Source organism: Aneurinibacillus terranovensis DSM 18919 (assembly GCF_000430625.1).
In the GTDB taxonomy this organism is placed as follows: domain Bacteria; phylum Bacillota; class Bacilli; order Aneurinibacillales; family Aneurinibacillaceae; genus Aneurinibacillus_B; species Aneurinibacillus_B terranovensis.
On the sequence record NZ_KE387171.1, the window covers coordinates 2,562 to 58,582 of the forward strand.

The 56,021-nt window shown below is 46.7% G+C and carries 66 protein-coding genes, 2 riboswitches and 1 other annotated feature (1 of these 69 only partly in view); of the genes, 16 read left to right on the top strand and 50 right to left on the bottom strand.

What is annotated here, in order from left to right; all coding sequences use genetic code 11:
- Positions 1-84 precede the first annotated feature (84 nt).
- The 12 genes from H525_RS0115510 to H525_RS0115565 all read right to left on the bottom strand — a co-directional run bounded on the left by H525_RS0115510 (position 85) and on the right by H525_RS0115565 (position 9,500).
- On the bottom strand, positions 85-318 hold the full coding sequence (locus tag H525_RS0115510) for a DUF2553 family protein (RefSeq protein ID WP_027416921.1): 234 nt from the start codon (positions 316-318) through the stop codon (positions 85-87).
- A gap of 33 nt (positions 319-351) precedes the next feature.
- On the bottom strand, positions 352-735 hold the full coding sequence (gene gcvH, locus H525_RS0115515; RefSeq protein WP_027416922.1) for a glycine cleavage system protein GcvH: 384 nt from the start codon (positions 733-735) through the stop codon (positions 352-354).
- Between the two features lie 37 nt (positions 736-772).
- Positions 773-1,225 carry a redoxin domain-containing protein gene (locus H525_RS0115520; RefSeq protein WP_027416923.1) on the bottom strand — a complete coding sequence of 151 codons (453 nt, stop codon included), beginning with the start codon at positions 1,223-1,225 and terminating at the stop codon, positions 773-775.
- Positions 1,226-1,354: 129 nt separating this feature from the next.
- Positions 1,355-1,900, bottom strand: coding sequence for a peroxiredoxin (locus H525_RS0115525; protein WP_027416924.1), 546 nt, complete (start codon positions 1,898-1,900; stop codon positions 1,355-1,357).
- A 176-nt stretch (positions 1,901-2,076) separates the two neighbouring features.
- Entirely contained in the window at positions 2,077-3,261 is a 1,185-nt protein-coding gene (locus H525_RS0115530; protein WP_035101639.1) for an LL-diaminopimelate aminotransferase, read from the bottom strand.
- A 23-nt stretch (positions 3,262-3,284) separates the two neighbouring features.
- Positions 3,285-3,644: an arsenate reductase family protein gene (locus tag H525_RS0115535; RefSeq protein ID WP_027416926.1), complete on the bottom strand. Its 360-nt coding sequence runs from the start codon at positions 3,642-3,644 to the stop codon at positions 3,285-3,287.
- Positions 3,645-3,676: 32 nt separating this feature from the next.
- Positions 3,677-4,459 (bottom strand): ABC transporter ATP-binding protein, encoded by a 783-nt coding sequence (locus H525_RS0115540; RefSeq protein ID WP_027416927.1) that lies wholly within the window; start codon positions 4,457-4,459, stop codon positions 3,677-3,679.
- A 54-nt stretch (positions 4,460-4,513) separates the two neighbouring features.
- Entirely contained in the window at positions 4,514-5,587 is a 1,074-nt protein-coding gene (locus H525_RS0115545; RefSeq protein WP_051331084.1) for a FecCD family ABC transporter permease, read from the bottom strand.
- Complete coding sequence (locus H525_RS0115550; protein WP_051331085.1) at positions 5,588-6,541, bottom strand: ABC transporter substrate-binding protein; 954 nt, start codon at positions 6,539-6,541, stop codon at positions 5,588-5,590.
- Positions 6,542-6,609: 68 nt separating this feature from the next.
- Entirely contained in the window at positions 6,610-7,413 is an 804-nt protein-coding gene (locus tag H525_RS0115555; protein WP_027416930.1) for a DUF2797 domain-containing protein, read from the bottom strand.
- A 115-nt stretch (positions 7,414-7,528) separates the two neighbouring features.
- Positions 7,529-8,260 carry an amino acid ABC transporter ATP-binding protein gene (locus tag H525_RS0115560; RefSeq protein WP_027416931.1) on the bottom strand — a complete coding sequence of 244 codons (732 nt, stop codon included), beginning with the start codon at positions 8,258-8,260 and terminating at the stop codon, positions 7,529-7,531.
- Positions 8,261-8,333: 73 nt separating this feature from the next.
- On the bottom strand, positions 8,334-9,500 hold the full coding sequence (locus H525_RS0115565; protein WP_245590498.1) for an MFS transporter: 1,167 nt from the start codon (positions 9,498-9,500) through the stop codon (positions 8,334-8,336).
- A 152-nt stretch (positions 9,501-9,652) separates the two neighbouring features.
- Positions 9,653-9,874 (top strand) — a binding site (T-box leader).
- Positions 9,875-9,906: 32 nt separating this feature from the next.
- On the opposite strand from H525_RS0115565, the gene proB reads away from it, so the two are divergent.
- The 7 genes from proB to H525_RS24380 all read left to right on the top strand — a co-directional run bounded on the left by proB (position 9,907) and on the right by H525_RS24380 (position 15,968).
- Complete coding sequence (proB, locus tag H525_RS0115570; protein ID WP_035101573.1) at positions 9,907-11,073, top strand: glutamate 5-kinase; 1,167 nt, start codon at positions 9,907-9,909, stop codon at positions 11,071-11,073.
- Complete coding sequence (locus tag H525_RS0115575) at positions 11,070-12,317, top strand: glutamate-5-semialdehyde dehydrogenase (RefSeq protein ID WP_027416934.1); 1,248 nt, start codon at positions 11,070-11,072, stop codon at positions 12,315-12,317. Before proB ends, H525_RS0115575 begins: the two co-directional genes overlap by 4 nt.
- 14 nt (positions 12,318-12,331) lie before the next feature.
- Entirely contained in the window at positions 12,332-13,168 is an 837-nt protein-coding gene (gene proC, locus H525_RS0115580) for a pyrroline-5-carboxylate reductase (protein ID WP_027416935.1), read from the top strand.
- Between the two features lie 32 nt (positions 13,169-13,200).
- Positions 13,201-14,010, top strand: coding sequence for a P-loop NTPase family protein (locus tag H525_RS0115585; RefSeq protein WP_027416936.1), 810 nt, complete (start codon positions 13,201-13,203; stop codon positions 14,008-14,010).
- 64 nt (positions 14,011-14,074) lie between these two features.
- The gene (locus H525_RS0115590) at positions 14,075-14,362 is read left to right on the top strand and encodes a hypothetical protein (protein WP_027416937.1); all 288 of its coding nucleotides are present in this window, start codon (positions 14,075-14,077) and stop codon (positions 14,360-14,362) included.
- 14 nt (positions 14,363-14,376) lie between these two features.
- Positions 14,377-14,721: a spore coat protein gene (locus H525_RS0115595; RefSeq protein WP_027416938.1), complete on the top strand. Its 345-nt coding sequence runs from the start codon at positions 14,377-14,379 to the stop codon at positions 14,719-14,721.
- Positions 14,722-14,825: 104 nt separating this feature from the next.
- Entirely contained in the window at positions 14,826-15,968 is a 1,143-nt protein-coding gene (locus H525_RS24380; RefSeq protein WP_342664293.1) for an AbrB family transcriptional regulator, read from the top strand.
- Here the strand turns inward: H525_RS24380 and H525_RS24385 are convergent.
- Positions 15,965-16,270 (bottom strand): DUF2573 family protein, encoded by a 306-nt coding sequence (locus H525_RS24385; RefSeq protein ID WP_051331087.1) that lies wholly within the window; start codon positions 16,268-16,270, stop codon positions 15,965-15,967. The two genes, H525_RS24380 and H525_RS24385, sit on opposite strands and share 4 nt — an antisense overlap.
- 138 nt (positions 16,271-16,408) lie before the next feature.
- Between H525_RS24385 and H525_RS24390 the strand changes: the two genes are divergently transcribed.
- Complete coding sequence (locus H525_RS24390) at positions 16,409-16,759, top strand: DUF1811 family protein (protein WP_051331088.1); 351 nt, start codon at positions 16,409-16,411, stop codon at positions 16,757-16,759.
- Here the strand turns inward: H525_RS24390 and H525_RS0115615 are convergent.
- Complete coding sequence (locus tag H525_RS0115615; RefSeq protein ID WP_027416939.1) at positions 16,756-17,295, bottom strand: GNAT family N-acetyltransferase; 540 nt, start codon at positions 17,293-17,295, stop codon at positions 16,756-16,758. The genes H525_RS24390 and H525_RS0115615 overlap by 4 nt on opposite strands.
- A gap of 137 nt (positions 17,296-17,432) precedes the next feature.
- Between H525_RS0115615 and H525_RS0115620 the strand changes: the two genes are divergently transcribed.
- From H525_RS0115620 to H525_RS25745, 3 genes are read left to right on the top strand one after another with little or no spacing between them, the layout of a single operon-like run.
- Positions 17,433-18,074, top strand: a complete 642-nt coding sequence (locus H525_RS0115620; protein WP_027416940.1) for a SpoIID/LytB domain-containing protein — start codon at positions 17,433-17,435, stop codon at positions 18,072-18,074.
- Complete coding sequence (locus tag H525_RS24395; RefSeq protein ID WP_051331089.1) at positions 18,071-18,709, top strand: hypothetical protein; 639 nt, start codon at positions 18,071-18,073, stop codon at positions 18,707-18,709. The genes H525_RS0115620 and H525_RS24395 overlap by 4 nt, the downstream gene beginning before the upstream one ends.
- Positions 18,710-18,715: 6 nt before the next feature.
- Entirely contained in the window at positions 18,716-19,084 is a 369-nt protein-coding gene (locus tag H525_RS25745) for a cupredoxin domain-containing protein (protein ID WP_051331090.1), read from the top strand.
- 524 nt (positions 19,085-19,608) lie between these two features.
- Here H525_RS25745 and H525_RS0115635 read toward each other — a convergent pair.
- The 7 genes from H525_RS0115635 to H525_RS0115665 form a co-directional block, all read right to left on the bottom strand.
- Positions 19,609-19,968: a hypothetical protein gene (locus H525_RS0115635; RefSeq protein WP_245590499.1), complete on the bottom strand. Its 360-nt coding sequence runs from the start codon at positions 19,966-19,968 to the stop codon at positions 19,609-19,611.
- A 92-nt stretch (positions 19,969-20,060) separates the two neighbouring features.
- Positions 20,061-20,261 carry a hypothetical protein gene (locus H525_RS0115640; protein WP_027416942.1) on the bottom strand — a complete coding sequence of 67 codons (201 nt, stop codon included), beginning with the start codon at positions 20,259-20,261 and terminating at the stop codon, positions 20,061-20,063.
- An 83-nt stretch (positions 20,262-20,344) separates the two neighbouring features.
- Positions 20,345-20,812, bottom strand: a complete 468-nt coding sequence (locus H525_RS0115645; RefSeq protein ID WP_027416943.1) for a hypothetical protein — start codon at positions 20,810-20,812, stop codon at positions 20,345-20,347.
- A gap of 27 nt (positions 20,813-20,839) precedes the next feature.
- Positions 20,840-21,778 carry a 4-hydroxy-3-methylbut-2-enyl diphosphate reductase gene (locus H525_RS0115650; RefSeq protein ID WP_027416944.1) on the bottom strand — a complete coding sequence of 313 codons (939 nt, stop codon included), beginning with the start codon at positions 21,776-21,778 and terminating at the stop codon, positions 20,840-20,842.
- 42 nt (positions 21,779-21,820) lie between these two features.
- Positions 21,821-22,090 (bottom strand): YciI family protein, encoded by a 270-nt coding sequence (locus H525_RS0115655; RefSeq protein WP_027416945.1) that lies wholly within the window; start codon positions 22,088-22,090, stop codon positions 21,821-21,823.
- A gap of 85 nt (positions 22,091-22,175) precedes the next feature.
- Positions 22,176-22,346 carry a hypothetical protein gene (locus H525_RS27455; protein ID WP_155837344.1) on the bottom strand — a complete coding sequence of 57 codons (171 nt, stop codon included), beginning with the start codon at positions 22,344-22,346 and terminating at the stop codon, positions 22,176-22,178.
- A 106-nt stretch (positions 22,347-22,452) separates the two neighbouring features.
- The gene (locus tag H525_RS0115665) at positions 22,453-23,127 is read right to left on the bottom strand and encodes a YigZ family protein (protein ID WP_027416946.1); all 675 of its coding nucleotides are present in this window, start codon (positions 23,125-23,127) and stop codon (positions 22,453-22,455) included.
- A gap of 155 nt (positions 23,128-23,282) precedes the next feature.
- On the opposite strand from H525_RS0115665, the gene cls reads away from it, so the two are divergent.
- Entirely contained in the window at positions 23,283-24,815 is a 1,533-nt protein-coding gene (cls, locus tag H525_RS0115670) for a cardiolipin synthase (RefSeq protein WP_155837346.1), read from the top strand.
- Between the two features lie 46 nt (positions 24,816-24,861).
- Here cls and H525_RS0115675 read toward each other — a convergent pair whose 3' ends face one another.
- The 25 genes from H525_RS0115675 to H525_RS0115800 form a co-directional block, all read right to left on the bottom strand.
- Positions 24,862-25,608 carry a DUF4230 domain-containing protein gene (locus tag H525_RS0115675; RefSeq protein WP_027416948.1) on the bottom strand — a complete coding sequence of 249 codons (747 nt, stop codon included), beginning with the start codon at positions 25,606-25,608 and terminating at the stop codon, positions 24,862-24,864.
- Positions 25,609-25,735: 127 nt separating this feature from the next.
- A complete protein-coding gene (locus H525_RS0115680) occupies positions 25,736-26,308 on the bottom strand; it encodes a hydrolase (protein WP_027416949.1) in 573 nt (190 codons plus the stop codon).
- A gap of 101 nt (positions 26,309-26,409) precedes the next feature.
- On the bottom strand, positions 26,410-27,378 hold the full coding sequence (cbiB, locus tag H525_RS0115685; RefSeq protein WP_027416950.1) for an adenosylcobinamide-phosphate synthase CbiB: 969 nt from the start codon (positions 27,376-27,378) through the stop codon (positions 26,410-26,412).
- Between the two features lie 2 nt (positions 27,379-27,380).
- Positions 27,381-28,064, bottom strand: a complete 684-nt coding sequence (locus tag H525_RS0115690) for an adenosylcobinamide amidohydrolase (RefSeq protein WP_425387713.1) — start codon at positions 28,062-28,064, stop codon at positions 27,381-27,383.
- The gene (locus H525_RS24405; RefSeq protein WP_051331091.1) at positions 28,015-28,953 is read right to left on the bottom strand and encodes a GHMP family kinase ATP-binding protein; all 939 of its coding nucleotides are present in this window, start codon (positions 28,951-28,953) and stop codon (positions 28,015-28,017) included. Before H525_RS24405 ends, H525_RS0115690 begins: the two co-directional genes overlap by 50 nt.
- Before the next feature lie 31 nt (positions 28,954-28,984).
- Positions 28,985-29,569, bottom strand: a complete 585-nt coding sequence (locus H525_RS0115700) for a histidine phosphatase family protein (protein ID WP_027416952.1) — start codon at positions 29,567-29,569, stop codon at positions 28,985-28,987.
- On the bottom strand, positions 29,566-30,309 hold the full coding sequence (gene cobS, locus H525_RS0115705) for an adenosylcobinamide-GDP ribazoletransferase (RefSeq protein WP_027416953.1): 744 nt from the start codon (positions 30,307-30,309) through the stop codon (positions 29,566-29,568). The genes H525_RS0115700 and cobS overlap by 4 nt, the downstream gene beginning before the upstream one ends.
- Positions 30,306-30,851 (bottom strand): bifunctional adenosylcobinamide kinase/adenosylcobinamide-phosphate guanylyltransferase, encoded by a 546-nt coding sequence (cobU, locus tag H525_RS0115710; RefSeq protein ID WP_027416954.1) that lies wholly within the window; start codon positions 30,849-30,851, stop codon positions 30,306-30,308. Before cobU ends, cobS begins: the two co-directional genes overlap by 4 nt.
- Positions 30,848-31,960, bottom strand: a complete 1,113-nt coding sequence (gene cobD / locus H525_RS0115715) for a threonine-phosphate decarboxylase CobD (protein WP_027416955.1) — start codon at positions 31,958-31,960, stop codon at positions 30,848-30,850. Before cobD ends, cobU begins: the two co-directional genes overlap by 4 nt.
- Positions 31,960-32,625, bottom strand: coding sequence for a cob(I)yrinic acid a,c-diamide adenosyltransferase (gene cobO / locus H525_RS0115720; protein WP_425387714.1), 666 nt, complete (start codon positions 32,623-32,625; stop codon positions 31,960-31,962). Before cobO ends, cobD begins: the two co-directional genes overlap by 1 nt.
- Positions 32,594-33,253, bottom strand: coding sequence for a precorrin-2 dehydrogenase/sirohydrochlorin ferrochelatase family protein (locus H525_RS0115725; RefSeq protein ID WP_035101578.1), 660 nt, complete (start codon positions 33,251-33,253; stop codon positions 32,594-32,596). Before H525_RS0115725 ends, cobO begins: the two co-directional genes overlap by 32 nt.
- Before the next feature lie 131 nt (positions 33,254-33,384).
- Positions 33,385-33,527: riboswitch (cobalamin riboswitch) on the bottom strand.
- Between the two features lie 64 nt (positions 33,528-33,591).
- On the bottom strand, positions 33,592-34,665 hold the full coding sequence (cobT, locus tag H525_RS0115730; protein WP_027416958.1) for a nicotinate-nucleotide--dimethylbenzimidazole phosphoribosyltransferase: 1,074 nt from the start codon (positions 34,663-34,665) through the stop codon (positions 33,592-33,594).
- Between the two features lie 128 nt (positions 34,666-34,793).
- A riboswitch (cobalamin riboswitch) is annotated at positions 34,794-34,966 on the bottom strand.
- A gap of 32 nt (positions 34,967-34,998) precedes the next feature.
- Positions 34,999-36,210, bottom strand: coding sequence for an ornithine--oxo-acid transaminase (locus H525_RS0115735; protein WP_027416959.1), 1,212 nt, complete (start codon positions 36,208-36,210; stop codon positions 34,999-35,001).
- Positions 36,211-36,426: 216 nt separating this feature from the next.
- Positions 36,427-36,846 (bottom strand): hypothetical protein, encoded by a 420-nt coding sequence (locus tag H525_RS0115740; protein WP_027416960.1) that lies wholly within the window; start codon positions 36,844-36,846, stop codon positions 36,427-36,429.
- Positions 36,847-36,916: 70 nt separating this feature from the next.
- A complete protein-coding gene (locus H525_RS0115745) occupies positions 36,917-37,264 on the bottom strand; it encodes a carboxymuconolactone decarboxylase family protein (RefSeq protein WP_027416961.1) in 348 nt (115 codons plus the stop codon).
- Between the two features lie 131 nt (positions 37,265-37,395).
- Positions 37,396-38,064: a 5,6-dimethylbenzimidazole synthase gene (gene bluB, locus H525_RS0115750; protein ID WP_027416962.1), complete on the bottom strand. Its 669-nt coding sequence runs from the start codon at positions 38,062-38,064 to the stop codon at positions 37,396-37,398.
- A 590-nt stretch (positions 38,065-38,654) separates the two neighbouring features.
- A complete protein-coding gene (locus H525_RS0115755; protein ID WP_027416963.1) occupies positions 38,655-39,377 on the bottom strand; it encodes a LutC/YkgG family protein in 723 nt (240 codons plus the stop codon).
- A complete protein-coding gene (locus H525_RS0115760; RefSeq protein WP_027416964.1) occupies positions 39,370-40,875 on the bottom strand; it encodes a LutB/LldF family L-lactate oxidation iron-sulfur protein in 1,506 nt (501 codons plus the stop codon). Before H525_RS0115760 ends, H525_RS0115755 begins: the two co-directional genes overlap by 8 nt.
- 1 nt (position 40,876) lies before the next feature.
- Positions 40,877-41,602, bottom strand: coding sequence for a (Fe-S)-binding protein (locus tag H525_RS0115765; RefSeq protein ID WP_027416965.1), 726 nt, complete (start codon positions 41,600-41,602; stop codon positions 40,877-40,879).
- A 197-nt stretch (positions 41,603-41,799) separates the two neighbouring features.
- Complete coding sequence (locus H525_RS0115770) at positions 41,800-43,467, bottom strand: lactate permease LctP family transporter (protein WP_027416966.1); 1,668 nt, start codon at positions 43,465-43,467, stop codon at positions 41,800-41,802.
- Positions 43,468-43,682: 215 nt separating this feature from the next.
- The gene (locus H525_RS0115775) at positions 43,683-44,384 is read right to left on the bottom strand and encodes a FadR/GntR family transcriptional regulator (protein ID WP_027416967.1); all 702 of its coding nucleotides are present in this window, start codon (positions 44,382-44,384) and stop codon (positions 43,683-43,685) included.
- Between the two features lie 200 nt (positions 44,385-44,584).
- On the bottom strand, positions 44,585-45,184 hold the full coding sequence (pduL, locus tag H525_RS0115780) for a phosphate propanoyltransferase (protein WP_027416968.1): 600 nt from the start codon (positions 45,182-45,184) through the stop codon (positions 44,585-44,587).
- Positions 45,181-46,395 carry an acetate kinase gene (locus H525_RS0115785; RefSeq protein WP_027416969.1) on the bottom strand — a complete coding sequence of 405 codons (1,215 nt, stop codon included), beginning with the start codon at positions 46,393-46,395 and terminating at the stop codon, positions 45,181-45,183. The genes pduL and H525_RS0115785 overlap by 4 nt, the downstream gene beginning before the upstream one ends.
- Positions 46,396-46,973: 578 nt before the next feature.
- On the bottom strand, positions 46,974-47,450 hold the full coding sequence (locus tag H525_RS0115795; RefSeq protein ID WP_027416971.1) for a CcdC family protein: 477 nt from the start codon (positions 47,448-47,450) through the stop codon (positions 46,974-46,976).
- A gap of 192 nt (positions 47,451-47,642) precedes the next feature.
- The gene (locus tag H525_RS0115800; protein ID WP_027416972.1) at positions 47,643-47,828 is read right to left on the bottom strand and encodes a hypothetical protein; all 186 of its coding nucleotides are present in this window, start codon (positions 47,826-47,828) and stop codon (positions 47,643-47,645) included.
- 125 nt (positions 47,829-47,953) lie between these two features.
- On the opposite strand from H525_RS0115800, the gene acnA reads away from it, so the two are divergent.
- Both acnA and H525_RS0115810 read left to right on the top strand, forming a co-directional pair.
- On the top strand, positions 47,954-50,704 hold the full coding sequence (acnA, locus tag H525_RS0115805) for an aconitate hydratase AcnA (RefSeq protein WP_035101582.1): 2,751 nt from the start codon (positions 47,954-47,956) through the stop codon (positions 50,702-50,704).
- Between the two features lie 161 nt (positions 50,705-50,865).
- Positions 50,866-51,189 (top strand): hypothetical protein, encoded by a 324-nt coding sequence (locus H525_RS0115810; protein ID WP_027416974.1) that lies wholly within the window; start codon positions 50,866-50,868, stop codon positions 51,187-51,189.
- 150 nt (positions 51,190-51,339) lie between these two features.
- On the opposite strand, the gene H525_RS29650 is transcribed toward H525_RS0115810, so the two are convergent.
- On the bottom strand, positions 51,340-51,516 hold the full coding sequence (locus H525_RS29650; protein ID WP_155837348.1) for a hypothetical protein: 177 nt from the start codon (positions 51,514-51,516) through the stop codon (positions 51,340-51,342).
- Complete coding sequence (gene mnmA, locus H525_RS0115820; RefSeq protein WP_027416975.1) at positions 51,513-52,616, bottom strand: tRNA 2-thiouridine(34) synthase MnmA; 1,104 nt, start codon at positions 52,614-52,616, stop codon at positions 51,513-51,515. Before mnmA ends, H525_RS29650 begins: the two co-directional genes overlap by 4 nt.
- A gap of 288 nt (positions 52,617-52,904) precedes the next feature.
- Between mnmA and H525_RS25750 the strand changes: the two genes are divergently transcribed.
- The gene (locus tag H525_RS25750; protein ID WP_051331092.1) at positions 52,905-53,528 is read left to right on the top strand and encodes a 3D domain-containing protein; all 624 of its coding nucleotides are present in this window, start codon (positions 52,905-52,907) and stop codon (positions 53,526-53,528) included.
- Between the two features lie 100 nt (positions 53,529-53,628).
- Here H525_RS25750 and H525_RS0115830 read toward each other — a convergent pair whose 3' ends face one another.
- The gene (locus H525_RS0115830) at positions 53,629-54,579 is read right to left on the bottom strand and encodes a polysaccharide deacetylase family protein (protein ID WP_081413449.1); all 951 of its coding nucleotides are present in this window, start codon (positions 54,577-54,579) and stop codon (positions 53,629-53,631) included.
- Between the two features lie 186 nt (positions 54,580-54,765).
- Here H525_RS0115830 and H525_RS0115835 point away from each other — a divergent pair, with 186 nt between their 5' ends.
- Complete coding sequence (locus tag H525_RS0115835; protein WP_162142511.1) at positions 54,766-55,482, top strand: hypothetical protein; 717 nt, start codon at positions 54,766-54,768, stop codon at positions 55,480-55,482.
- Between the two features lie 183 nt (positions 55,483-55,665).
- On the opposite strand, the gene H525_RS24415 is transcribed toward H525_RS0115835, so the two are convergent.
- A protein-coding gene (locus tag H525_RS24415; RefSeq protein WP_035101584.1) for a DUF1343 domain-containing protein crosses the window boundary here: on the bottom strand, positions 55,666-56,021 show its 3' end. It continues 856 nt past the right edge of the window; 356 of the gene's 1,212 nt are visible here — the last part of the coding sequence; its start codon lies beyond the right edge, outside the window; its stop codon occupies positions 55,666-55,668.

Sequence of the window (56,021 nt, forward strand, 5' to 3'; positions counted from 1 at the left end):
TGACCCATGGAGGAAAGTATATGTTGCTTTAACACTGTAAAGCAACATATACTTTCTTTAACGATAAAAAAAAAAGCGGTGCTTTTAGCACCACCCCGATTCACAGTCTCCAACATAATTATCAACTTGAACCACATCAGCATTATCGACCCTGAAAATACGCTGTGCATCCATATGAAAACCGGCATTCATCGTGAAATTAGCACCCTCGAAAGGAATATGGCCGATTTCCTGCCCATTCAAGGTTAAGACAATACAATCATCGGTGAGTTCTCCGCGGACTTTGTTGGTAATATCAATTTTTGATACATCAGACATGTTCATCACCTCATGGTAAGAAAGTTTATAGTACTATTCTTCCTTAACCATCGCTTCATATGCAGAGCTGTCCATTAATTTATCAAGTTCGCCTTGATTTGAGATCTCCACTACGATCATCCATGCTTTATCATATGGTGATTCGTTTACCAGTTCAGGTGAGTCTTCAAGGCTGGAATTAACTTCAACGACCTTACCGCTCACAGGGGCATATAATTCAGAAACCGTTTTTACCGACTCCACACTGCCAAAGGGATCGTTTTGTGTGATTTGGTCACCTGCAGACGGCAGTTCAACGAACACAATATCGCCTAACTCGGATTGGGCAAAATCAGTAATTCCAATATAAGCTTTATTGCCTTCCACTCGCACCCATTCATGTTCTTCACTATATTTCAGATTAGCCGGTACATTCATCGTCCCTGTCCTCCTATTCGTGTCATTCAATAATCGTCTATTCCGCTTCTTCCGGTCCAAGTATGCGATCCAACCGTTTTTCCAGCATCTTAAGTCCTTTTTCTCCCGCCTGATAATGGCGAAGTTTTAAGTCCTTATCAAACAAATAATAAGCGGGCACATATTGATTTTCATACGCATCGACCAGCGCATGAGAATTATCAATAGCAACCGGATGAGTCAATTCGTAATGTTTTATCGCTTCTTTAACAGGCTCAATTTGCGTATCTTTTTCCGAACGCGGCATATGAATACTAACGACCCGCAGTCCCTGGTCTTTATAATAATCCCGCCACTGGTTCAATTGCGGGAGCGTTTCTTTACACGTATGGCAGCTGATCGACCAGTAATGAACAAGGGCTGGCTGTCCCTTTAATTCTTCCTTCGTTACTTCACCGTTTACCCATTCTGTTACACCGCTAAATTCAGGCATTTCATCACGTAATTTCATGACTGCTTAACCTCCTTGTAGGATGCTTGGTAAAACGTTATCGCCAATGCAAAGGTTAAAAGAAGGACCTAACGAAATAGGTTAGGTCCTTCTTTAATGAATAATACTGTGAAGCGTCAACGAATACAATTAGCCTTTCAAAAGAGCCTGGCCTGGCTTCCAGTTCGCAGGGCAAAGGCCGCCGGATTGGAAAGCTTGCAGCACACGAAGCGTTTCATCTACGCTGCGACCGACATCAAGGTTATGAATAGCAGCGTACATAAGCGTACCTTCAGGATCAATAATGAACAGGCCGCGAAGCGCAACCCCTTGTTCTTCAATAAGTACGCCATAATCGCGAGATACTTTGTGTGTATTGTCAGAAGCAATTGGGAAGTTAATGTTGCCAAGTCCATTCTCGTCGCGGGGCGTTTTAATCCATGCACGGTGGGAGTACTTGCTGTCCGTGCTGACGGCAAGAAGTTCAGCATCGAGGTCTTTAAATTGCTCATAAGCATCGCTCATTGCAGTAATTTCAGTCGGGCATACGAATGTGAAATCCAGCGGGTAGAAAAACATAACTAACCATTTACCTTTGTAGTCAGACAGTTTCGCAGTACCGAAGTTTTCCCCGTCACCGAGGGCTGTTTCCATTTCAAAGTCAGGGGCTTGTAAACCTACTAAACGTTCTGCCATATGTAATGACCTCCCATAAAAATATTTTCATTCCGGGAAACCCGGAAAAAATAACTAATTTGCTCATTTTCTTCATTCAGATCATAACAAATCCTAGAGATAATAGTCAATACTTTCTAATAATAATTTTAATTAAGCGTACAATGTTGCAACACACGCTAATTATTGTAGACCATCTAACGAGAAATTATTCCCGATTTTTTTATGCGTTCGATCACTTCTTTTAATACATCAACCGGTTTTACAAGGGCGATGCGAACGTATCCTTCCCCTTCCTGGCCAAACGCATTACCGGGAATGACCACAACGCCGGCCTTTTCAAGCAGCGTAAATGCAAAATTCTCCGATGTCCACCCATCCGGAATCGGCGCCCACACAAACATCGTCGCTTTCGGCTTATCGATTTTCCATCCGATCGCTGCTAGACCGTCAAGCAGAACGTCACGCCGCTCCTGGTAAACTTGCGCAATCCGATTTTGACCCGGATGCAAAATATCATGCTCCATTGCGGCAATCGCAGCCTCTTGAATCGCAAGAAAAATACCGTAATCGATATTGGATTTGATGATTGCAAGCGGGCGGATGATCTGTGCATTCCCCACAATATATCCAACACGGCACCCGGCCATATTAAAGCTTTTTGACAGCGAATTAAATTCCACGCCGACTTCTTTCGCCCCTGGTGTTTCGAGGAAACTTGGCGGACGATAACCGTCAAACGCCATTTCCGAATACGCCATATCATGGGCCACAAGAATATCATTTTCCCGCGCGAATCTCACCACTTTCTCAAAGAACCCTTCTTGAACCGTAGCGGAAACAGGGTTATTTGGATAATTCAACACCATTAACTTCGCCCGTTCCAGAATGTCAGCGGGTATATTCGTAAAGTCCGGTAAAAAACCGTTTTCCGCCCGAAGCGGAAGCGGATAAATCTCGCCGCCGGCCAGGTTTACACTGGCAAAATAAATAGGATAGCCCGGATCCGGTACGAGCACGACATCTCCCGGGTCAATCCAACCCTGCGCCAGATGAGCCAGCCCATCCTGCGAACCCATTAATGATAAAACTTCGTGATCCGGGTCGACTTCAACATGAAAGCGGTGAAAATACCAACTGGCTACGGTTTCCCGGAAGCGCAGAGAGCCCTCCGAGGTCGGATATCCATAATTATCAGGGTTGCGAACCGCCTGAGTGAGCGCTTCCATAATAAAAGGCGAAGGAGGTTGATCAGGACTCCCAATGCCAAGATCAATCACCTCAAACGTGCCGCTTGCTTCCACCGCTCTCTTTCTCTGATTCATCTCTGTAAAAATAGCCGACGATAACCCCGCCAGTCTTCTGGACGGTTGTACATGCAGTGATATTGTCAAGTTCGTTCCCTCTACTTCCAATTTTTCTCCATGTCTTCTTCCTTAAATCCGACGGTTACATGTTCGCTGCCTGCAATAAGCGGCCGTTTGATAAGCTTGCCATCAGAAGCCAACAGGGCAAGCATCTCCTCCTCCGACATCTTGCCCAGCTTATCTTTTAAGCCAAGTTCGCGGTACGACTGCCCGCTCGTATTAAAAAATTTCTTTAAGTCCAGTCCGCTTCGCTGCCAGTATGTACGCAATTCCTCTACTGTCGGCGGCCGGTCAACAATGGGAATTTCCTGATAAGGCACCCCATTTTCATCCAGCCATTTTTTTGCTTTCCGGCATGTGCCACATTTGTTATATACATACGCTTTTATTTCTGACATAAGACGCCTCCCAAATTTTATCATAGCACAATTTACGTTATAGTCGCACGTTGAAGCAGAATTTGCGGCACATTGAGGGTAGGGTGCTGCACGATCAGCGGTTCTGTCCCGTACACCTCTTGCAAAAGGGGGGCATTGATGATGTCATTCACACATCCGCCGCGTGTAATTCTGCCCTGTTCTATCAGGAGAAGACGGTCACAGTACTGGGCGGCGAGATTTAAATCATGGAGAACAAGCAATATCGTTCCGCCAGTTTCTCTCTGCCAGCTCCGAACCAAATTGAGAATAGATACCTGATAACCAATATCCAGATACGTTGTCGGCTCATCCAGCAGGAGGATTTTCGCCTGCTGGGCAAACGAGGATGCAATGGCCACCCGCTGGCGTTCTCCACCGCTTAGTTCATCTAACTTTTTGTGTGCAATGGCCGCAATTCCGGTGCGTTCCATAGCCTCATATATCGCCTGCCTGTCGCGTTTCGACTCACGTTGCCAAAACCGCTGGTACGGGTAGCGCCCCATCGCCACCACCTCTTCTACTTCCACAGATGATGCGGCAATTCCCCCTTGATTGACAACCGCCAATTTACGGGCCAGAATTCGTGACGGATAATCGGCTAGTTTTTTTCCGTCGATATAAACCTCGCCTTGATCAGGCTTTAACACGCGGGAAAGAATTTTAACCAGGGTCGATTTACCGGAACCATTGGGTCCAATAATTCCAACGGTTTCTCCTTCATTCACCCGAAAATCAATTTCTGTAAGAATCGGAATGTTTTCCGCGCGGTAGCTAATTTGTTGTACATCTATCACGATCTCCACTCCAATTTTCTACATTTAAACATCCTTTTAGGGCGGGCGGCCGTGTTAAAAGAAGTTTTTTCTTGTTTGACGCAGAAGATACGCAAAAAAAGGAGCCCCAAGGAAGGCGGTAATGACTCCAATCGGCAGCTCCTGTGGCTGCATAATGATGCGTGCCAGTGTGTCTGCAATAACAAGCAAAACTGAGCCTGCTATAGCTGATACGGGGAAAAGCAAACGATGGTCGGAACCAACCAGCATGCGCATGATGTGCGGAACAATTAAACCGACAAATCCAATGACACCGGATACCGATACCGCGGCGCCTGCTGTTAACGAAGCAGCAATAAGCAGTACGAGACGAACCCATCCGACATTCATCCCGAGATGGTGCGCATGTTCCTCGCCAAGTGCCATAATATTCAACTCACGCGCAAATCCATACATCACGAGGATACCGCCCGCAATATAAGGAAAAATTACTTCGCCGAAAGTCCAGTCGCTGAGTGTTAAACTCCCCATAAGCCAAAAGATAATCTGCTGAGCCTTTTCCTGTGACTGTGAAAGCACAAGAGAAAGCCCTGCACCGAGAAAAGCCTGCACAACGACACCGGACAGGATGAGAGACTCGATTCGAACTCTTCCGCGGGTGAAGGCGAGACGATACACAATGAACAACGTAGCAAGTCCGCAGATAAAAGAAACAAGAGGAAGCGTCCACTGCCCGGTTACGCTTATCTGCCAGCCAAACATAATGACAAGAGCTGCCCCGAGCGAGGCGCCTGAAGACACTCCCAGAATATATGGATCTGCCAGTGGATTGCGAAGTACACCCTGGTAAACGACCCCGGAAGAAGCCAGTGCGGCACCAACAAGTACAGCAAGCAAAACACGCGGCATGCGGATTTCCCATACGATTGTCTCAGCAGCAGACGGCACCCCCTTCGCCGCTGACAAACCAAACGGCAGATGGGACATAATGATTTGCCAAACCGTAAAATATGAAAGGTTCGCGCTCCCGAGCGATACACTGAACATGACAGCAAGGAACAAAAGAAATGAGAGCAAGAGCAGCCAGAACACCAGGCGCTTATACCAGGACCAGGAAGATGGCTTTCTTTGAACCTTAGTGCCAGCCATCTATTTAAAAAGGTCCGGGTGCAGGTCGGCTGCAATTTGTTTTAAACCGTCTGTTATACGCGGACCCGGCCTGTCCACTAGATTGGAATCAAGGTCAAAAACTTTGCCCTGCTGCACCGCATGAATGCCTTTCCACGTTGTTCGCTGCTTAATTTTTTCAGTTGCCCCTTTCTGGTAATAGCCATATGTATCCAGAATAATGTCAGGATTACGTTCGATGATTTTTTCTTCCGAAAGCTGTTTCCAGCCGGTAAGATCAGAGGCAATATTCACCCCACCAGCCATTTCAATCATGTCATTCATAAACGTACCTTTTCCGGTAGTGAATAGAGTCGGGTCTACTTCCACCCATACTTTCGGCTTTTTAGAAGCTGGAATATCCTTTACCTTGTCGGTAACCTGCTTCACATCCTTCCGCATTTTGGCAACAAGCTGTTCCGCTTTATCTTCTGTTCCCGTTGCCTTCCCTACCGTCTCGATAGACGCATAGATGTCGTCAAATGTCTTTGCATCCGATGCTAGAACCGGAATGCCCAGCTTGCGGAGGGCTGCAATCGCTTTGCCGTTACTCGAATCGGCGAGGACAAGATCAGGCTGCAGAGATACAACCTTTTCCGTATTAATATTCAAATCACCGACCCGCTGCTTTTTGGCTACTTCTTTCGGATAATCATCGTAGTTGGAAACGCCGACAATCTGTTGATCCAGCCCGAGCGCAAAGGCAATTTCCGTCATATTAGGGATGATAGACACGATGCGCTCCGGTTTTTTAGCTATCTTTACTTCTGTACCGGTACTGTCATGTATGGTAACCGGAAATCCCGGACTTGAAGCGGCCGGTGGATTGGGCTTGTTTTGTGAGCTGACTTCCTGTTTCGTTCCACCACACCCTGCGATCGCAAAAAGAAGCAGAGCAAGGACGATGAAAGAAAGAGTTTTTCGCATGTTGTGCATGTTGTTTCTCTCCCATGTTATTTTATATTTGAAGAAAGGTTATACTGACGACGTAAAAACGCCTCTCCTCACGCGAGGACAGGCGTAGATAATTCAACCTGGTAGCCCGAATATTTTTTAACGTTGAGCACACCGTTTTTAAAAAGCAGATACTGGCCTTTTATCCCAATCAGCTCATCCTCTATAACAGGCTGCTTGTCCAGGTTGTATGTCTTCACTTTATCAATCTGCCCGGTAAGCGGATAGGTTACGTCCACCCACTGGTCCTCTTTCAGAATGTACGGTTGAAATTCTTCCGGAAACTTTGCCTGAACCTCTTCTCGGAGTTCGAGCAAATCAACAAGTTCGACTTCCCCTTTTAACATCTTGCGCCAATCTGTTTTATCTGCCAGGAACTGCGAAAGGTACACTTCAAGCTCCCCCGCCAGCTTGCGCGTCGGGACTTCAGCGATGGGAATCGCCCGCATCGCCCCCTGGTCAATCCAGCGTTTCATCTCATTATTTTTCCGGGTAAGACCGACCTTCACGCCGCTGCTTACCGCCAGATATACATAATGCGGAATCATGCAGTGTGTTTTTCCAAACTCCGGATCCCGGCACGTGCCCCGATCGTAATGACACTCGTGGGGTTTAACGATACACAAATCATTTTCCGGCAGCTTTGTAAAGCAAGGATAGCAGTACCCGTTATTGTATGTTTTTTTAATCTTGCGTCCACAGCTTATGCATTCAATTTTCCCTTTAAATTCAAGGTGAAGCTGTCTCCCAATCCAATCATTCATGGTCACACGTTCGTCCGCCAGCTGTAAAACATAGTGTATTGGGCTCTCATATTGATGCTGAAAACCCTGTAGAAAACCGATGTATTTCACAAATTCCCTCTCCTAAACGACAGCCTGCTGTTTCTTGTATGCGGCTATTTTTTGCCTTTGCCCTTTTGCTAAAAGCTTTATTGACACGCTTGTGCTTTTTCCAAACGCCCTTTCTTTAGGCGTGGATCACCTTGTGAAGGAATTCCTTCGTCCGTTCATTTTTTGGATTCGTAAATATATCTTCCGGACGCCCTTCTTCCATAATAATACCCTGATCCATAAAAATCACCCGATCACACACATCGCGCGCAAAGCCCATTTCATGGGTGACTACAACCATGGTCATCCCTTCCTGAGCAAGATTTTTCATAACGGACAGAACCTCACCCACGAGTTCCGGATCAAGCGCCGAAGTTGGTTCGTCAAACAGCATAATTTTCGGATTCATCGCAAGCGCACGCGCGATCGCCACACGCTGCATTTGCCCGCCGGAAAGCTTCTCCGGATAAACGTCAGCTTTATCGCGCAATCCAACCTTTTCAAGAAGTTCCAGCGCCCTTTTGTGTATCGTTTCTTTGCTCTCTTTTAACACTTTCACCGGAGCCAGCACGACGTTTTCCACAACCGTCTTATGCGGGAATAAATTAAAACGCTGGAACACCATGCCTACTTCGGTTCGAACCTGGTTTATATCGACCTTCGGATTGGAAAGATCATGTCCGTTAATGATGATCTGCCCGCTTGTTAATTCTTCTAAACCATTCAAGCAGCGCAAGAACGTACTTTTGCCGGAACCGGAAGGACCGATGACGCTGACCACTTCTTTCTCATTAATAATGCAGTCGATTCCCTTAAGAACTTCCAATTCACCAAAATACTTATGGAGATTTTTAACTTGAATGATCAAGATTACAGACCCCTTCCGCGTACCAGCTATTTTTTTTCAATTGTAAGGAAAAATCGCTAATTTGTAAAATGAATTAATGCACCTTCTCGCTCGTCGAGGTTTCTCCGAAAGAAAAGGCCGCCACGGAGAATGCGAAGAAAACAGCCCCAAGAAAATAAAACATAGTTGCCGGTGAAACAAACTGAATTCCAAATCCTCCGAGATTTGGCCCCACAATACTGCCGATGCTGAAATTAATCGACGCAATGACGTTGGCGGCGGGCAAAATGGATTTCGGCAGCAGGTCTGCCGCATAAGCAAGGCCAAGCGAATAAAAGGAACCGACAAGGCCGCCCGCTGCCAGGAGCAGAACAAAGATTTTCCATACGTCATCCTCCATAAAAGGAACGGCAAGAAACGCGAGGGAACCGATAAAACCGGCGCCCATTAACACCGGCTTTCTCCCTTTTCGGTCACTCAGTATTCCAAGCGGCAGCTGCAGGATAAGACCTCCGATACCGATAGCCGGGAGAAGAAGCGAGATCGCTTCCTCACTCAGTCCCATCCGGAGACCATATACGGGAAAATTGCTGTTCATGGACGATTCCATGCAACCGTATAAAAAGGAAGGGATTAAAGCAAACCACGCGATTTTAAGAGTGCCGGAATACCGCTGTCCTCTTGACATCTCTTTTTGCTCACGGGCCGGAAACTCATTGGTAAGCCTGAGCAAAAATCCTAAGGCTGCGAGATAAAACAGACAGATGGCCGCAAACGGAACCCAGTCTCCGAATCGAAGAAGATTGATGCCAACCGGACCAATACTGAAACCTATTCCATAGGACATGCCATACAGAGAAATGTTGCGGCCTCTTTTATTAGGAGGACTGCTGGAAGTAATCCACAGCTGGGTCGCATAATGAAGCGAACTGTCGCCGATCCCTACCGCTAAGCGAAGGATGAACCAGAAAATAAGATTATTCCACAGCGGAAAAAGCAGCGTCGCGATAGTTACCAGCAGCATTCCCGCCATAATCATTCGTTTGTACCCTAATTTTCGCACAGGCTTTTCAATAAAAAGCATCGCAATGAATGTTCCCACATACAGCCCGGCAGCGTTCAATCCATTCATGCCGGACGGTATGCCCGACTTTTCCAGTAAGATGGTTAACAGCGGCAGAAGAAGCCCCTGGCTCATGCCCGCTACGATCACAACCATGATCACCATAAAAAATCGATACGTTAGCGATGTTGTTCTCACTATAAATCCCCCTCACATACCCTGTTTATTTTACTTGATTTGTGTGATGTTTACCATGGCGGATTCACCGGCAAAAAGAACCTATTCAATCCATAAGATTGTGCAATTTTTTTCATACTTATTGACAAATGTGTAAAGGTTCATCATAATAAAACAAAACGTTGATGGGGAATAGTAAGGTAAAAGCGTGCATCCAGAGAGCAAATCATTTGCTGAGAGATTTGCGGTACGATTTACCGGAACCCACCCCGGAGTGCCAGAGAACTGGCCGGGATGTTTCCTTACCTGTTATCAAAGGGATCAAGCGGGCGTTTTTGTTCATGAGAGACGCCAATAAAGGTGGTACCGCGGAAGCAAAGCTTTTCGTCCTTTTTGTCATAAGGGATGGAAGGCTTTTTTACTTCATATGGAAAAGGTCGTGTTTATCTTGGAAAACGGTCGGAAGAATCGGATTGTCGTTAAAATCGGAAGCAGTTCTTTAACGAATTTAACCGAAGGATTATCCCTTGAAAAGCTGGAAAATCACGTTGCCGCACTGGCAAATCTTCGCCACGCGGGGCATGAGGTCATTCTTGTGTCCTCGGGAGCGGTGGCCGCCGGCTTCACGGCGTTAGGCTATCCCACTCGACCTGTAACGCTGGAAGGAAAGCAAGCAGCAGCAGCCGTAGGGCAAGGGCTGCTTATCCAGGCGTACAATGACTGCCTTCGCAGGCATGGGTTAACGGGTGCGCAAATTCTTCTCACCCGCAATGATTTTTCCAAGCGGCACCGCTACCATAATGCATACGGGGCGTTAAACGTCCTGCTCAAGCGCGGAATCGTCCCAATCATCAATGAGAATGATACGGTCTCGGTTGACGAATTAACGTTTGGGGATAACGACATGCTGTCCGCGCTCGTTGCGGCTCTGCTCCATGCAGACGGGCTGATCATTCTCACGGACACAGACGGCCTTTATACCGCCAACCCCCACCTGTATCCCGAAGCTAAAAAAATTGAACGGGTGAATGAGATTACCCCTGAGATTGAAGAAATTGCCGGAGATTCCGGCACTGCTGTCGGCACAGGCGGAATGCGCTCGAAAATCAGTGCGGCTAAACTGGCCCTCTCACTCGGAATTGACGTTTTTATCGGCACAGGAAGCGGGGATGATAAACTGCTTGCTATTTTGAACGGCAATGGAGCCGGAACGTATTTTTCCAATGATATTAAAGGAACATTAAAATCGAGAAAACAGTGGATTGCTTTTCATGCGGAAAGCAGCGGGAAAATAAAAATCGATGACGGAGCGGTTAAAGCCATGCTGGAAGGCCATAAAAGCCTCCTTCCATCCGGCGTCGTTGAAATACAGGGCCATTTTAAACCCGGCCAGGTGATTGAAGTGTGGAATACACACGGTCATCTGATCGGCAAAGGCGAAGTAAATTATTCAGCCGAACAGTTGGCCCTCGTGAAGGGAAAATCAACATCTGTCAGCAGGGAAATGCTTCGGATTGAACGGGCGGAAGTCATCCACCGCGATAACTGGGTGACACTCTACGTACAGGAAAACAAGGGGGAACCGGTAACATGAGATTGCTTGAAAAAGCGAAGAAGGCAAAAGAAGCGGCTGTAACTATGGGGTTGTTATCGACGGAAGAAAAAAATGAAGCGCTCCTTCGCATGGCAGACGCGTTAGAGAGCAGCACCAGTAGGATTATTCAGGCAAACGAAGTCGATGTGACCGCAGCGAAGGAAAGCGGGGCGCCATCCTCTATCGTTGATCGGCTTCTGTTAAATGAAAACCGGATCAAGGATATGGCGGAAGGATTGCGGCAGGTCGTGGCGCTTGCCGACCCGGTCGGTGAAATGCTGGCATCCTGGGAGCGGCCGAACGGACTGCAAATTACACAGGTTCGTGTTCCTTTAGGAGTGATCGGGATGATTTATGAAGCTCGCCCGAATGTGACCGTCGATGCAACAGGACTATGTTTAAAAACCGGCAACGCGGTTCTTCTTCGCGGCAGTTCATCCGCTCTTACCTCCAACCGTACGATCGTTTCCATTCTGCAGGAAGCCATCCGGGAAACAAAAGTACCCACCGATGCCGTTCAACTGCTCGAAGAGGGAACCCGCGATGAGGTCGGGCAGATGCTTAAAATGAACGACTATCTTGATGTTCTCATCCCACGGGGCAGCGCAGGTCTCATCCGTTTCGTCGTGGAAAATGCCTCTGTGCCTGTCCTTGAGACCGGAGCTGGAAACTGCCATGTGTATATTGATGAAACAGCCAAGCCTGATATGGCAGAGCAAATCATTACCAACGCGAAAACCCAGCGTCCTGCTGTATGCAATGCCGCCGAGACATTGCTGGTGCATAGAAAATGGGCGGAGCGGTACCTTGCTTCCCTGCTTGCTTCCCTGAAAGAAAAAGGGGTGGAAATACACGGGTGTGAACAAACGCGAAAACTGGCGCCTGCGCATGAAATCATCCCTGCCACAGAAGAAGACTGGGAAACTGAATTTCTCGATTATATTCTGGCGGTTCGCGTAGTAGACAGTCTGGAGGAAGCGATGTCTCATATTGCCAGGTACGGAAGCAAGCACTCGGAATCCATTGTGACAGAAACAAAGACCAATGCGCAGAGATTTCTCCAGCAGGTCGATGCGGCTGCCGTGTACCACAACGCATCCACCCGCTTCACCGACGGATTTGAATTCGGGTTCGGTGCGGAAATCGGGATCAGTACTCAAAAGCTGCACGCACGCGGGCCGATGGGTCTTCCTGCTCTTACTTCCTCTAAGTATGTGATATATGGAACGGGCCAGATTAGATAGGGAGGGATGTTATCATGCTTCAAACTAAAAATATTTGTTTTCTCGGAGCCGGTTCAATGGCGGAAGCCCTCATCTCGGGTCTTCTTACAAAAAAGTTAATTGCGCCGCGTCAGCTCTGCGCGGTAAACCGCGGAAATAACGGCCATATTGAGAAACTTGTCGAACGGTACGGCATCGCGCATGTGGGGCGTGAGGAGGCTATCAAAAAAGCCGACATCATCGTGCTTGCGGTAAAACCAAAAGACATTGCTGCCGCTGTCGCCGGCATCCAGGCATGGACGCGCCCTGAGCAATTGTTTATTTCTGTACTGGCCGGCATTTCGACGGAGTATATCTCCCGATTGCTTAGACATAATGCGCCTGTCATTCGCACGATGCCGAATACGTCGGCTGCGGTCGGCCTCTCCGCCACCGCTATTTCACCAGGCAAATACGCCTCTGACGAAGATGTAAACATCGCACTTGCCATGTTTAACGCGGTAGGAATCGCGGAAATTGTAAAAGAAAATGAACTTCATGCTGTTACGGGACTTTCCGGAAGCGGCCCTGCTTATGTATACTATCTGGTAGAGGCAATGGAAGCCGCGGGAAGCGAAATCGGGCTGGATCCTGAAGTGGCCCGCCGCCTCATTTTGCAAACCATTATCGGGGCCGCCCATATGTTAAAAGAATCCGATGAAGAGCCGGCTGCCCTGCGCCGTAAAGTAACAAGCCCGAACGGTACAACCGATGCAGGGATTCGCGTGCTTGAGAAATATGATTTTCAGGAAGCGATGAAAGCATGTATTAAACGCGCCGTCAAGCGCTCTGAGGAAATGGGGGCCATGCCTGTCTCCAGCTCCACTTCCTAATGTCCGAAACCCAGTCAAAGGAGAAGCAAACAATGGAAGTATATGGCCTGTATGGACCGAGTGGTACCGGCAAAAGCACAAGCGCGCTCGCTGTTGCCCATAAATATAATATTCCCGCAATTATTGACGATGGGTTGCTTATCTATAAAGGAAGAAAAATTTCCGGCACCTCTGCCAAATATGAAAAAACGACGATTCAAGCCGTCAAGCGGGCTATTTTCTTTTACGAAGACCATGCCAGAGAGGTAAAAAACTCCATACACGCCCACGCAATTTCCAGGATTCTTTTGATTGGAACATCGAAAAAAATGGTCGATCGCATTGCCGAGGCGCTTGATGTAGGCCCGATACTCCGCTATGTTTCCATCGATGAAATTCGTTCGTCGAGCGAAATTCGGGCGGCTCTTTATACCCGGCGAACGCAGGGAAAGCATGTTATTCCCATTCCGTATATTCAGGTGGAACAACACTTCTTCAAGCGTCTTGTTGAACAGGGGAAAAAGCTTTTTTCAGCTAAAAGGGAAATAATCGGAGAAACTACGATTGTTCAGCCGGATTTTCAGGCCGGGCGGATTCACGTAAGCGAAAACGTTCTGCGTAAACTTGTCCTGTTAAGCTGTCGTGCGATGGAGGGTGTACATTTCGCAAAAATCCAAACGACACTTAACGATTTACCTAGCGTATCCCTTGACCTTCATCTTACGTTATCGGAACAAACTTCCCTGCTCGAAATCGGTCAGACAATCAAACAGCGCGTCTACGACACATACATTTCTCATTTAAATATCGAACTCGATACGATCAACGTGAGAATCAGTAAACTCACCTGGCTCGGGGCCTGAATGCCCCGGGTTTTTTTTGCGTACACTAACCGTGTAAGACTACATGTGAAAGGAGTTTTTCCTTATGCAACAGCAAACAATGGAACAAAATACCCAGCAACCATTGATGATGAACCCCCCTGCCGTGATCACGACAAAAGATCTGTATTATTTAAAAGACCAAATGTCCTGGCTTCTTCTTGCGATGAAAAAGTGTGCTCACTTCGCCGCTGAATGTTCAGACCCTAAGATCAAACAGGCTATTGACCGGGCCGGACTGATGCATCAGCGCCATTACAATATGCTTTTAAAACACTGCCAGCACAACAATAACCAGGCAATGGCCAATCTTCCGCAACAACCCCAACAGTAAGGAGGAATGAAAAAATGCAGCAGCAGAGTAAAATCAAAAACCCAAAGCCTTCGTATGAACCGAAAGTCAAAGGACCTGAACTAAACGACCGCGACCGCATTAACGATATTTTAGCGACAGAAAAATACTTAACAGACAGTTTGAATGTTGCCGTAAGAGAGGCCAGCCATGCTGAGCTGCACCGGGATATCATGACCATCCTCACAGAAACCCACCAGTGCGCCCGGGATATATACAACGTGATGTTCCAAAATGGATGGTATTCATTGGAAGCCGAAGAACAGCAAAAACTCGACCAGGCTTATCAGCAATTCAGCGGCTATTCATCGCAATTTCCTTATACCTCAACCGTTCAGTAAAGAAACTTTCTTGCATATCATGTTAAAATGATTAGAGGATAGATAGTTTAACATAAGACTATTTATCCTCATTTTTATTTGCCAAGCCGTGTTAAGGAGATAGTATGATGCAGAAACCTCATTTCACAAAAGAAACTAAACCCGTTCGATTTTTGGTAACTCTTATCGCTGCCTTTCTTGGAGGTTTACTCTTTGTTGCACTTCACATACCGATCCCCTGGCTGCTCGGATCGATGGCGTCTGTTTTCATTGGTTCTAAATGGAGCAAACTTGAATTCTACTGGCCGGGGTATATCAGGGATACCGGGATGATCATTGTTGGATACTCGATTGGACTATCGTTTACATACAGTGCGCTCATTCAAATCGTTCATCAACTGCCTTCGATGATGTTTATGACTCTTATTCTTGTATCTTTTTGCGCCGTCATCGCTTTGTTCGTTTCCAAACTATCAGGGGTTGATTATCCTACCGTTCTGACTGGCAGTATCCCTGGCGGACTCTCTCAAATGATTACACTGGCGGAAGAAATAAAGGATATTGATTTAACGACTGTAACATTTCTCCAGGTTGCCCGATTAATGATGATTATTTTCTTTGTACCCCTCCTTATTTTCAGCCCCCTATTTGGCGGGGGGAAATCAGGACCATCCTCAGGTTTGGTGCAGACCGTGTCGACACAATGGGACGCTTTATTTCCATCTATCATCATATTTGCCATCGTTTCTGTCGTTTGTGCAATCATTGGGAAAAAGGTTAAGCTGCCGACCGCTTATTTGTTAGGTCCAATTATCGGAACGTCTGCCCTCACAATTTCAGGATTTCATGGTCCTGTACTCCCATCATTGCTATTAGATATTTCTCAATTCATGATCGGTGGTTACATTGGGTTATTGTTGAAGCCTGAGAAACTTAACAACAAGGTAAAAATTATCTCTCTTGCTGTTATAAGCGGCATGGTGATGATTATCGGGTCTTGGGGCTTGAGCGTACTGCTTATCAAAATGCACGGAATCTCGTCTTCGACAAGTTTTTTAAGCGTAGCCCCCGGGGGAATGGATCAAATGGGGATTATTGCACATGAGGTGCATGCAGATTTATCGATGGTTAGCGCGTATCAATTGTTTCGTATCTTTTTTATCTACTTTGTTGTTCCCGCGATGTTAAAATGGCTTTTTAAACACCATACAAGAAAAAGGGCAGAATCATTTGGAGTGGAATGGCATCGGGCAAGAGGGGGAGACTAACCCCCGGTCCCTTCATTTTTTTGTAACGTGTTAAATTTATTTTGCTGCTCCCGGATTTTCCCTTTGTTTTCCTGGTTCCACTCCTGAATTTGTTCAAAAATTTTGCGCATTTCCTGCTTTTCCTGCGGATGTTCGGACGTCCAGTGCTGAACAACAGGAGGCATGACTTTAAGCAAATGGCTGTAGAGGGCCCATGTCTTTACCAGCTCTACACGTTCTTCATTGGCATCTCCCGTCAGCAATTCAGTAAATTTATAGAGTAAACTGTCTATGTCAGGGACAGTCGATTTTGGATGGCTCATTTAATGAATCCCCCTATCTTCTTTATAACTTAATTTTAAACATATACACAGTGATTATCAATTTAAAGTGTGCAAAAAGAATGATAGAAAAAATATGCTATAATATGCTGTATGTACATTATGGGGGGGATTCAAACAATGAAACGCTATAGCGATATGACGCATGATGAAATCCAGTCCGAAATGCAGAAATTGCGTGCTGAAGGCATGCGCAAATATCAGGCCGGCTACATCTCGGAGGCGGCCATGCTTGAAACAAAATTTTTTATGGCCCGCTCCTACCTTCGTAAATCAGATGACTTTATGAGCGGCCAGTCCTACACGGTGATCGGCTATGATGAACCGTTTTATATCCGTTATATGAACGGCGTCATGGCGTGGGGACACTTTGCATCTTCTGAGGAAGAAAGAGCCTTTCCGATTGGTCGGTTAGAGGATGATTCCCCTTCCTGCTCCATCGGCGGATGCGGCTGCGGGTGTGCGAACTAACGGTTCCACTCCCTTTTTAAAAGTCCGTAAACGTGGTGGTCAACATAACGATCGGACAACCACTCCGCCTCACGAATTCTTCCTTCCCATTTAAATCCGAGGCGAATCGCAATCGCCTGACTCCTTCGGTTTACTGTGGCACAACGTATTTCCACACGATTTAACCCGAGCACATTAAATGCATATTCGATGAGCGCATGCACAGAGGAGGTCATGATGCCTTTCCCCTGTGCATGTTTTACCAACCAATAGCCAATACTTGTCCGGTGGTTTATCCAATCTATCTGATTAAAGCTCACCATTCCTGCGATCTCGCCTCTGTATCGGATAAGATAATTCCCCCCGTTGTTCAGTTCGGCCATTTTTTGGCTGGCAGCGATAAAATCCTGTATATCTTCCACACAATTGCTAAAATCAATCCATCCGAGAAACTGCCGCAAGTATTTCCGGTTCCGTTCAATGATGGCAAAAATATTAGCGGCGTCGCTTTCTTTTATGTCCATTATGGTTGTCCATTCATCCACTTCTATCTCCATGGAACGTCTCCTCCTGCCTTCACTGGATGGTAAAAATTATACAATGATTTTACCATTTTTTATATAGAACAAATTTCTGGAATTCTTCCCATACTATCTGTGAGCACAGCTATTTACATGAATAAGGAGGAAAGTATATGCGTTGTTTTACAGTCGTTGCTGTATGCATATTAACCGCCCTGCTGCTTGCCCAGATTTTTCTCGATATTCCTAAAGCGCAGGCACAGAGACAGCCAACCATTGATGAAACCCCTTATCCCGCTAATATCCGCGTAGCGGTACGCGAAAGCAGGCCGGGAGGGGAACCGAATCCCCGCGGTAGAATTTTATACGTGGAAGTGATCCCTTTCGAAACGTATATTCGTAACGTTCTGCCGAATGAATGGTTTCCTACCTGGGACCCGGAAGCGTTAAAAGCAGGCGCGATGGCCATTAAGATGTTCTCCTGGTACCACCAGCTCAATCCTGTAACGATTGACAACCAAACGTTTAATGTCGACAACACAACCAATTTCCAGGTATTCCGCGAAGGAACAGATATGCCGCGTACGAATGCCGCTTTTGATCAAGTTCAAAGGCTTGCTTATGTCAAGAACGATGACACAATCATTGAATTAAATTATCGGGCCGGATACCCGAATGACCCGAACTACCAGTATCGTAACGCTCAGAAAATGGCGCAGCACGGCAGCCAGTACCTCGCGTCGAGACTAAATAGAAACATGCTGCAAATTCTTCAATTCTATTATCAAGGGCGAAAGCTGGTGAGAATCCGATGATAGGTAAATATACAAAAATAGGTTCACTGCTTATTCTGCCGCTGGTAGGTTTACTTGCTTTCCAGATGGATACATCAACCGCCAGCGGGAAAAAAGCTGCCCTGCCGGCTCAACCATACGAAGCACCAAAATATGATGCAAGCAGCCCTTTCACGAAGCTCCAGGACGTCAAGCCGGGAAGCAATATTCCTGGTGCAAACAAGTGGGATTTGTGGGCATTGCTGCAAGTTAGAGTTTTGGATGACGATACTAGAAAACCACTGCCGAATACAGAAGTGGTTCTGGCTGAGAACGGATACCGTGTAACAACGGACAAGAACGGAATGACACCCGCTTTTCCCGCACCTGTTATCCGCGATCCACGCTTCGAACCGACGATTGCGAGGCTGCATGGACAGCTAACGCTAATCGCTTACCAAGAAGGGTACCGGGACGAAATTTACTTCAACGTGCGAATGAATCCGGGAATGCTTACTAAAACCGATATGTATATGCACCGCATTACGCCGCAGGACCGTCGACTTGAACCCCATGCGTATTTTTATCCTACACATCGGCTTTTCACGATTGACCTGGCTGCCAAATACCGCAGTAAAACACAGCCTGGCGCGGGTCCGGAAAGTCCGGACAGGTAATCGTTTGTGAAGATTAGGGTTGTACTCCCTATCATTCTCCTACTGCTTAATGCTGCATACTACGTATACAACCACCATGGCTCTTCTCATGTGGAAGCCCGTTCTCCCCAGAAGATCATGATTACGAACCAGGGATTTTTACCCAACAGACTTACGTACAAGGTAGGCGACACCATTTCGATTTCCATCCATAACATCGACATAAAAACACATAACTTTGTTTTGAAGGATTTTTACATTTTTACTCCTGACTTAACTAGGGGAGGAATGAGTACCGTCACGTTTCAAGCGACGAAAAAAGGTCATTTCCCTTTTATCTCGGATGCGAACGGTATACCCGAACCCGGTTATAAAGGGGAACTTGTGATCAACTGAAGAAGCCACCCCAAAGCCAAGTTTAGTAAATTCAATTCATGAAAAAATAGCCCGTATCACTTTTGTGACGGGTTATTTTTGCGTTATCGGTTTCTCAAATTGAGTTTGACTGAACGTAAGATCCCACGGGTGCGCGGGCAATGGAATGGTCCGTTTTATTTTTTGCGGGGTCTTTCCTTGCAAGGAAGTATAAATTGTCCGTGTTAGAACAAAAAGGGAAGCTCTGCCCGAAACATCTGCGGCCGTCGAAAAAAGCAAGAAAGAAAAATCGATTCATTCTATTGGAATCTACTAAAAGTTTACATTTTCAGTTGAAGAAGCAAAAAAAAAGTCCGACAATGTTTATTTTTGCTTTTTTCCCGCAACCTAGTGGCACAAACGGAGGGAGACGTCTTTCTGCCCGACTGTCTCCCTCTTCGAGTTACCCGGATGTTTCGGGCAGGTCTCCCTTCGTTCGTACCACGGCCAGATCCGCTTCCTAGCAAGGGAAAACTTCGCAATACAACGGATTCAATGCATGATCCTTAAGGGTTTAGCAGCGTTACCCGCTCTACCGCCCAAATGCCGCGGCGTCCCTGCCGGACAGGCTGGCGCAATTCAATTAAAAACAGGCATATGCCGTGGGTGGCATGGACAAGCGCGTGGTTTAATCCTGAGTCGTAAGAAATATAATAGCCCGATAACGTAAACGTATCATTCGGATAAAACCCCAGTTTGGCAACGCCTACTCTCCGAGCTGTTTCAACCGGATCAAGCCGCCACGGATTACCGCCTTTATCCACAAATTCTTGAATGGCCAGAAAATCTTCTTCGATGGCAACATGCCCCTGCTTGACTTCCTCACACTGCTCTCTCCACATCCTGTACAAAGCAAATCGTCCCATCCCGCACCCTCCTTTTTAATTACAGTATGCAGGATAGGGCAAACGTGCAACGAAAAGTAAGACACCAAACAGCTACAATCAAACGCCTACAACTAGATAGCTACAGAATCGATGTCTAAAGAAGAGATAATACGACCGCGCTGCAGTTGGCGGTGAAACGCATCTTTTTCGATGACAAATCCTTCATTAGACTCTTCATAGCGGCAGGCAAAAAAATGATGATCCGCCTCTTCTACACGAAATGATTTCTGTTCACGCGATAAACGATAGGAGCTTCCAATATACTGTTTCATAACAGAATCCCTCCAAACCCGATTTCTTTCTTGTTTGTAGTATAACACACCCTGTAATAGAACAGCAATATGTTTTTAGAAAATTAATATAAAACAGTTGTTTTTGAATTTTTGGGGATGAACCACGTGACAAGGACAAGCGGAATAATTCCTAGGGCTATAAGTGCCCCGAAAAAAGTATACGTCAATAAAATTCCGTGGCTGTCAAAAATGATTCCACCCAGTAAACTGCTGGCCATGAATCCCAGTCCAAGACCCATGGAAGAGTAAATAGACAGAGCCGTCACCCGTAAGGAATCAGGAGTGACAAGCCGCCCCAAACCCTTATACACATTTGGAGAAGCCATTCCGCTTTGAAAAAATTGAAGCAGTCCGTAGATAAGAATAAAAGCTACAAAACTTTTTCCAACCAGAAGAACCAGACAAACTCCAAATGTAACTAGAAATATAGCAGATAATATTTGCTTGGAGATTTGAAAGTTTCTTTCCTTCCCCTGACGTAAAATAAAAAAGGACAAGCCCTGTGAAGGCTTGCCAACATCCCTTATCATTTATCCCTTATCTTTTCCCTTTTGTGCTTATCCTTTATATGACGGTAATATTTTATCAGGATTCACCGTACGCACAATCCGCCATGTATCCTCATTATGTTCATCAAACTGTTCAAGATAGTGGATAACTTCGCGTGTAATTGGCGTTGGAGTGGAAGCGCCCGATGTAACAGCCACCTTTTTCTTGCCTTTCAGCCATACGGGGTCAATCTCTTCGACAGAAGCCACACGATAGGCTTTCACCCCTGCTATTTCTTCAGCTACCTGGGCGAGCCGATTAGAATTATTGCTGCGCGGGTCCCCGACTACAATCAAAAGATCCGCCTGGCCGGCCTGCTCTGCGACCGCTTCCTGCCGAACCTGGGTTGCCAGGCAAATTTCATTATGGATTTCGGCCTGCGGGTACTTTTTAATGACCGCATTCATAATATGTTTTATATCCCACTGGCTCATCGTTGTTTGATTCGTGACGATGATTTTGTCCGCATTAAGAGATAATGTATGAACATCTTCCTCATTTTGAATGAGGTGAACGGCCTGTGGCGCCACCCCCAACGCCCCCTCCGGCTCGGGGTGTCCCTTTTTACCAATATAAATCACCTGATACCCGTCTGCCACCTTTTCCCGAATCAACGTATGGGTTTTTGTCACATCAGGGCAGGTCGCATCGACGACGGTCAGACCTTTTGCCCGCGCCCTTTCCTTCACTTCAGGAGAAACACCGTGCGCAGTGAAAATAACTGTTCCCTTGTCAACCTGTTCCAACAATTCGAGCCGATTGGCGCCATCGAGAGTGATAACCCCCTGTTCCTCAAACGCTTTAACAACATGGCCGTTGTGTACAATCATGCCTAATATATAAATCGGACGCGGCAAGTCAAAATTCTTGACGGTCTGCTGTGCAAGAACCATAGCATCAACCACGCCATAACAGTATCCGCGGGGTGAAATTTTAATGACTTCCATAATACGTACCTCCCCACTTATGGTCTGGATGTTTCATAAATTTTAATCCAGGGGCAACGACAACGGATTCCACTCGCGCAATTCGAGTGTACGGGCACCTTCCACAATAACAGGGTCATTTTTTGCAAGTTCGAGAGCTTCTTCGTAACTGACCGCATTGTAAATGACGAGGCCGGCTTTACCGTCTGTAAACGGCCCGGCAGCGAAAACTTTCCCTTCTTTATAAAGAGCATTTATATAGTCAAGGTGAGCCGGGCGGTGCAGTTTATTTTTTTCCTGATCAATAATCGGCAAAAATGCAACATATTTCATAGATGTGTCCCCTTTGCGTAAAGTAAAAAAGGGGTGCCGTAAGCAAACCCCTTCTTCTTGTGGTAAGTAATTAAAAAATGCACAATTATGATGGTGTTTTAAACCCTGTAATCACAATAAAAATATCCGCCAGCACGCATACCAGCAAAGAAATTCCAACAAAGACTGTAGCAAACTTATCTCTGAATTTCCGTACTCGTACAAAACCCATTAGAACCAAAGCTGTGAAAATGAACATAAAAATATTCATTACCATAACTCCTACTCCTCCCCCTGAGCAACTATAAATAAATCCAAAACAACTCTTATTTTACCAAACACGCGTCTTTTGTTGCAATTAAACTTTATGTCATTTTCTTCACTTATTTGAGGGGAATCTCCGGATCCGCGTCATCTTCTATCGTTCCCGCCTGTTTTTCGATATATACGACATCTCCCGGTCTCCATTCGGCCTGTCCGTTCGTCAAATTGCTTAGCAGCTGCTTGAGCGGCTCTTCTTTTCCTTCCTCTTCTCCTACTGTAACCGTGACCCTATCAAGATACTGGATTCCTACAATCTGATAATCCTGCTCCTTCAGCTCATTTTCAACCTTTCCAAGAAAGGTATAGTCAAATGAAAAGTGATGCTCGCGGGTAAGAATGCGCTCTACCATTCCGGTCGCTCTGAGGCCGGCGCTGGCCGACTTTCCATAGGCGCGAATCAATCCGCCTGCGCCCAACTTAATCCCGCCAAAATAACGCGTGACAACAATGGCGGTATCCTTGATGTGATTACGCTTGATAACTTCCAGAATAGGTTTGCCTGCGGTCCCGCTCGGTTCGCCGTCATCATCCATTTTTTGATACTGGTCATTCTCCCCGCATATGTATGCGGAGCAATTATGGGTCGCGTCCCAATGTTTTTTCTTAATTTGCTGGATGAAAAGCACGGCTTCTTCCGGCGATTCCACGCGCTTTACGTAACAAATAAACCGGGAACGGTTGATGACCAACTCAGCCTCCCCCTCGTCCCGCACGGTCAAATAACGCTGCAGCATACTGTTACTTCCTTTCTCACTAATACGGATATACATATTTTATAAGTTTTAAACCTGGCTGTACAAGGAAATGTACAGTAGAGAACAAAAATAGCCCATTCTATTCCATTAAGGATATAATATAGATAGATATTCCCATGTAAAGTTGGTGTGTAATGATCGAAAATTTATTACATTTATTTCTTTTTATTCATTCTCCACTTCCTCATGTTGTGATAAACAACCCTGAGGCAAATTCGGTATGGAAGGCGATCCAACCCTCCGTAACCTTTCTTTTTTCACTCTCTGTATTTCTTATCGCTTTCCTGATTGTGCTGGAGAACCGCAACCCCTCCCGGACGGTTGCCTGGCTTATTATCTTAAACTTTTTGCCTATTGTAGGCTTTATTTTTTATTTAATGCTCGGGCGCAATGTCCGCAAACGCAAATTATTCCGCCATAAATTTATCAATAATACGGAGGTATTAAAAAAACTCGGGAAACGGCAGGCCTGGCTGTGGGAAAAGACCGATCTTTCCAGGTACCCGCACCTCGCCTTGAAGCGCAGGCTGATGAAGTTAATGATCAATGTTTCGCAATCACCCTTTACGCTCAATAATAAAACAAAAGTTCTAATGAACGGCGGCGAGACATTTTCGAAAATGATTGAGGATTTATCACAGGCTAAAGACCATATTCATTTTCAATTTTACATCATCCGCCACGATTCAACGGGCCAGCAATTCAAGCAGATATTAATTGATAAGGCGCGTGAAGGGGTTAAGGTTCGCGTTATATATGATTGGGTTGGAAGTTTGATGCTCGACAAGCGCTACATTGCCGAATTGGAAGAGGCGGGCGTGGAAGTGGTGAGTTTCTTCCCGGTTATCCTCCCTTTTTTAAATAATAAGCTAAACTACCGGAACCACCGAAAAATTATTGTCATTGATGGCAAAATCGGATTTGTCGGCGGGTTAAATATCGGGGATGAATACTTGGGCAAAGATTCCCGCTACGGTTTCTGGCGGGATTCACACCTGCGAATTGAAGGGGATGCGGTGTACCTGCTGCAAAATATATTTCTTAAGGACTGGTTTTTCGTAACGAACCAGAATATTGAGGGCGACCAATACTTTCCAGTATTTGAAGGGGAAGCGGGGAACGAGCTTATCCAGATTGCCTCAAGCGGTCCTGATTCAGACTGGGAATCAATCTGGCAGATGTACTTTACGATTATCGCGACGGCACAGGAAAAAATATATATTACGTCCCCTTATTTTATTCCTGACGATTCCATCAGCATGGCTTTGAAAACCGCGGCACTTAGCGGGCTCGACGTGCGAATTATCCTTCCGAGCCGGGCCGATCATTACACGGTCTTCTGGGCATCCCGTTCATACATTCAGGAGCTTCTGGAAGCAGGCGTTCGTTTTTTCCTATACCAGCACGGCTTTGTCCATGCAAAAATTCTTCTGGTGGACGGCACCGTCGCCTCTATCGGAACGGCCAACATGGATATTCGCAGCTTTCAGCATAATTTCGAAGTCAATGCGATTTTATACAACAGTCATTCGGTAGCCGAACTGGAGCAAGATTTCGAGCAAGATTTAATGGACAGTCGGGAGTTAACGCTTGAGGAGTTCAGAAACCGGCCGTGGCACCATCGGGTCATTGAATCCATCGCCCGCCTGCTGTCTCCGCTTTTGTAAACTTGGCCAACCGTCAACTAAGAGGCGATGCAATGGAATGGAGCATTCAACGAAATGCAATGTTTACGTGATAGCCGGCCGGCTTATAAATTTGCTGCAGGACCTTAACCGCACGGTCCTCCGCCGTTGCAAGTATGCCATTGGCTGCTGCCTGCTGGCGCAGCTTTTCTCTTGCCTGAGCAAGAAATTGCTTTTCTTCGGCAAACGTCATTTTAGGGCGAAAGATTCCTTGATTGGTATAACTCTTTACTTTGTCAATATCGATATTGGGCTGTTCCAGGAAATCAGCATGAGGCAGCATGAGCGTAATCTGCTTGTTATCTTTATCAATACTGACGTCTTGTAGTTGAAGCTTTGTCAAATCCACGCCGGCGAGAATCGTGGCCGGGACATCAAAGTGAAAGAAGCGGTCTGTTCCGGGCAGCTTTACATTAAACCATTTATACGCGTCCTCACCTTCGAGAGTCGTCGTCATAATAGCCTGGACCGTCGTCAAATATGAAAGCTCTCGGACATCCTGAACAACCGCCTGACCTGTAACCGGGGGCTGCGAAAAAAACGCCTTGTCTGCTAAAGCACCGGATAGCATAAGCACAACAGCGAGCAAAGCCATCCATCCAACACGGCGAACCTTCTCCCCCCATTTACCGCCCGGCAGCCAATCGCGAAAGGTTTTCTTTCGCTTCATCTCTTTATAAGGCAAATGGTACACAACCGCACCGGAAGTTTCCCTTTTGTTTGACTGTACGCGTTTATCTGACCGTATAAGGCGTACCTTATCTTTGTTGTCCACCCTGCTTCTCCTCCTGTACGTCATCCTAACTCATTGCATGAACACAACCTTTTACCCAATTATTTGACGCACAGCCACCAGAAAAGTCGCTCAGTTCTTAGAAAGTTTCCAAGCATCCGGCATCCGGTTACTTTGCAAGAGCCGCGATGATTTCATCGCTTGTGCGCACACGCCCGATACGGGGAAAAACATTCGTCCGTGTAAATTCGTGCGCTTCCTCGGACAAAGCGGTCATCGCATCAATCGCAAAAATTTGCTGATAGTTACGCTGATAGGCCTCACGGGCCGTCGTATCCACGCCAATATTGGTAGCGATGCCGCAGAGTACGATCGTATCAATCCCGCGGCGGCGGAGCTGCAAATCGAGATCTGTCCCGTAAAAAGCTCCCCACTGCCGTTTCGTCACGATATAATCCGTGGCCTGTGGATTCAGCTCAGGAACAAGTTCAGACCAACCACTTGGCCGCTCAACTGCTGGGGCCGGATTATCTGTAATCGGGCGCAGCGCATCGTGTCCATGAAAGTCTACCCGGACGAACACGACAAAACCTCCCGCTTCCCGAAACGCGTCAACCATCTTCACCGTATTCCGGACAACGGCAGGGCCATCATAGGGTGCTCCTTTTAAACCGACAATTCCTTTTTGCAGGTCGATGACAACGAGTGCTGTCTTTTCAGGTGTGATTTGTAAAGTCTGCATGTTTACCCTTCTTTCTTAATAAGGTGAACTCCGATTAAATTGTTATTACTCTTTCTTCCTGTCCCATTTTAAACGATATCATATCGCTCACCTGCTAGATTCTAAATAAATGAAAAAACGAGCAGCCCAGCCACAATGCCGAGCAAACAAAGAAACAGAAAAAAAACGGATACCAGCCGCATAATTGTAACGGTTTCCCTGATGTCTTCCATACGTATAGGCCGGGTGACATCGCCCAGCTTGGCCCGGTGCGAAGCAACTCCACGGTAGTAGTTGAGGCCGCCCAGTTGAATGCCAAGCGCTCCTGCAACTCCGGCTTCCGTAAAACCGCTATTCGGGCTTGGATGCAATCTGGCATCCCGCAAAATCACATACAGGCAGCGCTTCCAGTCAAGGCGGAGTACCCCGCTCACTAAAACAACCATAACAGCCGACAGGCGGGCCGGAATATAATTAACGACATCGTCAAACCGCGCGGAAGCCCACCCCAGATTGATAAACCGTTCATCTTTATAGCCAACAATCGAATCCAGCGTGTTAGCGGCACGGTACGCCATGGCCAGCGGCGCACCGCCAATCGCGGCATAGAATAGTGGAGATACAATGGCATCGACAATATTTTCGGCTACCGTTTCTATAGTCGCTCTCGCAATTTCAGGTTCGGGTAAAAATTCGGTGTCCCGCCCTACAACCATGGAAAGCGACTTTCTCGCCTCTTCTATTTTCTCTTCTTTTAGCAGGCGGTAAATCTCAAGCCCGGCATCCGCAAGGCTTTTCGTTGCGATTGTAGTTGAAATCAGCCAGACTGCGGCCAGCCATGCCAACCACGGGTGGATGAGCATGAGCCCTTTAAGCAGCAAAGCTGTCAATGCATAGCTTCCGCCGACAAGTAAAACAGGCAGCAGGATTCCCGCCGTCTTTCGCGCCGGCTCATTTACCGATTTGCGAATGAGTTTTTCCAGAAACGAAATACACTTGCCCATATAGACAACAGGATGCGGAATTGAACGCGGATCACCGACTATCCAATCCGTGATGAAGGCCGCAAGTAAAATAAAGAAATGAACCATTTTTATTCCTCTTTCTCAACGGCTGCCGCTTCGCACACCGCTTCATAGACAAGCCGGCCGATAGAATTTCCAACCGTCGTGGCGACGCCGGCGAACAGGTGGGAAGCATACTCAGGATTCTGGCTACAGCCAATCACAATGGAATCCGTCGTCGTTCCTGTCGCTATCTCACCGTGTTCGTCACGGATTCCCAGGTCTTGAAGTGCCGCCGCCTTCGCCTCGGTAGCGGTGATAATTCCGTTAACCATGGCGGCAGGAGTCAACCGTGCATCAAGTAGCACAAAAATGTTAATGGTTCCACATTGATAGGCGGAGAACGTCTGACGGAGACGCCCGGCACGCGCACTGTTACCGGTTCCGGCAGTAGCCATACAAATGATGCGAAACTGATCGCCATTTTCTTCATGAACCGACCCGCTCGTAAGGGATGCTGCCGTCTGCAATCCGACCGTTTGCGAGACAGGGTATCCCCAGCCAGTCAGATGGCCCCTCATTTGTTCCACGGGGTTTTCGGCGCTATAATCTAACGGAACATGCCAGTTGACAAAATGAGTCGCCTGTGAAATCCCACCGCCCCAGAGTGCACTGCTTACGACTGTAAGCGGCTGCTGTGTCTGAAGCAGCAGATGGTTATCTTTATGGGTCATTGTCACTTCCGGCCAGATGAGAGAATGGTATGTGCTCATCGTACGAAATAGTTGTGTCATATGTTAGATTCCTTTCTGCCAACCTGCGAACCGTAAAACGATACGTTTTCCGCTTGACGGAAGCCATTTTTCCGGCTATGTAATCGGCCTGTTCCCGAATCGCTTCCGAAGCGGCATCGAGAAGAATTCCAGCAAGCGTCCCGCTGTGTGCGACCACCACTCCCAGCCCCTGTACTTCTTCCGATAAAGCCACTAATTCCGAAAAAAAAGGATGGGGCAAATGGATTTGATGCATTTCGGCGCTGCGGGTCGCAATTTGTCCAATCGTTGGAGCATCGCCCTCTTTTACAGCTCTTTTTAGCCTTTTAAGCAAACACGCGTACTCCTTTTCCTGTTCGAATGAGTACGTTATGATCTGGTTATTAAAGGAAACCGTATCTATTTTGCCACCCCGGTCTATACCGATAATTTTCATTGGCGGTAAATGGCCGATTCGGTCGAGCAGTCTACCCCGTCGATGATAGTACGCGACAATTTCATCGTACATGATCCCGTCTGTTGGTTCCAATCGGGCAAGCAATCGGGACAGATAAGCAGGTGGGAGCGTTACCCCGTATGCGTTTGCTACTGCGCGGCACGCGGCAAGCATATCGGCGGTACTTGTCGCAAATCCTTTCCCTTCAGGCAGCGGCTGTTCGATATCCAGCCTGCCACGAACAGGCAGACCATTCTCTTCGAGCATGCGTCTGATGATATGTCGGACTTTTGCTTTCCCCGGCGGTGTCAGTAATTCTTCTGCCAAATCGGGATAAAAAGCAGCTTTCACATAGCTCTCTATCGGAAGGGATATGAGAAAAGGAACGCGATTTACCTGCCCTTGTACCAGTTCGCCAAATGTATGACACGCCATTCCTGTTCCTATTCTCATTTCCTCTCCCCCGTTGTCCAACGATTCTCTTTTAATCGCCCGCTACCCACCGGTTTCCATCCCATTCCACTATCAAAATTTCCCCGTGGCGCAAGCCGGAGACCTCCCAAAAAGAATAAGGTTTCCTGCTAAGCCACTGCGATTGAAACCAGCGGATCGGCCCCCCATGGCTGACCAGAACCGCCGTTTCACCATGGGACGTCAAATCCATCACGCTTTTCAACCACAAATCAATGCGCCGGCCCATATCCATCAGGGATTCACCCCCCGGTGTGCACACATCGTACGGATGGTTATACCATTCCATCAGGCGGGTGCCATCCGTCTCCATCACTTCGTTGTAGGTCCGGCCATCCCATTCTCCAAAATGTAATTCGCGCAGAGCGGGCACAGGAACCGGATTCAGTCCGTGATGCTCTCCAATCATCGAGGCGGTTTGCATACACCGCGCTAAATCACTGGCATAGATACAATCAATCTTTACACCAAGAAGCCGATTAGCTGCAGCCTGTGCCTGTCTGTTTCCTTCCTCATTCAGTGGGGGATTCAAATGCCCAAGGTAACACCCCCGCACATTTCTATCCGTTTGTCCATGCCGGACCCAGATCCATCTCATCCTATCCACCTTTTCATCAGCAGGAGCAGCACGAGGGCAGCCATTTCTGTCCATTCCACGACAGCCCCGTAGCAGTCCCCTGTTAATCCGCCGAGTTTTTTTACAATCATCCGGATGAAAAAAACCGCCCCGGCAATGGTCATAATAAAAACCGCAAGACCGGATATTCGGCCAATCCAATAGACGATACATCCCGTGAACAGAAAACCCACACCCACATTGATGGCAGTAAGGCCATTGCGCAGGCCTGTTCCAATCCCTTTTTCCGTTATATACGGCCAGAACCATATAGCCATGATAAGGCAGAAGCGCGCAATAAACGGCGAAATAATCAGCCACTCCATCCGGTGCAGGGAAACCGCTTCATAGAGGGTCGTTCCTTTCACCATAAAAAGAAGGAGGGCCGCGATGACGCCCATCGCACCGACGCGGCTGTCCTTCATAATTTCAAACACTTTTTCCTTCGGCCGATTACTTCCCAAGCCGTCGGCAAGGTCCATCCACCCGTCTACATGAAGTCCTCCGGTGATAAATACCCAGAAAGCCATCGTCAGAACGGCCGCGACCGGCAGGGGAAAAAGATAAGCCAGCAGCATCCCCGCCCCCCACAGAAGAACGCCAATCAGCAAGCCGACAAACGGGTAATAGGCCACACTTTTTTCCCAGTCCTTTGTTGAATGGCTTACATAAGGAACCGGAATGCGGGTGAGAAAAGCAATCGCATGAAGTAATGGATTCATCGCTTTTCCCCTTTGATTTGCCATGGTATACCCGAGATTACGGCGTACACTTCGTCAGCGGCACGGGCGATTTGCTGATTGGCCTCTCCCAAAACATCTTGGAACCACCGGCCAAGGCGGGACATCGCAACGCCCCCGAGACCTGCTTCGGTGGATACGAGAATGACGGTACCTGCGAATGTTTGAATCAACGAGATCCAATCGGCTGTATCATTAAGAATGCGCTTCGTGACACCTGAATCACGTATGCTGTCTTCCGGCACCGTTAACAACGCATTGCTAATCCACGTGCTCAGGCAATCAATTAAAATGACATCGAATCCATCGTACACTTCTGCCGAACCAAGGCTATCGGAGCTTTCAAGCAATCCCCAGCTAACCGGGCGCCGTTTTTGATGATATTCAATTCGCTGCTCCATCTCAGAATCCGTACATACACCCGTTGCAACATAGAGTACGGAATCGGATGTTTCCCGGGCGATTCGTTCGGCAAATGCACTTTTCCCCGAACGTACGCCCCCTGTGACCAGAATAAGACTCATCGGTCTCCCTCCTCTGTCCATTCATCTATCACGCCGGACAGAACCGAAAGAAAGCGGTTATTCTCCTCACGACTACGTACGGCAATGCGGAAATCATGTTCGGTAAGGCCCGGGTACATGCTGCAATTCCGGATTAATATTCCTTTCGCACCCATCCTTTGCTGCAACTCATCCGCTCTCCTGTCATAGGGTAAACGAACCAGGAGAAAATTGGCTTTGCCAGGCCATACCTTCCAGCCGAATCGTCCACAGAGGTTCTCAAATAAATAAGTACGTTCCCGCGCAATCAGTTCACGTGATCTCTCTTCATAATCGACGGCTGTAAGAGCGGCTTCCCCCGCAGCCAGTGCCAGGCTGTTTACACTCCAGGTCACCTGTCTGGACTTCATCTTCTTGATGGCCGTAGGGTTTGCTATGCTAAATCCAAGGCGTAAGCCGGGAATCGCATAAAATTTGGTCATTGAACGAATTAGAATGACTCTTGAAAACATATGCAGGGATGGCAGAAGCGTCGACTGGTCACCGGGAGAAAGAAAATCAAGAAACGCTTCGTCGATAACAAGCCACGTGTCCGTTTCTTCCGCCCATTCGGCCAGTACCTCCAGGTCACCGCGGGTATACATTAATCCGGTCGGATTATTAGGGTGGCCAATGAAAACCAAATCGCACTCCCTGAACAATGGATAAATCCCGTCTAGAGGCGGTAGCGAACCTGCCGAATGGGAGACGCTGCAGCGACTCACACTCGCCCCGAATTGTTCAGCAAGATGCCTGTATTCGGAAAAGCACGGGTCGATAACTCCCACCTGGCGGGGAGCGAACGCAAGAATGGTAAGAGCGATGCATTCTGCAGCCCCGTTGCCGACCAGCAGCATCTCTTCGTCAATCGCATATTTTCGGGCAAGCTGCCTCACAAAAGAACGGTGGGCCGGATCCGGATAATGAATAATTCCTTTCATTTCTCTATGTAACCGTTCGACAACTTCCACAGGGGGACCAAGAGGATTAATATTGGCACTAAAGTCGAACCACTCGTCCTTTCTTACACCAAAAAGGTCGGAAGCGGTCGTCAAATCGCCACCATGCCCAAATTTTTCAACCGTACTCATCAGAATTCTATCCCCAGTACAGCCGGTATGCCTTCATCATAGTAATGCTTAACCGGTTTCATCTCCGTCACAAGGTCCGCAATCTCAATGATTTCTTGTTTGGCACTGCGTCCGGTAAGGACAAGATGCATACCATGCGGACGGCTGCGGATGAGGTCAAGCACTTCCGCAAGCGGCAATACATCATCAATGGGAAATTTCTCAATGGCGAGGGCATTGTTAATTTCATCGAGAATGACTACGTCATAATCGCCATGTAGCACTTTTTCCTTTGTAAACTGCCAGGCGCTTTGCAGGGCCACCCTGTGCTCTTCCGGTGTTTTAAGCCAGGTAAAGCCGATACCTTTCTGGCAGATTTCAATTCCAAGTTTATCGAAGACAATTTTCTCACCATAGGTCCGTTCGGGTGATTTAATGAATTGTATAAACAAGACCCTTTTTCCGCGCCCCGCTGCCCGTACAGCCAGGCCAAGTGCGGCCGTTGTTTTCCCTTTTCCATCTCCAGTGTATACAAGGGTAAGTCCACGATTTTTATCCGGTTGATTTGTATCCCGTTGATTTGTATCCGTTTGGCCCATATTCGTTGGTTCCCCCACTTCCTCTATCTGTGTTGTCTCCAGCCAAGTGCTATTTTTATTGGTCCGATTCTTTTCCGGTGACTTCAATGATGAGCTGGTTAAACAGTTCTCCAAGCCGCTTATCATCCTGTTCTTTGATACATGTAAAGAAGTCGTTATCCAGCAGACGTTTGAAAATGGCACGCCGCTGCGATTCCTCCGCAACCGTGGCAAGTACAGTTGAGCGGCTCCGTGCAAGAAAGTCAATATAGTTTCCATACACCTCACCATACTGTTCCTTGAGCTCCCCGCTGATTTTACGCGCCAGCCCCGGGCTTGCCCCACCGGTAGAAACGGAAATCGTAAGCTGTCCGCTCCTGAAATGAGAAGGAACCGTGAATGTGCTTAAATCCGGCCGGTCCGCTATATTAATCCATTGTCCGGGAGCGAGCGCCTCATATACGGACCGGTTCACCTCCGGATGGTTCGTCGCTGCAAACACGAGCACCGCCCGTTCGATGTCATCCGGTGAGAAAACTTTCTGCTTCCAGACGATTTGCCGCTGTTTAGACCAATGTATGATTTCACTGGCTGCCTCAGGACTGACGACCGTGATTCTGTCGGCTCCTGACGCCAGCAATGACTTAATTTTTCGTACGGCAACCGTTCCGCCGCCAATTACCACACACAATCGCCCTGTCAGCGTAAGCATAAGTGGATATGAAGGCTTACCCATGAGCACCCCTCCCCTATCATAAGAAAAAAGAAAACGCCTCTTCCCCGTTGAGAAGAGACGTCCTGTTTCTACGTTAATTGAAAACATTTATACGTAAGTAAGAGAACACTCCCTATATCCGCGTAGGGGGTCTTATGTTTGCACAGCAGGCAGGTATTCTGGCTTGAGATACTTGTCTCTTACAGTGGCGGGACCGCAACGGACTTACACCGTTCTTCCCCTGCAGGAATGGGCATTCAATGGACATTCATTCGACTGCTGTGGTGTATTCGGTTAGTAAATCTGTAGATAATGATATGTTATCTGCTCGTAATTGTCCACTATTCTCCGCAATCTAACTACAGTCCTAAATCATCAAACGTCGCCATCCCATACAGCATACCAAGTGAGGCATCCAACAACGGATAGAGGAGAACCGCTCCCGATCCTTCACCCAGCCGCATTCCTAAATGCAAGCACGGGCGGAGCCCGATATGAGAAAGGGCGGCGAGGTGAGCCGGTTCTTCCGATAAGTGAGAAGCGAAAAGATAGTCTTTCACTTGCGGGCATATCTCGTATGCTGCGAGAGCAGCCGCACCTGCGATAACCCCGTCGACCACCACAGCCATTTTGTTAGCGGCAGCGCCAATGACAACTCCGGTAAGCCCGGCGATTTCCAGCCCGCCTACTCTCGCCAGCACATCCATTCCATCCCATTTCGTACGCCAATCGTCGGTTATCCCGTTTACCTGTAAGCACCGGTCAATAATTTGTACCTTTGCGCGCCGTTTTTCTTCGTTAAGACCTGTCCCTTTCCCTGTCAGTTCTTCCGTTGGACGGCCCGTTACGGCTGCGATGATAGCAGCGCTCGGCGTCGTATTTCCGATCCCCATATCTCCTAAGGCGACCGCCCTGTGCCCCCGCGCCGCAAGTTCATCCACAATCCGAATGCCTGCCTGTATGGCTGCCGCTGCTTCCTCCCGGCTCATAGCGGGCCCGTGCGCCATATTATTCGTTCCACTTTTGACTTTCGCCGCTCGCACACCGTCCGGCAGTTCGCTAAGCTTGCTGCCCACGTCCACAACAACGACGTCCGCCTTCATCAGGCGGGAAAAAACATTAATCGCCGCTCCGCCCCGTGAGAAATTCCCCATCATTAATCCAGTCACTTCAGAAGGGAAAGCGCTGACTCCCTCCTCGACCACCCCGTGGTCCCCGCACATGACAACAACGGCACGTTTATCAAGCACAGGCGTCTCCGTTCCCTGAATACCTGCCAGGCGAATGACCATCTCTTCCAGCACACCCAAACTTCCTGGCGGCTTGGTCAAATTGTTCACGCGCTCCCCAACTTTCTTCATACAATCGTCATCCAATGGCTTGATACGTGCAAAGATTTCTTCCAATGTACGGCTTTGACTGATTTGGCTCATTTTTTCTCCTCCGATAAATATAATGGTTGTAAAATGAACGACGACGCTAAGGATGCAAAAAAGTCCAGATCAAATAAGACCTGGACTTGCCATTACCAGAATATAAGCGCATTTCTTGTCCTCGCAAAAAATGTCTCCCACAATAGGCAGGTCTCCTGGCTGTCGGATCGTTGCCTTCGGCTGACAGCCTTCCCGGTACGGTTCCAGTGACTGCCAGTAGCTCCCCGATTACAGTGGCGGGCCCGCGTGTTTTCTTCCCTATTCTCCCCCCTAAGGGGGCACCTATTGCGCCGTATATCATTTTTATTAGCGTACAATGTCCGCGTTATTTTTTCAAGTCTGAGATACTTCTGCCTTATCAAGCACTTGCTTAATCCGCTCAATCGCCCAGTCCAATTCTTCTTTCTTAATAACGAGCGGCGGTGCAAAACGAATCGTGTTCTCATGTGTTTCTTTACACAGCAAACCAAGTTCCTTCAGCTGTTCACAATACGGCCGAGCCGCTGTCGTAAGTTCCACGCCGATGAACAGACCGCGTCCGCGCACCTCGGAGATTAAAGAATTTTTTATTTCCTTAATCTTTTCAATAAAGTAAGCGCCAAGCTCTAGTGAACGGTCCACAAGACCCTCTTCCTCGATGACTTCAAGGGCCGCAATAGCAACAGCACAGCCGAGCGGATTGCCGCCAAATGTTGAGCCGTGTGAGCCGGGTTCGAATACGCCGAGAATTTCTTTGTCCGCAGCAACCGCTGAAATCGGGAACACGCCGCCGCCAAGAGCTTTCCCCATAATATACATGTCCGGTACAACATCTTCCCATTCACTGGCAAATAGGCGCCCTGTACGGCCGAATCCCGTCTGGATTTCATCCGCAATAAACACGACATTATTTACTTTACACAACGTGTATGCTTCTTTCAGGAATCCTTCCCGCGGAATGATAATTCCAGCTTCCCCCTGGATAGGCTCTACCAAAAAGGCCGCCGTATTCGGTGTAATCGCCTGTTTTAACGCTTCAATATCGCCATAGGGGATGATTTTAAATCCAGGTGTAAATGGTCCGAATCCACATTTGTACTCATCGCTTGAAGAGAAAGAAGTGATGGTTGTCGTTCTGCCGTGGAAGTTTCCTTCACACACGATGATATCCGCCTGATTTTCCGGTACTTTCTTTACATCATAGGCCCAGCGGCGAACCGCTTTTACTGCTGTTTCTACCGCTTCCGCACCTGTATTCATCGGCAGAACCATATTTTTTCCCGTTACTTTCGCTACTTTTTCATAAAACTCGCCGAGCGGCTCGCTAAAGAAAGCGCGGGAAGTGAGCGTTACTTTGTCTGCCTGGTCCTTGAGCGCCTGGATAATTTTCGGGTGGCGGTGTCCCTGGTTTAAAGCAGAATAAGCGCTGAGCATATCCATGTATTTGTGGCCTTCCGGACTTTCCACCCACACTCCTTCTGCCTTTGATATCACGATCGGCAGAGGATGGTAGTTATGCGCTCCGTATTTCTCGGTTTTTTCTATAATTGATGTAGATTGACTCATCCTCATTCCTCCACATTTCAAATTTCACCGTGTACCCCTATCATAAAGCAAAAATCATGCCAATATAAGAAAAGAAAAAAGCAGAGTGACTTTATGTTTATATGCAATATAATTTTGCATCCATAAACAATTTGGCACTTACTGCAAACTTATTTTGCATATATTCGTGAAAAAAAGCAGGGCCGGTTCAACTGTACGATCTCCTGCTTTTTCCGCTTAGTCTATATCATCTTTTCTTCCCGTTAAATCTTTAACATTTTCCATCAATTCTTTCACTTTTTCCGAACTTTCAGTCATGCCCTGCTTTATTGTTTGTATGTTTTCCTCGATTGCCTGCAGCCGCTCATCTATCGTTTGATTCTCTTCACCGTCATTGGGGTTACCACGCCCATTATCATCTTCAGCGATATACAATCCGGGCATCGGTGCCCCGCGTCCAAGGCGGCGCTGCGCACTAATAGAATTCGCGATTTGCGGGGTATCCAGCGGGTTCCACTGTCTGTCTTCCGGCGTGTCGCCTGTTTCATTTTCATCGTCATAATCTGCCATCCCGGCCATCTGTGGAATATCCAACGGATCGATCTGTCCGTTTTTCGCGGCCGCCTCTGCATGTTTCGGTTTTTTATTATCAGCCATATGCGTGCCTCCTATCATTCCGTTACCTTTTTTATACCACCTGCCAAAGCAAGGTGAAACGTGCCGGAATTTATTGAATGGCCTGCTTAAATTCATCCAGCGCGTGGCGGACAAGCGTCACCTGTGAAAAAGCCGAACCTCCCCGGAGAGCCGCCGCGACCTGGAGAGTTTCATATACTTCCCGGTCACTCGCCCCCTGGTGCAGCGCTTCCATCGTATGATACAAAATGCAGTACTCATCCTGAGAAGCCAGACTTACTCCCAGGGCAATTAAATGTTTATTTTTTTCAGAAATACTTCCAGCAGAGAAACAAACCCCCGTAAAATCATTGTACGCTTTTGTGAAATCCGGGCTAATTTCCTGAAAGGCCCCTACGTTTTCCTTATAGTTCTGAATCGCCTCTTGATACTGGTTCATCACATTCACCTCTTCTGCACATGTTAAAATATACAGAATTAGTATGTAACACAAAACGTTTTCTCACTCGGAAAAACCAGATGTATCCTTCATTATTTTTACGCGAGCATTTACAAAAAACAGCAAATCCCCTATATATCTTTGTTAATGTATTCAATTCCCCACTTATTTTCAAAAAGGAGATGTTTCAATTCATGACGTCTTTCCCAGTCATGAATTTCAAGCAAAGGACGTTCGGGATAATGATCTGTATAACCTATGGAAATTAAAGCGACAGGATCAATATGTAGAGGGATGTTAAGAATTCTTCTTACATCAGATTTCTTATAAAAACTCACCCATCCCATAGCCAATCCTTCAGCATAGGCAGCTAACCACATATTTTGTATCGCACAACTTACCGACATGATATCCGTTTCAGGAATGGAATTTCTGCCCAGTACATGATCCCCGCCTCTGGAAGGATCGCATGTAACACAAATGGTAATCGGGGCTTCTTTAATGCCTGCTATTTTTAAATCTAAGAATGTAAGTTCACGATCCGTGTTTTCGTAATGTATGGCTAAAGCCCGGCGCTCTTTGTCTACGATGGCAGCCAGCTGGTTTTTTATTTCTTGAGCCTGTACAATAATAAAGTTCCACGGTTGCATAAAGCCTACAGACGGAGCGTGATGGGCTGCCTCCAACAGTTTATATAATTTCGTATGAGGAATAGGTGTATTAAGAAATGCTCGGATATCTCTTCGATTAAATATAGCTTTGTATACCCCGTTTTTTTCTTCTTCAGTTAAGCGTTCCATCACTACATCCCCTCCCATAAAAGTGTATAAAAATAAAAAACCTCTGCCAAGAATATACCATAACAGCGAGTATGTCGAGAAAGGACTTTTGCCTAGACCCGGCTTATAACTATTCCACCACCAAATAAGCCGTTCCCATATACTAGGAACGGCTTCCGTTATTCACTATGATGACCAAACGAAGCTTTTAAAACTTTACCAAACTCTAGCTTGTCAGTTTCTCTTATTCCTAATAAGTAATCCTCCGAACTATCGTTTAAAAATAGAGATTTATGGGAGTTTAGGTATAATCCTGCTGAACCTAGGAAGAATACGATAAAGAATTGAGTTTATCTTTTACATTTAGTAAATCGTATTTTCTAAGGATATTTATCCTCTCCCTTATTTTTTGCCTGTTCTACCAAATCCACTCACGACCCACTAGGTGGAAAAACCGACATCTCATGGCGGGTGAAGTTTTGAAGACTACCATAAGATGTCACAGTATAGAACAGAGCCTGCTATAACAGTTCTACCAACTAAATAAGCCGTCCCCAATATACTAGGAACGGCTTTCCTTATTAACATCGATACCCAACCACAACCAAAACTCAACCGACCACAAGCGCATACACGATGCCGGGGCCGTGAACGCCAATGGTCAGGTCATTTTCGATGTCGGAGGAACGGCTGGGGCCGGTGATAAAATGAATACCTGCCGGAAGGTTGGTACCGAATCTGGCCTGCAGGTCTTTCACGACCTCACCCATGCGCGTTTTTATATCTTCGGCCCGTACAATGGCGATAAACACCGTCGGCAGCAGGCTGACCGATCTCCCCTTGGTGTTGCCGGACATGGCGACGACAGTGCCCGTGTGGGCGATGGCATAGTCAACCATGGCAATTCCGATGTCGGCTCCGGCGGCTTTGGATATGAGATGTTCGTTCACTTGCTCGTTCCAAACGGTAATCTCCGTATCGGGATGATTCTCATCAAAGTGGCCCTTTTCAAATTCCGGATCGTCCCAGCGGATGATATATTTTGCCTGCATTGTTTTCACCACATCTGTTATGTAGCGAAAAGCACCGGCCATGGTAGAGAATCTCTCAGCCATCCCGCCGATTCCCGTCCAATTCTCCATAAATAAGCGGACTCGCTTGTCAAGCGGGAGTTCATATGCGTTCCAAAAATCAGGGGCTCCGCGAAACGGGTGTTGAGGTTTTTCGGTAATGCGTGAACGCTGGAGGCGGCTGGCAATATGGTTCATAAAATCGGCTTCTTTTTTCGCCGCCTGTTCGTCCAGTTCACGAATCATATCTTTGGAATTACTCATGGTCTGTTTTCCCCCGTTTCGCCAGAATTTCTTTCATGCGTTTCATAATGTCCGGGTCCATTCCGGCCATTTCCCGGTGAAGGTCATTGTCAAGTGCTTCCCAGGAGTCGCGGAACGATTGATTAGCTACCGTTGGTGCGTGGCGATACGTGTTCCATCCTTTTAAAGGACCGATTTTAGACGTTATCACGCCATCCTCGGCTATGAATTTTTGCCCGAATTTACCAAGCTTTATCGAACGTTTAAATCGTTTATAATCTGACATGACATACTTAAATCCTTTAAAAGCCATTTTTTCCGCGGCAGGGGTATATCCTTGTTCTACTTTTTGCCGCCGGATATAGACGAGCATATCGTGCAGCGGGATTTTCACCGGACAAGCTTCATAGCACGCTCCGCACAGACTGGAGGCGTACGCGACTTCGCCCCATTTTTCCATATCCTGATTCAATCGCGGCGTGAGGACGGCACCTATCGGGCCGCTGTAAACCCAGCCATATGCATGGCCGCCCACATGACGATAAACGGGACACGCGTTTAAACAGGCACCGCAGCGAATGCAGTTCAGCACTTCCTGGAACTCAGGGTCGCCAAGCTGCTGAGACCGTCCGTTATCAATGATGATGATATGCATTTCTTCCGGCCCGTCGGCATCCTCTGTTCGGCGCGGTCCGGTTATCGCGGACATATACACCGTCAACTTCTGGCCTGTCGCCGAACGAGGTAGCATCGTGGCCATCACTTCCAGGTCATCCAGTGAAGGAATGATCCTCTCCATCCCCATATAGGTGATTTGCGTTTTGGGAACAGTGCTTACCATGCGGGCATTTCCCTCATTCGAGAACAGAACCATGGAGCCTGTTTCCGCGATTGCAAAATTACAGCCCGTCATTCCAACGTCCGCCTGCAGGAATTTCTCGCGCAGCTTCGCCCGTGCAAATCCGGCAAGCACTTTCGTATCCGGCGGGAGCGTTTCTCCTCCGGCCTCCGAGAAAAGGTCGGCCACCTGCTGCTTGTTTTTATGGATGGCCGGGATAATGATATGGGAAGGCGTTTCACCCGCCAATTGAATAATATATTCGCCGAGGTCGGTTTCAATCGTTTCAATCCCTTCTTCTTCAAGCGCATGGTTAATATGAAGTTCTTCTGAAACCATAGACTTTGATTTCACGACCGACTTCGCTTCTTTGGCAGCCATAATTTTCATCGTAATCTCTACGGCTTCCTGCGCGGTGGCGGCAAAATGAACGTGCGTCCCCTTTGCCCGCGCGTTCTTCACAAACTCAGATAAATAATAATCAAGGTTCGCGATGGTGTGCAGGCGGATTGCCCGCGCGCGCTCGCGCCATTCTTCCCAATTACCAAGTTCACTAGAGGCGTTTTTCTTGCCGAAGCGAAGCTTTTCCGTGGTAAACTTCACTGCGTTTCGCAAAAAATCATCATTGAGTGCAACCTGAGCCCGTTCCTTCATGTTTAAGGTCGGATTGAAACCGCTCATTCTACTTCACCCCTTCATACAGCAATTCTGAGATATGCATGACACGAACCGGCTTTCCTTCATAATGGAGGCGTCCGGAAATATTCATGAGGCAACCCATATCCATACCGACCAGCACTTCAGCCTCGGTTTCCAGTATGTGATCTACCTTTTCCCCCACCATCGCCCCCGAGATATCGGACATTTTCACGGCAAAAGTCCCGCCGAATCCGCAGCAATCTTCCGCAAACGGCAAATCGATGACCTCTATCCCTTTTACATTGGAAAGCAACACCCGCGGTTCATCTTTAATTCCCAGCAGCCGTGTTCCATGGCAGGATGGGTGGTATGTGACTTTATGCGGGAAGGTAGCCCCTACATCTTTGACTCCTAATACGTTGACGAGAAATTGGGTGAATTCATACGTTTTATCGATTAAACGGCGGGTCTTTTCCAGTAACACTGGATCATCTTTAAAAAGAGCCGGGTAATAATGGTGAATCATCCCCGTACATGAACCGGACGGCGACACAACGAAATCGCTGTCATCGAAGGCTTCCAAGAGGGTTTTCGCACTGGCGCGCGCCTCATCCCAGTATCCGCTGTTGAACGCAGGCTGCCCGCAGCATGTCTGAGCCTCGGGAAAATGCAGCTTCACCCCGTAGCGGCTGAGAATCCTCGCCATGGCTTCCCCGACACGCGGATAGATTGCATCGGATAAACAGGTGATAAATAATGATACCTTCATTTTGTTCTCTCCTTTATCAACAGCATAGGAAATGCCAAGAGGGAGGATGGTTCCCTAAATGGGTGTCATCTCTCCCTTACATTGGTAGATAAGAAAGTATAACTTTCTTATCTACATAAGTGCAACTAAGGCCATCGCCAGCGCCTGCGGCTTGGCGCTGGCCAAGTTTTCTTTATAAAACGAAATTCAATTAACCGCTATGGTATTAAAAACGGCAAATAGTACGCTTCAACATATGTGATAAGTCCTACTACAACCGCGAATAACAAACTGTGCTTCACGGTAAAACGAAACAAGTTTGATTCGTTACCCACAAGACCTACCGCCGCACACGCGACCGCGATCGATTGTGGAGAAATCATTTTACCCGTTACCCCTCCCGTTGTATTAGCAGCAACAAGCAGCGTTTGCTTCACCCCGATTTGCGCAGCGGTAACGTTTTGCAAATTGGAGAAAAGCGCGTTGCTTGATGTATCCGATCCCGTAAGGAATACACCCAGCCAGCCAAGGAACGGGGAAAAGAACGGGAATAAGCTTCCGGTTGCGGCAAGCGCCAGACCAAGCGTCGACGATATCCCGGAATAGTTAGCGATAAAAGCAAAAGCCAACACCATGCCGATAGAAAAAATCGGTTTTGCCAGTTCCTTTAACGTTTCTCCGAATATGTTGATTCCGGTTCTCATATTTACCCTAAGTATCAGCATGGACAGTATCGCTGCGATTAAAATCGCAGTTCCTGTGGCTGACAGCAGGTCTAATTTGAATACCGCAGCATATGGCGTTGGCTTATTGACAATCGGCTGTGTTTGAATGATCAATTTGTCCAATCCTGCAACATGGAAATTCATTACCCAGCTTTTGAGCGCACCTTTATCGAATAAGTCTTTAAACGGTTTCAAACTCCAGATGGTAACTATGATGGTAAGCACGATAAATGGAGACCATGCTTTGAAAATCTGCCCGCTTGTAAAATAAGGCGCCTCCCCGGCAGCCGCTACTTCCCGATTTGAAGAACCCCGGATACTTTTTTCACTAAAGCGGAAAATTCGTTTTGGCTGCCACACTTTTAAGAATAAAGACAGACAGATAAGGCTGACAATGGCCGATGTAATATCCGGCAGCTCAGGTCCGATAAAATTAGCTGTGAAGAATTGTGTAATGGCAAACGAAGCGCCAGCCACCAGCACACCCGGCCACGTTTCACGCACACCCCGAATTCCGTCCATAACAAACACCAGCCAGAGAGGAACAAGCAGCGACAAAAGCGGCAGCTGCCGGCCCGCCATTTGACCGATATGTAACGGATCAATACCGGTTATTTTACCCGCGACAGTGATGGGAATTCCCATGGCGCCGAATGCTACCGGCGCGGTATTTGCGATTAAGCAGAGCCCGGCAGCATATAAAGGATTAAAGCCTAATCCGACAAGCAGGGCTGCTGTAATCGCTACAGGCGCACCAAATCCCGCCGCCCCTTCGAGAAACGCTCCAAAGGAGAATCCGACTAGAATTAACTGAAGGCGCTGGTCCTCCGTAATAGATACAATGGAAGAACGAATAATATCGAATTGGCCGCTTTTCACCGTGATTTTATACAAAAAGACAGCGGTTACAATAATCCATGCAATCGGCCATAAACCATAGGCAAATCCATAACCGGCCGAAGCAAAGGCCATTTTTACCGGCATTTTATAGACAATAATAGCAACAGCAAGAGTAATAAAAACAGTTATTAATCCGGCGACATGGCCTTTCATACGAAAAACAGTAAGCGCCAGAAAAAAGAAAGCGATTGGAATAAGAGCAACAATGGCGGATAATCCAAGGCTCCCCATCGGCTGATACACCTGTGTCCAAGTTTGCATCGCTACACCTCTTTTACTTTAAATGTTTACATTAGCTTTACAGGCTAACATCCCTGGGTATTAGATTTCTGATCATCTGATCTATTTATCTGTCTTTCTCTCCCTACTCTTTGAACTGCGTGATTTGCTTCTTCCTATTCTTCTACTTCGTTCATTCTGCTTTTTTTTTTCGTCCGCTCCTCAGGTCATCCGATGAATTTGCTTGAAAAAAAACACTAACTGAGCATTTTTTTCTCGACACCCAGCAAGTGATAAAGCATGGCTTCTTCCGCTTTATTACTATTTTTCAAACAAATCGCCTCGCAAATATCTAGATGTTCACGGTAAAGCTGCTGCGGGTTTTTCCGGGATTCGTACAGTTTTACTCTGCTTGCGCGCAAAGAGCGTTCCATGGTCTCCGAAATCGACTGCATGACTGACTTCAGGATTTCGTTATGGGAGGCATCTGCAATGGCGTAATGGAAATTCCAATCCGCTTTATCTCCCAATTCTCCCTGATTCAGGGCTTCTTCCATTTCATCCAGAGCCTGTTTTATCTTCGCTAGTTCCTCTTCTGTTCTGCGCTCAGCCGCCAGCCGCACCGTCCCTGTTTCAATAATTTTGCGAACCTCCAGCAGTTCAATAATATCCTGTTTTGTGACCGGGCGAATCGCTTCAAAAGCTGCTATCAGCTCTTCAGGTTTCAAGCGGGTAACAAAAGTCCCTTCCCCCTGTCTCAATGTAACCAGACCCATTGTTTTCAATGAACTGATGGCTTCACGAACGGTAGACTGCCCGACCCCCAATAATTCCCCCAATTCCCTTAAAGAAGGCAATCGTTCTCCGGGCGGATACACGCCGGATATAATTTGCTCTTTCAGATAATCGGCAACTTCCTCGTATGTTTTCCGGACTCTTAAACCTGGTAGCGTTTTCATCACCTGCTTTACAATGCCTATCAGGTTATCTGATCTCTATAAATTAACAATCAGTAACCAGTAAATTAATCTTACTTTATTTTTCAGTCTTTTGTCAATATTCTCTTTAGCAATTTATTTGGAATAAAAATAAAACCGGGATTTGATTTTACCAAACCCCGGTTTTACAGCTTCGCTATTCTATTCAAAAAACACACGATTTAAACAGCCAGCAGTTCACGCTGCTTAATGTGCACTAATTCAATCATGTCTCCGGTTTTTAAACCGGCTGCATTAGCCTCATCCGTATCAATATGGAAGTCAAGCGCATATTTTTCGCTAACGCGAACGACGACATGGTCAAAGATTAAACCGCGGTCTCCATCTGTTTTTACCTGCACAATCTCTTTATCCTTGACGCCAAACTCCCTGGCATCGTTCGAGTTCATATGAATATGCCGCATCGCAATAATAACGCCTTTGTCCAAAGCAACTCTTCCTTTCGGACCAATAATCACAAGGCCAGGGGTCCCGTTAATGTCGCCTGACATTCGAATCGGAGCATTCACACCCAACACGTAGGAATCGCTTTTCGAAATTTCAACCTGAGTAATGTTGCGAATTGGTCCAAGAATCCGCACACGATTCATCTGGCCTTTGGGACCAACAATCGTAACGGTTTCGTCCGCAGCAAACTCGCCTGGCTGTGTGAGATTTTTCACATTCGTTAACTGGTAGCCTTCGCCAAATAAGGTACACAGGTCTTTTTCGCTTAAATGGATGTGACGATTGGATACACCTATTGGAATTAAACGTTTCATGATAGTACTCCCTCTCTTATGTTGGCTGCTTTCATTGTGTCGCGCGCAATCATGACCTCTTCATTTGTTGGTATGACTAAAGCTTTCGTTGGCGAATAAGGGAAAGTAAGTTCCACTTCATTACCTCTCGAGAGATTCTTCCACGGATCGACATAAATGCCCATCCACTCCAGCTTTTCTAATACAAGCGAGCGAATCAATGGACTGTTCTCACCGATTCCCGCTGTAAAAATGATGGCATCAACGCCATTCATCTGCATGACATAACTTCCGATATACTTGCGGATTCTTTCCACAAATACATCGATGGCGAGCTTTGCTTGTTTATTCCCGCGTTTTGCTGCCTCTTCAATATCCCGCAAATCATTGGAAAGACCTGAAATGCCTAATAAACCGCTTTTTTTATTTAAAATACTCATGAATTCATCCAGCGTTTTTCCCGCCTTCTCCATTAAAAAAGGAATAACGGCAGCGTCTATATCTCCCGCGCGTGTTCCCATCGTGACACCGGCAAGCGGCGTAAACCCCATAGAAGTATCGATCGATTTTCCGCCTTGAACCGCGGTAATACTGGCGCCATTACCAAGATGGCAGCTGATTAACCTGAGTTCTTCAATCGGACGATGCAGTACCTCTGCCGCACGTCTTGTAACATATTGATGAGAAGTTCCATGAGCACCGTATTTACGAACGGCGTATTTCTTATAGAATTCATACGGCAAACTGTATAAAAATGTTTTTTCCGGCATCGTCTGATGAAAAGCAGTATCAAATACAACAACGGCTGGCACACCCGGCAACCGCTTGCGAAACGCTTTAATACCCATAAGGTTGGCCGGGTTATGCAGCGGCGCTAAGTCTATACATTCTTCCAACTGATCGATTACTTCATCTGTAACCAAAACAGATGAAACGAATTTTTCTCCCCCGTGAACAACTCGATGCCCGATCCCTTTTATATCGTCAAGACTGTCAATCAGCCCGTAATCCGGATTCAGCAGCGTCTCCAGTAATGCAGACACAGCCTGTTCATGATTTTCAAGATGTAAATCTTCTTGAAATTCATTCTCATCAACCTGGAAGGTATGGCAGGATTCCCCCATCCCGATCCTGTCCATCAATCCTCTAGCCAACACTTTCTCTGAAGGCATATCGATAAGCTGGTATTTGAAGGATGAACTGCCGCTATTCACCGATAATATAATAGGCATAACAACCACTCCCCCGTTTCTTCTGTATAGAATTCTGTGTTAATCAATCTTCAAAAAAAATAGTAACACAAAAGGGAAAATATTTTGTGAAAAAAATCACATGAAATCGCGTTTTATTTGCCCATAATGCAAAATGTTAAAAAAATCGTCACATACTCTCGTCGTCACATACTCTCGTGAAAATAAACGGAAACTCTTTCAAAAGGAAAGGGGGCTTTCTGTAAGAATAAAATAAATGAGGGGAAGAAAAATATGGAACAGAGGCAGCGCGGGATAAGAACACACCTTCACTAGCAACGAAATCCGGGTCATTTTTGTGCGTTTTCCCTTGCCAGGCAATAAGAACTGTCCGTGCTCCTCTTCCGCTTGGAGGCGGCCTGAAACATGCGAACCGGTGTCGAATGGAATGGGTCATTTTCTGCTTCCTCGCAAGGGAAGACCCTGGAAAAAATAAAAATTAATCTACTTCTCCATTGCTCACCACCGCTTAGGATTTACGTTTTGTCATATCCAACGTCGCTGGTTCAATCAAAAAATAGCCCGCAACACTATAAAAGTGCTACGGACTATAGATATCGTTACGTTAGAATGGTTTCATCATCCAACTGGCGCTGAACTCTCAAATAACCGAAATACATCGCGATACGCCACGGTAAAATCATGCCGTACGCAAGAACAAAAAACAGGCCGGCTGTTTCCGAATAATTAATGTACATTCCGATGTACGTTTTTAAAATCATGCGCAGCAGGACAAGTCCCAGCAGGATAAAGACAAAAGCTTTAGAACGCTTCAAATATATATCATTATCCACGATTTCAAATCGTGAAGTTGCGATCAATGGATAAGAAAGCAGCATCCCTACGAAAAAAGCGATAATCGCATATTCGACGGGAACATGAAATGGCGGCAGCAGAAACATCACGAAACCAGTGCTCATAAAAACAGGAGGTAAAATAATTTTCTTCACGGATGCCGGTTTTTTTGACGCGCGCATGCGAACGGCAAACACCATCAATGCCATGCATAATGCAACAATCGTACTCACAATTGTCATATTCAAAACCAGTTCCTCCCTTCAAAGAACTCTAACTATAAACAACTTCTTATTATATAATATAGCAGTCAACGCTTTTGTGTACAATCTGCATATATTATTATACATAATACTGTGCTAAAGTTAAATATGTAAATGAATGAACGCCGGGGCAAACCCCGGCTTTGTCATCGTTTGTTCATCATTTCGATTTTATTCTGAACGCTTAGAGATTTCATCAATTTCCACGTCAACAAGGCTGTTGCGAAATACCGGAGCGCCGACTGGCTTAACCTGGTTGACCACACCGCCCCCGTCATTAACCATCCGGCTTATCCCCTCGTCCTGGTCTTCCGCTGATACCGCATTTTCCGGACGAGTGTTCGGATCTTCTGCCATACTAAAACACCCTCTCTTATATAAAATGTACGCTTCGTTTGTAGTATGCCCAATTATTAACTCATAACCAAAGATGAATCGTACATACTACTTATGAAAATACCGGATAAAGGAGACGTGTTTATATGCCAAACAATGGAACGTTGCAGGAGTTGGCTCGAACCAAATTAACGATTAACGGAGAAAACAAGTATTATTACCGCTTGCAAACACTTGAAGAACAAGGAATAGGCAATGTTTCGAAGCTTCCCTTTTCTATTAAAATTTTGCTGGAAGCCGTTCTCCGGAAAACGGACGGCCGGGTCATTACCGATGAATATGTACAGAGGCTGGCAAATTGGAAACCAAACCCAAAACCCGATGAGATTCACGAAGTTCCTTTTATGCCTGCCCGCGTTCTTCTGCAGGATTTCACAGGAGTTCCGTCTGTCGTTGATCTGGCGTCCATGCGACAGGCCGTAGCTGAGCTCCATGGCAATCCGCGGAAAATCAACCCGCTGATTCCAGTGGACCTGGTTATCGACCATTCCGTGCAGGTTGACCAATTTGGTTCCGAAGAGGCTCTTGCCAACAATATGACCATCGAATTTCAACGAAATACGGAACGCTACAAATTTCTTCGCTGGGCTACAAAAGCGTTTACCAATTTTCGCGTCGTTCCCCCATCTGTTGGAATCATCCACCAGGTGAATCTGGAATATTTGGCGGCTGTTGTGGGCGAGAAAAAAACAAACGACGGTATGGAGGTCTTCCCCGATTCGCTTGTGGGCACCGATTCTCACACAACGATGATTAACGGCACGGGCGTATTAGGTTGGGGAGTTGGCGGAATTGAAGCGGAAGCCGCCATGCTTGGACAGCCACTCTATTTTCTCGTGCCCCGCGTCGTTGGATTTAAATTAACGGGCGAATTGCCCGAAGGTTCAACCGCTACAGACCTGGCTCTAACCGTAACGAACATTTTACGCAAAAAAGGTGTCGTTGGGCAATTTGTCGAGTATTTCGGCCCCGGCCTTAATTCGATGACGCTTGAGGACCGCGCCACCGTAGCTAATATGGCACCGGAATACGGTGCGACTGTAGGTTTTTTCCCAATTGATGAACGGACGCTTGCCTACCTGCGAACAACGGGCCGGAGCGATAACCATGTTGCTCTAGTGGAAGCATACGCTAAGGAACAAGGGCTATTTCGGACCAATGAAATGCCTGATCCTGTTTATTCAGATGTCATTACGCTGAATCTTTCTACGGTTGTCCCTAGTCTTGCCGGTCCAAAACGGCCGCAGGATCGCATCAGCCTGGCGAATATGAAAGAAGATTTCCGTCGCGTTCTTCGCATGCCTCTCAGTGAAGGCGGATTCGACCTTTCTGATGAACAAATTGAAAAAAGCGTGCCGGTTCATTACGCAAAAGGCAAAGACTCCACACTGACAACAGGGTCTGTCGTGATAGCAGCCATTACAAGCTGTACGAACACGTCCAATCCATCCGTTATGCTGGGAGCGGGTCTTGTAGCTAAGAAAGCAGTTGAGAAGGGGCTGCACTGCAATCCGAACGTTAAAGTGAGCCTTGCACCCGGTTCACGCGTCGTAACACAATACCTGGAAGATGCCGGTTTACTCCATTACCTGAACCAGCTTGGCTTTAACGTCGTTGGGTACGGTTGTACCACATGCATTGGGAACAGCGGACCTCTAATCCCGGAAGTCACAGAAGCTTTGCGGAATAATGATTTGACCGTAGCTGCCGTGCTAAGCGGAAACCGCAATTTTGAAGGCAGGATCCATCCGCTTGTTAAAGCGAATTATCTCGCTTCTCCGCCGCTTGTTGTCGTGTACGCACTGGCCGGAACCGTCGACATCGACCTGTACAGCGAACCAATCGGCCGCGGTAAGGACAGACAACCGGTCTACTTGAAAGACATCTGGCCTTCTACAGAAGAAGTGGAGAAAGCGATCTCGCAGGCGGTTACCGCGAACATATTTAAAAAGAATTATGAGCATGTATTGGAGTCTAATAAGCAATGGAATGCACTGCCGGTTCCTACCGGAGAACTGTATGAGTGGGATAAGGATTCTACCTATATTCAGTCACCACCGTTCTTCGAAGATTTTTCTCCAAATACCCGACACATTGGAGAAATTAAAGGGGCTCGCGTGCTTGCCTATCTCGGTGATTCCGTCACAACAGACCATATCTCCCCTGCAGGTGCGATATCTCCTAAAGGTCCCGCGGGTATTTATTTACAAAGCAAAGGGGTGGACGTACGAGACTTTAACTCCTATGGTTCCCGCCGCGGAAACCACGAGGTCATGATGCGCGGAACGTTCGCCAATATCCGGATTCGCAACAAGCTGCTGCCCGGAACAGAAGGAGGAGTCACCAAATACCTGGCAACAGGGGAGGAAATGTCGATTTATGATGCGGCCATGAAGTATATTGATTCTGAAACACCGACCATTGTAATTGCCGGAAAAGAGTACGGTACCGGAAGTTCCCGCGATTGGGCGGCTAAAGGGACGGTTCTCCTCGGGGTTAAAGCAGTGCTGGCTGTTAGCTTTGAGCGGATTCACCGCAGCAATCTTGTCGGGATGGGCGTCCTCCCCCTCCAATTCCAGGAAGGAATCACCGCCGATGTACTTGGTATTACAGGGGAAGAAACGTTTGATTTTCTCGGCCTCAACGACGACATTTCTCCGCGCGAGACAATAACCGTTAAAGCAACACGGCCGGACCAAACAACCTTTGAGTTTAAATGTATCGTGCGGCTCGACAGCCAAATAGAAATCGATTATTACAAAAACGAAGGAATCCTGCAAATGGTACTGCGAAACCTGATCACGGAAGATGAAAGCGCCGCTGCACCGATGATGTAGGATACATTCAGTGTCAGCTTTTTAGGTGTATCCCTCTGGGAACTTGATAAAAGTTACATGGCGATTTTTGATTTATCGAAGAATGAACACCGGGACCGTTTTTTGCATATGGAGCTTTTCTCGGCGTAGGGGCAGCACTTTCACTCCAACCAACCGTTGCCATGCTTATTATTTTTGGGGCAGCGTATCACATTGCTAAAAACATGATGTCGACGAACCTGGATGCCTGGACATATGCTTCCATTGAATTAGATAAGCATTTTCAAGAGCGCAGATTGGACTATATTATCGTTCGGGAAATACCTCTGGGCATTGGCCGGAAGATCGGGGTGGGGGTGTTTTTTCTCATCAGAGCCATGTTTCCCATCCACTCTCTTCTCACCTACTCCTTTTTCTTCTTTCCTTTTGTATATGTGATTATGGCGCCATATTTAACTAAAATATGGAAGAAGGAGCGCGTTGAAAAGGCTTTTCACGCAGCGTAAGTGATAAGCCCTGGCTTTGGAATGTATCCAATAACCAGGGCTAATTTTTATTGCCTGTCCATTTCGTTTCATCACTTCTTACTGGCAACTAAAGCGTCACGGTCTACGTTGTAGGCGGATTTTTCTTATGCGCTACTGCGTTCCCATATTTTACAGTAATGCTTGCATCCGGAAATCGCGAATGTATTTACCGGTGGTATGATCATTTTTCGGGCCGCCTCCAAGTGGAAGAGGAGCATTAGACAGATCCCGCTTCCCCGCAAGGGAAAACTCGGCAAAAATACAACGAATTCGATGCATCTCACGGATTGGATGCATCTCGCTCACTTTTCGTTTTTAAACGCTTTATCGATCGTTCCACCGCCGAGGCAGACTTCACCTTGATAAAACACAACCGCTTGTCCGGGTGTGATCGCCCGCTGTGGTTCATCGAATATAACCTCGCAGCAATTGTCCGGCTTCATGTGTACCGTTACCCCCTGATCGGGCTGGCGGTATCTAAATTTTGCCGTACATTTGAACGTTTCCGGCATTTCCTTCCGGCTAATCAAGTGCACGTCCGTCGCAAATAAACGGTCGGTGTACAGGCTCTCATGATCCGTTCCCTGGGTCACATACAGAATATTGTTCTCCAAATCTTTTCCTACGACAAACCATGGTTCGCCTGAACCGGACCCTCCTATACCAAGGCCGTGGCGTTGTCCCAGTGTATAATACATCAGACCGTCATGGCGACCTTTTACCTCGCCGTCGAGCGTCCGCATCTCACCGGGATTAGCCGGCAGATAGGACTGGAGAAATTCTTTAAAATTACGCTCCCCGATAAAACAAATGCCTGTACTGTCCTTTTTCTTAGCCGTAGCCAGGCTGGCTTCCGCCGCAATTTCACGCACTTTTGTTTTTTCCAGGTGCCCGAGCGGGAACATGGTGCGTGACAGTTGATTCTGATCCAGTTGATTTAAAAAGTAAGTCTGGTCTTTTCTTGTATCAACGCTTCGCAGCAAACGATATTCGCCATTATGGCAATCGACCTGAGCGTAATGGCCGGTGGCAAGATAATCCGCCCCCAACTCCAGCGCCCGGTCGAGGAATGCTTTAAACTTAATTTCTTTATTACACATGACATCAGGATTCGGTGTGCGCCCTCTTTTATATTCATCCAAGAAATACGTGAACACCCGATCCCAGTACTCTTTTTCAAAATTAACGGTATAGTAAGGAATTCCAATCTGACCGCAGACACGTCTAACATCCTCATAGTCTTCTTCGGCCGTGCAGTGACCAAATTCATCCGTATCATCCCAGTTTTTCATGAAAATACCAATTACATCGTAGCCTTGCTGTTTAAGCAAGAGAGCCGCTACGGAAGAATCAACCCCTCCGGACATTCCTACAACGACCCGGGTATTCTCAGGTGATTTACTCATAACTATCTACTTCCTTGCCATTAATCTATGGCTAAACAATTGCCATAACGATTATTATAGCAAATAAAACGCTCGATAAACAATTAAAAATCGTCTGTTTAAAATTTTTTTAATCCTTAGGATTGGTGTATAAACTCAGACGTATCAGGGATTTGGTTGCTTTTTTCTCCGGTTTTCAATCATGAACAAACAATGAAATTTTCTGAAAATAAGTGACTCACTTACTAACTTATGCTATACTCGTAAAGACTTAACGTCCAACTCACCTTACTTCCAAAGGAGGTTGTCATGTCAAGGGGTAAAAAGAATATTTTTAACACACGAGAAAACGGTTTCAAGATTAATCTCTGGTCAATTGGCATAGGTACAAGTATCGCATCGGTTTTCCTGATTGGGCATTTCATTAGTTCTCTTGCTGAAACTTCTCACAGCTCAGCAAACAGATACGCTCTTCAAACTGTCAGCAATGAGGGCACCATCCCCCAGTTTAACGGAGAAGTCTCAGCAAAAGAACTAGCACCTCTTGGGTTAGCTTCGGCACAAAATCACCCGGCTTTTTTAGAGATTTCTTACAAGAAAAAACAAAAATCTACCCATCGTAAAAAAACATCCCGTTCAGAATCACGTCCAGTGATTCGAGAGGGAAGCACTTTTACCGCTCGTGCAACTGCTTATGCAGGTCCGGGAAAAACGTATACCGGCAAGAGCGTGCGCCACGGGGTAGTAGCCGTTGATCCTGATGTTATTCCTATTGGAACCACACTTTGGGTTGAAGGGTACGGCACCTGCCGCGCGGAGGATATCGGGAGCGCAATTACCGGAGTTCGCCTCGATTTGGGTTTCTCAAGTGAAGACGAGGCAAACGACTGGGGCGTCCGTGACGTTTCCGTTAAAGTTCTGAAAATGCCATAAAATGAATTTTATAATAAAAATAAAAAGGAGTAGTCGACACCGACTGCCCCTTTTTATTTTTCTAAAAATCTTTTCGTGTTGATAAAGACCGCAAATCTATCTATTTCATTTCCACTTTCGGTTCAGGAGAAGCGGGAAGCGCTGCAAAATGGTAGCCTTTGCTTCGTAAATATTCAATGACCTTTGGCAGCATTTCAACCGTTTGCTTACGCTCATGCATCAGGATAATCGATCCGGGTTTTACCCCGCCATTCTCGATATTAGTCAGAATTTTTTCCGGGTTATGCGCCAAACTCCAGTCTAAACTATCAACCTGCCAGAATATAATATACTGGTGGATTTCTTTCGATACCTGTCTTGTAGCCTTGTTAACCGATCCGTAAGGCGGACGGAAGTACACAATTTTATCACCAATTTTGTTTTCGATGTAGCTGGCTGTTTCGGTTAAATCCTTTTCCTGTTGCGCGACACTTTCTTTACCCAGCGCATCATGATGCATCGTATGCGATCCGATAACGTCCCCTTGCTCTATCATCTGGTGGCCAAACTGGCCCAGATCGTCCGTCACCTGATCCCCGATCCAAAAGTAAGACCCGTTAATTCCATTTTTTCGCATGATGGAGGCGATATCTTTCGTATACGCTCCTGGGCCATCGTCAAACGTCAAATATACCGTTTTATTGTCTTTCGTCGGTATATTATCAATTAATTTACCAAACGGTAAAGCAATATTCTCCTTTTGAGACGGTGGAGCCTGCGGTTGAGTCGTTTCCTCCTGCGTTTGCTGTTGGGTTTGTTGCTGAATCTGCTGCTGATGTGTGTTCGTGTCGCCTTTTAATGAATCCGGATTCTGTGGTTTTGTATTCGTTTGGACCGTTGAATCGTTAGATGTGTCCGCCTGTTTACTCTGATCCGTACTCTTCTGGCTCTGTGCGTTATCGTGCGCTAAAGACTTGGTCAACGGATGAAAAATAAGATTCACAAGAATAATGATTCCCAAACATGCGATCCCAGACCAGACTAGGACCGCTCCTCTTCTTGGTTGTTTCACCTATGCTTCCCACTTTCTATTAATTTTATCTACCTTCTATATTAAACTAGTTTTCTTAAAGAGGGTGGGAAAAAGATTTGAAACACTTAAAAATGGAATTCTTTATACTCTCTGCCATGTAAAGCAAGTGAAACTTTCACAAAAATAGCGGCTTTGTTTTTAGACAAATTAATTGGGCATGAAGAAATGAAAAACTATCGACCTGCCGAAAACGTATCAATCGTTACAAGCGGTTCAACAGACACTTCTGGAAAAACGACGAGATGGGTAAGTCTTTCCATCAACTACCTACAAGCGATTCATAATATACCGGTATTAAACAGCGGTTTTACCGTACATGTGAATGAAACAGGGCACGTTACCGACTTTTACCGGATGGGCGATAAGTTGGATAACGCAATCTTCCCGGATCCATCCAAGAGTATTTCGCGGGAAACCGCCGAAAAATCGTTCCTCGCGAACTTAAAAATGGAGCTTCAATACAATGAACACCAGCCAACAAAAATCCAGTCATTCCCTCCGGAAATAGCAGAAACAAAACCTGTGCTGATGTATGGACCTGCTTTTTATACGAGCGTTTTACCGATTGATGCGATAACAGGAAAGACGACCGTCATCTGGCCGGGGTTAAATCAACAGCCGCAAATCGTTAAACTCGCTCCTCTGGGAAAACAATTAGTCGGGCATTCGAAAGAAAAGGTTGCCGGCATTCTAAAGAATGAATTTGATTTTGATACGTCAACCATGGAAGCGTCGGCCACTACGCAGGATAGTATAGGAGTTGATGACCACTCTCACCCATTCATCACTTATTCATGGATCGAAAACACCCATAGTAATAAACAACCCCGTATGGCAATATATCGCCACAGACGACGAGAGTTTTATTCCTGCATGGGTTGACCGTAGTAAATTAAAAAGGGACTCTCATCAGCCAAACGAGATAAGTTTCTTTTTCACCGAAATGTATCAGGGAGTACCAATGATCAACCGTGGCTATTCGGTTTCGCTTGACGCGAATTATTTTGCATAAAAGATTTTGTATAAAGGGTATAGTAAAAGGAGAGCTGATTGCCCTCCTTTTACTCAGCGGAAATTTCCATACAGGAGATATTTCTGCCGCTCTTGTTTAAACTTCTGAAGGCCGGCGGCATACTTTGCTTCTATTTGCTGGGGTGTCAGTCCCTGTTGCAGGTACTGTCCCATTTTATTTGTGCCCATGATTTTATCGAACATTACAATGCTGCTGCTCGTTTTTCCGCTTTTCGGCACCTTGAAATGGCTGAGAGAATGGGCATATACGAGCGCATAAATCCCCGTTTTTGCGGGATTAAACGTATGAAAGTTGGTTATGTTTATCCGGACTCCACCTGCTGACCCGCGAGATTTTGGAATAAAGGTAACCCCCGGCAATTTTGCATGGTTGAGAAGTGCGGCATATT

Excerpts from the sequence above, each read along its gene's own strand:
- H525_RS0115510 (WP_027416921.1), bottom strand. The coding sequence starts at position 318 with ATGTCTGATGTATCAAAAATTGATATTACCAACAAAGTCCGCGGAGAA.
- gcvH (WP_027416922.1), bottom strand. The coding sequence starts at position 735 with ATGAATGTACCGGCTAATCTGAAATATAGTGAAGAACATGAATGGGTG.
- H525_RS0115520 (WP_027416923.1), bottom strand. The coding sequence starts at position 1,225 with ATGAAATTACGTGATGAAATGCCTGAATTTAGCGGTGTAACAGAATGG.
- H525_RS0115525 (WP_027416924.1), bottom strand. The coding sequence starts at position 1,900 with ATGGCAGAACGTTTAGTAGGTTTACAAGCCCCTGACTTTGAAATGGAA.
- H525_RS0115535 (WP_027416926.1), bottom strand. The coding sequence starts at position 3,644 with ATGTCAGAAATAAAAGCGTATGTATATAACAAATGTGGCACATGCCGG.
- H525_RS0115545 (WP_051331084.1), bottom strand. The coding sequence starts at position 5,587 with ATGGCTGGCACTAAGGTTCAAAGAAAGCCATCTTCCTGGTCCTGGTAT.
- H525_RS0115550 (WP_051331085.1), bottom strand. The coding sequence starts at position 6,541 with ATGCACAACATGCGAAAAACTCTTTCTTTCATCGTCCTTGCTCTGCTT.
- proB (WP_035101573.1), top strand. The coding sequence starts at position 9,907 with ATGGAAAAGGTCGTGTTTATCTTGGAAAACGGTCGGAAGAATCGGATT.
- H525_RS0115575 (WP_027416934.1), top strand. The coding sequence starts at position 11,070 with ATGAGATTGCTTGAAAAAGCGAAGAAGGCAAAAGAAGCGGCTGTAACT.
- proC (WP_027416935.1), top strand. The coding sequence starts at position 12,332 with ATGCTTCAAACTAAAAATATTTGTTTTCTCGGAGCCGGTTCAATGGCG.
- H525_RS0115585 (WP_027416936.1), top strand. The coding sequence starts at position 13,201 with ATGGAAGTATATGGCCTGTATGGACCGAGTGGTACCGGCAAAAGCACA.
- H525_RS0115590 (WP_027416937.1), top strand. The coding sequence starts at position 14,075 with ATGCAACAGCAAACAATGGAACAAAATACCCAGCAACCATTGATGATG.
- H525_RS0115595 (WP_027416938.1), top strand. The coding sequence starts at position 14,377 with ATGCAGCAGCAGAGTAAAATCAAAAACCCAAAGCCTTCGTATGAACCG.
- H525_RS24380 (WP_342664293.1), top strand. The coding sequence starts at position 14,826 with ATGATGCAGAAACCTCATTTCACAAAAGAAACTAAACCCGTTCGATTT.
- H525_RS24385 (WP_051331087.1), bottom strand. The coding sequence starts at position 16,270 with ATGAGCCATCCAAAATCGACTGTCCCTGACATAGACAGTTTACTCTAT.
- H525_RS24390 (WP_051331088.1), top strand. The coding sequence starts at position 16,409 with ATGAAACGCTATAGCGATATGACGCATGATGAAATCCAGTCCGAAATG.
- H525_RS0115615 (WP_027416939.1), bottom strand. The coding sequence starts at position 17,295 with ATGGAGATAGAAGTGGATGAATGGACAACCATAATGGACATAAAAGAA.
- H525_RS0115620 (WP_027416940.1), top strand. The coding sequence starts at position 17,433 with ATGCGTTGTTTTACAGTCGTTGCTGTATGCATATTAACCGCCCTGCTG.
- H525_RS24395 (WP_051331089.1), top strand. The coding sequence starts at position 18,071 with ATGATAGGTAAATATACAAAAATAGGTTCACTGCTTATTCTGCCGCTG.
- H525_RS0115635 (WP_245590499.1), bottom strand. The coding sequence starts at position 19,968 with ATGGGACGATTTGCTTTGTACAGGATGTGGAGAGAGCAGTGTGAGGAA.
- H525_RS0115640 (WP_027416942.1), bottom strand. The coding sequence starts at position 20,261 with ATGAAACAGTATATTGGAAGCTCCTATCGTTTATCGCGTGAACAGAAA.
- H525_RS0115645 (WP_027416943.1), bottom strand. The coding sequence starts at position 20,812 with ATGATAAGGGATGTTGGCAAGCCTTCACAGGGCTTGTCCTTTTTTATT.
- H525_RS0115650 (WP_027416944.1), bottom strand. The coding sequence starts at position 21,778 with ATGGAAGTCATTAAAATTTCACCCCGCGGATACTGTTATGGCGTGGTT.
- H525_RS0115655 (WP_027416945.1), bottom strand. The coding sequence starts at position 22,090 with ATGAAATATGTTGCATTTTTGCCGATTATTGATCAGGAAAAAAATAAA.
- H525_RS27455 (WP_155837344.1), bottom strand. The coding sequence starts at position 22,346 with ATGGTAATGAATATTTTTATGTTCATTTTCACAGCTTTGGTTCTAATG.
- H525_RS0115665 (WP_027416946.1), bottom strand. The coding sequence starts at position 23,127 with ATGCTGCAGCGTTATTTGACCGTGCGGGACGAGGGGGAGGCTGAGTTG.
- cls (WP_155837346.1), top strand. The coding sequence starts at position 23,283 with ATGATCGAAAATTTATTACATTTATTTCTTTTTATTCATTCTCCACTT.
- H525_RS0115680 (WP_027416949.1), bottom strand. The coding sequence starts at position 26,308 with ATGCAGACTTTACAAATCACACCTGAAAAGACAGCACTCGTTGTCATC.
- cbiB (WP_027416950.1), bottom strand. The coding sequence starts at position 27,378 with ATGGTTCATTTCTTTATTTTACTTGCGGCCTTCATCACGGATTGGATA.
- H525_RS0115690 (WP_425387713.1), bottom strand. The coding sequence starts at position 28,064 with ATGAGCACATACCATTCTCTCATCTGGCCGGAAGTGACAATGACCCAT.
- H525_RS24405 (WP_051331091.1), bottom strand. The coding sequence starts at position 28,953 with ATGAGAATAGGAACAGGAATGGCGTGTCATACATTTGGCGAACTGGTA.
- H525_RS0115700 (WP_027416952.1), bottom strand. The coding sequence starts at position 29,569 with ATGAGATGGATCTGGGTCCGGCATGGACAAACGGATAGAAATGTGCGG.
- cobS (WP_027416953.1), bottom strand. The coding sequence starts at position 30,309 with ATGAATCCATTACTTCATGCGATTGCTTTTCTCACCCGCATTCCGGTT.
- cobU (WP_027416954.1), bottom strand. The coding sequence starts at position 30,851 with ATGAGTCTTATTCTGGTCACAGGGGGCGTACGTTCGGGGAAAAGTGCA.
- cobD (WP_027416955.1), bottom strand. The coding sequence starts at position 31,960 with ATGAGTACGGTTGAAAAATTTGGGCATGGTGGCGATTTGACGACCGCT.
- H525_RS0115725 (WP_035101578.1), bottom strand. The coding sequence starts at position 33,253 with ATGGGTAAGCCTTCATATCCACTTATGCTTACGCTGACAGGGCGATTG.
- cobT (WP_027416958.1), bottom strand. The coding sequence starts at position 34,665 with ATGAGCCAAATCAGTCAAAGCCGTACATTGGAAGAAATCTTTGCACGT.
- H525_RS0115735 (WP_027416959.1), bottom strand. The coding sequence starts at position 36,210 with ATGAGTCAATCTACATCAATTATAGAAAAAACCGAGAAATACGGAGCG.
- H525_RS0115740 (WP_027416960.1), bottom strand. The coding sequence starts at position 36,846 with ATGGCTGATAATAAAAAACCGAAACATGCAGAGGCGGCCGCGAAAAAC.
- H525_RS0115745 (WP_027416961.1), bottom strand. The coding sequence starts at position 37,264 with ATGAACCAGTATCAAGAGGCGATTCAGAACTATAAGGAAAACGTAGGG.
- bluB (WP_027416962.1), bottom strand. The coding sequence starts at position 38,064 with ATGGAACGCTTAACTGAAGAAGAAAAAAACGGGGTATACAAAGCTATA.
- H525_RS0115755 (WP_027416963.1), bottom strand. The coding sequence starts at position 39,377 with ATGAGTAATTCCAAAGATATGATTCGTGAACTGGACGAACAGGCGGCG.
- H525_RS0115760 (WP_027416964.1), bottom strand. The coding sequence starts at position 40,875 with ATGAGCGGTTTCAATCCGACCTTAAACATGAAGGAACGGGCTCAGGTT.
- H525_RS0115765 (WP_027416965.1), bottom strand. The coding sequence starts at position 41,602 with ATGAAGGTATCATTATTTATCACCTGTTTATCCGATGCAATCTATCCG.
- H525_RS0115770 (WP_027416966.1), bottom strand. The coding sequence starts at position 43,467 with ATGCAAACTTGGACACAGGTGTATCAGCCGATGGGGAGCCTTGGATTA.
- H525_RS0115775 (WP_027416967.1), bottom strand. The coding sequence starts at position 44,384 with ATGAAAACGCTACCAGGTTTAAGAGTCCGGAAAACATACGAGGAAGTT.
- pduL (WP_027416968.1), bottom strand. The coding sequence starts at position 45,184 with ATGAAACGTTTAATTCCAATAGGTGTATCCAATCGTCACATCCATTTA.
- H525_RS0115785 (WP_027416969.1), bottom strand. The coding sequence starts at position 46,395 with ATGCCTATTATATTATCGGTGAATAGCGGCAGTTCATCCTTCAAATAC.
- H525_RS0115795 (WP_027416971.1), bottom strand. The coding sequence starts at position 47,450 with ATGACAATTGTGAGTACGATTGTTGCATTATGCATGGCATTGATGGTG.
- H525_RS0115800 (WP_027416972.1), bottom strand. The coding sequence starts at position 47,828 with ATGGCAGAAGATCCGAACACTCGTCCGGAAAATGCGGTATCAGCGGAA.
- acnA (WP_035101582.1), top strand. The coding sequence starts at position 47,954 with ATGCCAAACAATGGAACGTTGCAGGAGTTGGCTCGAACCAAATTAACG.
- H525_RS0115810 (WP_027416974.1), top strand. The coding sequence starts at position 50,866 with ATGCTTATTATTTTTGGGGCAGCGTATCACATTGCTAAAAACATGATG.
- mnmA (WP_027416975.1), bottom strand. The coding sequence starts at position 52,616 with ATGAGTAAATCACCTGAGAATACCCGGGTCGTTGTAGGAATGTCCGGA.
- H525_RS25750 (WP_051331092.1), top strand. The coding sequence starts at position 52,905 with ATGTCAAGGGGTAAAAAGAATATTTTTAACACACGAGAAAACGGTTTC.
- H525_RS0115835 (WP_162142511.1), top strand. The coding sequence starts at position 54,766 with ATGAAAAACTATCGACCTGCCGAAAACGTATCAATCGTTACAAGCGGT.